Source organism: Candidatus Symbiopectobacterium sp. NZEC151 (assembly GCF_025962655.1).
Taxonomy (GTDB): Bacteria; Pseudomonadota; Gammaproteobacteria; order Enterobacterales; family Enterobacteriaceae; genus Symbiopectobacterium.
Genome location: NZ_JAGFPE010000009.1, coordinates 1 through 57,671 on the forward strand (window position 1 = coordinate 1; position 57,671 = coordinate 57,671).

General features: G+C 48.2%; 59 protein-coding genes, 4 tRNA genes and 1 other annotated feature (1 of these 64 running past the window's edge). Of the genes, 13 read left to right on the plus strand and 50 right to left on the minus strand.

Annotated elements, in window-relative coordinates; all coding sequences use genetic code 11:
• Positions 1-279: 279 nt before the first annotated feature.
• The 3 genes from clpB to rluD form a co-directional block, all read right to left on the minus strand.
• Complete coding sequence (gene clpB, locus J5067_RS20910; protein ID WP_264645864.1) at positions 280-2,859, minus strand: ATP-dependent chaperone ClpB; 2,580 nt, start codon at positions 2,857-2,859, stop codon at positions 280-282.
• Between the two features lie 135 nt (positions 2,860-2,994).
• Complete coding sequence (gene yfiH, locus J5067_RS20915; RefSeq protein ID WP_264651927.1) at positions 2,995-3,729, minus strand: purine nucleoside phosphorylase YfiH; 735 nt, start codon at positions 3,727-3,729, stop codon at positions 2,995-2,997.
• 10 nt (positions 3,730-3,739) lie between these two features.
• Positions 3,740-4,717 carry a 23S rRNA pseudouridine(1911/1915/1917) synthase RluD gene (rluD, locus tag J5067_RS20920; protein WP_264645862.1) on the minus strand — a complete coding sequence of 326 codons (978 nt, stop codon included), beginning with the start codon at positions 4,715-4,717 and terminating at the stop codon, positions 3,740-3,742.
• Between the two features lie 133 nt (positions 4,718-4,850).
• Here rluD and bamD point away from each other — a divergent pair, with 133 nt between their 5' ends.
• From bamD to pheA, 4 genes are all read left to right on the plus strand, one after another.
• Complete coding sequence (gene bamD / locus J5067_RS20925; RefSeq protein ID WP_264651928.1) at positions 4,851-5,585, plus strand: outer membrane protein assembly factor BamD; 735 nt, start codon at positions 4,851-4,853, stop codon at positions 5,583-5,585.
• Between the two features lie 324 nt (positions 5,586-5,909).
• A complete protein-coding gene (gene raiA, locus J5067_RS20930) occupies positions 5,910-6,242 on the plus strand; it encodes a ribosome-associated translation inhibitor RaiA (protein WP_264626123.1) in 333 nt (110 codons plus the stop codon).
• Between the two features lie 160 nt (positions 6,243-6,402).
• Positions 6,403-6,526, plus strand: a sequence feature (Phe leader region).
• On the plus strand, positions 6,404-6,451 hold the full coding sequence (pheL, locus tag J5067_RS20935; RefSeq protein WP_196907589.1) for a pheA operon leader peptide PheL: 48 nt from the start codon (positions 6,404-6,406) through the stop codon (positions 6,449-6,451). Its footprint overlaps the feature before it by 48 nt.
• 53 nt (positions 6,527-6,579) lie before the next feature.
• A complete protein-coding gene (gene pheA / locus J5067_RS20940) occupies positions 6,580-7,737 on the plus strand; it encodes a bifunctional chorismate mutase/prephenate dehydratase (RefSeq protein ID WP_264645860.1) in 1,158 nt (385 codons plus the stop codon).
• Positions 7,738-7,782: 45 nt separating this feature from the next.
• Here pheA and tyrA read toward each other — a convergent pair whose 3' ends face one another.
• Both tyrA and J5067_RS20950 read right to left on the minus strand, forming a co-directional pair.
• Positions 7,783-8,904, minus strand: coding sequence for a bifunctional chorismate mutase/prephenate dehydrogenase (gene tyrA / locus J5067_RS20945; protein ID WP_264645859.1), 1,122 nt, complete (start codon positions 8,902-8,904; stop codon positions 7,783-7,785).
• 6 nt (positions 8,905-8,910) lie between these two features.
• Positions 8,911-9,984, minus strand: coding sequence for a 3-deoxy-7-phosphoheptulonate synthase (locus J5067_RS20950; protein ID WP_264645858.1), 1,074 nt, complete (start codon positions 9,982-9,984; stop codon positions 8,911-8,913).
• 220 nt (positions 9,985-10,204) lie between these two features.
• On the opposite strand from J5067_RS20950, the gene btsR reads away from it, so the two are divergent.
• Both btsR and J5067_RS20960 read left to right on the plus strand, forming a co-directional pair.
• Positions 10,205-10,921 carry a two-component system response regulator BtsR gene (btsR, locus tag J5067_RS20955; protein ID WP_264645857.1) on the plus strand — a complete coding sequence of 239 codons (717 nt, stop codon included), beginning with the start codon at positions 10,205-10,207 and terminating at the stop codon, positions 10,919-10,921.
• A 36-nt stretch (positions 10,922-10,957) separates the two neighbouring features.
• Positions 10,958-11,305, plus strand: a complete 348-nt coding sequence (locus J5067_RS20960; RefSeq protein WP_264651929.1) for a DUF2799 domain-containing protein — start codon at positions 10,958-10,960, stop codon at positions 11,303-11,305.
• Between the two features lie 28 nt (positions 11,306-11,333).
• Here the strand turns inward: J5067_RS20960 and J5067_RS20965 are convergent, their stop codons facing one another.
• The 6 genes from J5067_RS20965 to ffh form a co-directional block, all read right to left on the minus strand.
• Positions 11,334-12,368, minus strand: a complete 1,035-nt coding sequence (locus tag J5067_RS20965) for a hypothetical protein (RefSeq protein ID WP_264651930.1) — start codon at positions 12,366-12,368, stop codon at positions 11,334-11,336.
• 208 nt (positions 12,369-12,576) lie between these two features.
• Positions 12,577-12,924: a 50S ribosomal protein L19 gene (gene rplS / locus J5067_RS20970; RefSeq protein ID WP_222157879.1), complete on the minus strand. Its 348-nt coding sequence runs from the start codon at positions 12,922-12,924 to the stop codon at positions 12,577-12,579.
• A gap of 59 nt (positions 12,925-12,983) precedes the next feature.
• Complete coding sequence (gene trmD, locus J5067_RS20975; protein ID WP_264645854.1) at positions 12,984-13,739, minus strand: tRNA (guanosine(37)-N1)-methyltransferase TrmD; 756 nt, start codon at positions 13,737-13,739, stop codon at positions 12,984-12,986.
• Between the two features lie 38 nt (positions 13,740-13,777).
• Complete coding sequence (rimM, locus tag J5067_RS20980) at positions 13,778-14,326, minus strand: ribosome maturation factor RimM (RefSeq protein ID WP_264645853.1); 549 nt, start codon at positions 14,324-14,326, stop codon at positions 13,778-13,780.
• A gap of 18 nt (positions 14,327-14,344) precedes the next feature.
• On the minus strand, positions 14,345-14,593 hold the full coding sequence (rpsP, locus tag J5067_RS20985) for a 30S ribosomal protein S16 (protein ID WP_264626132.1): 249 nt from the start codon (positions 14,591-14,593) through the stop codon (positions 14,345-14,347).
• A 147-nt stretch (positions 14,594-14,740) separates the two neighbouring features.
• Positions 14,741-16,102 (minus strand): signal recognition particle protein, encoded by a 1,362-nt coding sequence (ffh, locus tag J5067_RS20990; protein ID WP_264645852.1) that lies wholly within the window; start codon positions 16,100-16,102, stop codon positions 14,741-14,743.
• Positions 16,103-16,283: 181 nt separating this feature from the next.
• Between ffh and J5067_RS20995 the strand changes: the two genes are divergently transcribed.
• A complete protein-coding gene (locus J5067_RS20995) occupies positions 16,284-17,078 on the plus strand; it encodes an inner membrane protein YpjD (RefSeq protein ID WP_264645874.1) in 795 nt (264 codons plus the stop codon).
• A 65-nt stretch (positions 17,079-17,143) separates the two neighbouring features.
• Here J5067_RS20995 and luxS read toward each other — a convergent pair whose 3' ends face one another.
• From luxS to J5067_RS21065, 14 genes are all read right to left on the minus strand, one after another.
• Positions 17,144-17,659, minus strand: a complete 516-nt coding sequence (gene luxS / locus J5067_RS21000; protein ID WP_264651931.1) for an S-ribosylhomocysteine lyase — start codon at positions 17,657-17,659, stop codon at positions 17,144-17,146.
• 173 nt (positions 17,660-17,832) lie between these two features.
• A complete protein-coding gene (gene gshA, locus J5067_RS21005; RefSeq protein ID WP_264645850.1) occupies positions 17,833-19,392 on the minus strand; it encodes a glutamate--cysteine ligase in 1,560 nt (519 codons plus the stop codon).
• A 79-nt stretch (positions 19,393-19,471) separates the two neighbouring features.
• On the minus strand, positions 19,472-19,900 hold the full coding sequence (locus J5067_RS21010; RefSeq protein ID WP_264651932.1) for a YqaA family protein: 429 nt from the start codon (positions 19,898-19,900) through the stop codon (positions 19,472-19,474).
• Entirely contained in the window at positions 19,897-20,463 is a 567-nt protein-coding gene (gene yqaB, locus J5067_RS21015) for a fructose-1-phosphate/6-phosphogluconate phosphatase (protein WP_264645848.1), read from the minus strand. Before yqaB ends, J5067_RS21010 begins: the two co-directional genes overlap by 4 nt.
• Positions 20,464-20,659: 196 nt before the next feature.
• Positions 20,660-20,736: transfer RNA gene (locus J5067_RS21020), tRNA-Arg, on the minus strand.
• A 66-nt stretch (positions 20,737-20,802) separates the two neighbouring features.
• Positions 20,803-20,879, minus strand: a tRNA-Arg gene (locus J5067_RS21025).
• A 6-nt stretch (positions 20,880-20,885) separates the two neighbouring features.
• Positions 20,886-20,962: transfer RNA gene (locus J5067_RS21030), tRNA-Arg, on the minus strand.
• An 8-nt stretch (positions 20,963-20,970) separates the two neighbouring features.
• Positions 20,971-21,063: transfer RNA gene (locus J5067_RS21035), tRNA-Ser, on the minus strand.
• Between the two features lie 301 nt (positions 21,064-21,364).
• Complete coding sequence (gene csrA, locus J5067_RS21040) at positions 21,365-21,550, minus strand: carbon storage regulator CsrA (protein ID WP_005972168.1); 186 nt, start codon at positions 21,548-21,550, stop codon at positions 21,365-21,367.
• A 324-nt stretch (positions 21,551-21,874) separates the two neighbouring features.
• Complete coding sequence (alaS, locus tag J5067_RS21045; RefSeq protein WP_264651933.1) at positions 21,875-24,502, minus strand: alanine--tRNA ligase; 2,628 nt, start codon at positions 24,500-24,502, stop codon at positions 21,875-21,877.
• 138 nt (positions 24,503-24,640) lie between these two features.
• On the minus strand, positions 24,641-25,066 hold the full coding sequence (locus tag J5067_RS21050; protein ID WP_264651934.1) for a regulatory protein RecX: 426 nt from the start codon (positions 25,064-25,066) through the stop codon (positions 24,641-24,643).
• A 121-nt stretch (positions 25,067-25,187) separates the two neighbouring features.
• On the minus strand, positions 25,188-26,267 hold the full coding sequence (gene recA, locus J5067_RS21055; RefSeq protein ID WP_264645845.1) for a recombinase RecA: 1,080 nt from the start codon (positions 26,265-26,267) through the stop codon (positions 25,188-25,190).
• Positions 26,268-26,403: 136 nt separating this feature from the next.
• On the minus strand, positions 26,404-26,895 hold the full coding sequence (pncC, locus tag J5067_RS21060) for a nicotinamide-nucleotide amidase (protein WP_264645844.1): 492 nt from the start codon (positions 26,893-26,895) through the stop codon (positions 26,404-26,406).
• 193 nt (positions 26,896-27,088) lie between these two features.
• On the minus strand, positions 27,089-27,424 hold the full coding sequence (locus J5067_RS21065; protein ID WP_264645843.1) for a hypothetical protein: 336 nt from the start codon (positions 27,422-27,424) through the stop codon (positions 27,089-27,091).
• 354 nt (positions 27,425-27,778) lie between these two features.
• Here J5067_RS21065 and J5067_RS21070 point away from each other — a divergent pair, with 354 nt between their 5' ends.
• From J5067_RS21070 to grxB, 4 genes are all read left to right on the plus strand, one after another.
• Entirely contained in the window at positions 27,779-28,279 is a 501-nt protein-coding gene (locus tag J5067_RS21070) for a GNAT family N-acetyltransferase (protein WP_264651935.1), read from the plus strand.
• 105 nt (positions 28,280-28,384) lie between these two features.
• Positions 28,385-28,864, plus strand: coding sequence for an SRPBCC family protein (locus J5067_RS21075; RefSeq protein WP_264651936.1), 480 nt, complete (start codon positions 28,385-28,387; stop codon positions 28,862-28,864).
• 86 nt (positions 28,865-28,950) lie between these two features.
• Positions 28,951-29,631, plus strand: a complete 681-nt coding sequence (locus tag J5067_RS21080; protein ID WP_264651937.1) for a MarC family NAAT transporter — start codon at positions 28,951-28,953, stop codon at positions 29,629-29,631.
• Positions 29,632-29,897: 266 nt separating this feature from the next.
• Positions 29,898-30,533 (plus strand): glutaredoxin 2, encoded by a 636-nt coding sequence (grxB, locus tag J5067_RS21085; protein WP_264651938.1) that lies wholly within the window; start codon positions 29,898-29,900, stop codon positions 30,531-30,533.
• A gap of 1 nt (position 30,534) precedes the next feature.
• On the opposite strand, the gene J5067_RS21090 is transcribed toward grxB, so the two are convergent.
• Positions 30,535-31,068 carry an isochorismatase family protein gene (locus tag J5067_RS21090; protein WP_264628635.1) on the minus strand — a complete coding sequence of 178 codons (534 nt, stop codon included), beginning with the start codon at positions 31,066-31,068 and terminating at the stop codon, positions 30,535-30,537.
• Positions 31,069-31,178: 110 nt separating this feature from the next.
• Positions 31,179-32,201: a sugar kinase gene (locus J5067_RS21095; RefSeq protein ID WP_264651939.1), complete on the minus strand. Its 1,023-nt coding sequence runs from the start codon at positions 32,199-32,201 to the stop codon at positions 31,179-31,181.
• A 544-nt stretch (positions 32,202-32,745) separates the two neighbouring features.
• Here J5067_RS21095 and J5067_RS21100 point away from each other — a divergent pair.
• The gene (locus J5067_RS21100) at positions 32,746-34,374 is read left to right on the plus strand and encodes a methyl-accepting chemotaxis protein (RefSeq protein ID WP_264645838.1); all 1,629 of its coding nucleotides are present in this window, start codon (positions 32,746-32,748) and stop codon (positions 34,372-34,374) included.
• A gap of 325 nt (positions 34,375-34,699) precedes the next feature.
• The gene (locus J5067_RS21105) at positions 34,700-35,953 is read left to right on the plus strand and encodes an EAL and HDOD domain-containing protein (protein WP_264651940.1); all 1,254 of its coding nucleotides are present in this window, start codon (positions 34,700-34,702) and stop codon (positions 35,951-35,953) included.
• A gap of 66 nt (positions 35,954-36,019) precedes the next feature.
• On the opposite strand, the gene J5067_RS21110 is transcribed toward J5067_RS21105, so the two are convergent.
• The 23 genes from J5067_RS21110 to J5067_RS21220 form a co-directional block, all read right to left on the minus strand.
• On the minus strand, positions 36,020-37,693 hold the full coding sequence (locus J5067_RS21110) for a methyl-accepting chemotaxis protein (protein ID WP_319802403.1): 1,674 nt from the start codon (positions 37,691-37,693) through the stop codon (positions 36,020-36,022).
• Positions 37,694-37,972: 279 nt separating this feature from the next.
• The gene (locus tag J5067_RS21115) at positions 37,973-38,233 is read right to left on the minus strand and encodes a hypothetical protein (RefSeq protein ID WP_264645836.1); all 261 of its coding nucleotides are present in this window, start codon (positions 38,231-38,233) and stop codon (positions 37,973-37,975) included.
• A gap of 336 nt (positions 38,234-38,569) precedes the next feature.
• Positions 38,570-40,156 (minus strand): winged helix-turn-helix domain-containing protein, encoded by a 1,587-nt coding sequence (locus J5067_RS21120; RefSeq protein ID WP_264651941.1) that lies wholly within the window; start codon positions 40,154-40,156, stop codon positions 38,570-38,572.
• 348 nt (positions 40,157-40,504) lie between these two features.
• Entirely contained in the window at positions 40,505-41,092 is a 588-nt protein-coding gene (locus tag J5067_RS21125; RefSeq protein ID WP_264645834.1) for a hypothetical protein, read from the minus strand.
• Positions 41,073-41,273 (minus strand): hypothetical protein, encoded by a 201-nt coding sequence (locus tag J5067_RS21130; RefSeq protein ID WP_264645833.1) that lies wholly within the window; start codon positions 41,271-41,273, stop codon positions 41,073-41,075. Before J5067_RS21130 ends, J5067_RS21125 begins: the two co-directional genes overlap by 20 nt.
• Positions 41,260-41,991 carry a hypothetical protein gene (locus tag J5067_RS21135; protein ID WP_264651942.1) on the minus strand — a complete coding sequence of 244 codons (732 nt, stop codon included), beginning with the start codon at positions 41,989-41,991 and terminating at the stop codon, positions 41,260-41,262. Before J5067_RS21135 ends, J5067_RS21130 begins: the two co-directional genes overlap by 14 nt.
• The gene (locus J5067_RS21140) at positions 41,975-42,544 is read right to left on the minus strand and encodes a hypothetical protein (protein ID WP_264651943.1); all 570 of its coding nucleotides are present in this window, start codon (positions 42,542-42,544) and stop codon (positions 41,975-41,977) included. Before J5067_RS21140 ends, J5067_RS21135 begins: the two co-directional genes overlap by 17 nt.
• Positions 42,545-42,561: 17 nt before the next feature.
• Positions 42,562-43,371, minus strand: a complete 810-nt coding sequence (locus J5067_RS21145; RefSeq protein ID WP_264651944.1) for an EscJ/YscJ/HrcJ family type III secretion inner membrane ring protein — start codon at positions 43,369-43,371, stop codon at positions 42,562-42,564.
• 2 nt (positions 43,372-43,373) lie between these two features.
• Positions 43,374-43,676 carry a type III secretion system inner rod subunit SctI gene (sctI, locus tag J5067_RS21150; RefSeq protein WP_264645829.1) on the minus strand — a complete coding sequence of 101 codons (303 nt, stop codon included), beginning with the start codon at positions 43,674-43,676 and terminating at the stop codon, positions 43,374-43,376.
• Positions 43,677-43,697: 21 nt separating this feature from the next.
• Positions 43,698-43,964, minus strand: a complete 267-nt coding sequence (locus tag J5067_RS21155; protein WP_264628614.1) for a type III secretion system needle complex protein — start codon at positions 43,962-43,964, stop codon at positions 43,698-43,700.
• 13 nt (positions 43,965-43,977) lie between these two features.
• Positions 43,978-45,180 (minus strand): PrgH/EprH family type III secretion apparatus protein, encoded by a 1,203-nt coding sequence (locus tag J5067_RS21160; RefSeq protein ID WP_264651945.1) that lies wholly within the window; start codon positions 45,178-45,180, stop codon positions 43,978-43,980.
• Positions 45,181-45,486: 306 nt separating this feature from the next.
• A complete protein-coding gene (locus J5067_RS21165) occupies positions 45,487-45,726 on the minus strand; it encodes a phosphopantetheine-binding protein (RefSeq protein ID WP_264645826.1) in 240 nt (79 codons plus the stop codon).
• Between the two features lie 101 nt (positions 45,727-45,827).
• A complete protein-coding gene (locus J5067_RS21170) occupies positions 45,828-48,518 on the minus strand; it encodes a hypothetical protein (RefSeq protein ID WP_264627805.1) in 2,691 nt (896 codons plus the stop codon).
• 13 nt (positions 48,519-48,531) lie between these two features.
• Positions 48,532-49,599 (minus strand): IpaD/SipD/SspD family type III secretion system needle tip protein, encoded by a 1,068-nt coding sequence (locus J5067_RS21175; RefSeq protein WP_264645824.1) that lies wholly within the window; start codon positions 49,597-49,599, stop codon positions 48,532-48,534.
• 64 nt (positions 49,600-49,663) lie between these two features.
• On the minus strand, positions 49,664-50,782 hold the full coding sequence (locus tag J5067_RS21180; protein WP_264645823.1) for a hypothetical protein: 1,119 nt from the start codon (positions 50,780-50,782) through the stop codon (positions 49,664-49,666).
• An 11-nt stretch (positions 50,783-50,793) separates the two neighbouring features.
• Positions 50,794-52,758: a type III secretion system translocon subunit SctE gene (sctE, locus tag J5067_RS21185; RefSeq protein WP_264651946.1), complete on the minus strand. Its 1,965-nt coding sequence runs from the start codon at positions 52,756-52,758 to the stop codon at positions 50,794-50,796.
• A 19-nt stretch (positions 52,759-52,777) separates the two neighbouring features.
• A complete protein-coding gene (locus J5067_RS21190; protein ID WP_264645821.1) occupies positions 52,778-53,296 on the minus strand; it encodes a SycD/LcrH family type III secretion system chaperone in 519 nt (172 codons plus the stop codon).
• A gap of 100 nt (positions 53,297-53,396) precedes the next feature.
• Complete coding sequence (locus J5067_RS21195) at positions 53,397-54,452, minus strand: EscU/YscU/HrcU family type III secretion system export apparatus switch protein (protein WP_264645820.1); 1,056 nt, start codon at positions 54,450-54,452, stop codon at positions 53,397-53,399.
• A gap of 47 nt (positions 54,453-54,499) precedes the next feature.
• Positions 54,500-55,258: a type III secretion system export apparatus subunit SctT gene (gene sctT / locus J5067_RS21200; RefSeq protein WP_264645819.1), complete on the minus strand. Its 759-nt coding sequence runs from the start codon at positions 55,256-55,258 to the stop codon at positions 54,500-54,502.
• Between the two features lie 8 nt (positions 55,259-55,266).
• Positions 55,267-55,521: an EscS/YscS/HrcS family type III secretion system export apparatus protein gene (locus J5067_RS21205; protein WP_264645818.1), complete on the minus strand. Its 255-nt coding sequence runs from the start codon at positions 55,519-55,521 to the stop codon at positions 55,267-55,269.
• Between the two features lie 15 nt (positions 55,522-55,536).
• Entirely contained in the window at positions 55,537-56,202 is a 666-nt protein-coding gene (locus J5067_RS21210) for an EscR/YscR/HrcR family type III secretion system export apparatus protein (protein WP_264651947.1), read from the minus strand.
• The gene (locus J5067_RS21215) at positions 56,186-57,133 is read right to left on the minus strand and encodes a FliM/FliN family flagellar motor switch protein (protein WP_264645816.1); all 948 of its coding nucleotides are present in this window, start codon (positions 57,131-57,133) and stop codon (positions 56,186-56,188) included. Before J5067_RS21215 ends, J5067_RS21210 begins: the two co-directional genes overlap by 17 nt.
• On the minus strand, positions 57,130-57,671 hold the 3' portion of the coding sequence (locus J5067_RS21220; RefSeq protein ID WP_264628531.1) for a hypothetical protein. Its footprint extends 430 nt past the window's final position; only the last 542 of its 972 coding nucleotides appear in the window; its start codon lies off the right edge, out of view — the gene reads right to left on this strand; its stop codon occupies positions 57,130-57,132. The genes J5067_RS21215 and J5067_RS21220 overlap by 4 nt, the downstream gene beginning before the upstream one ends.

Sequence of the window (57,671 nt, forward strand, 5' to 3'; positions counted from 1 at the left end):
ACCGTGGCGCGGGAGGCGTATATTACGCTGCACCGCTGAAAAGTCAACGTTAATTTTTCAATTTCGCGTCTGGCTTTCCGTTTTACTTCTCACCGTTACCACAACCGCGTGTCGCTGTTGCCGTGTCAGTGGAGGCGCAGTATAGGGATTTCTTTCGCCCTGACAAGCGCTAAATGCAAAAAAAATTCCAAGCGCTCATTTTTAACACAACCAGTCAGTATAAAAAAAGCGGCACAACTGTGCCGCCTGGTATTTTTGCCATATATAACAATGCGTTAATTACTGCCTGGCAACAATGTGCTTTTCGTTGCCATCAATATCCAAGGTGACCGGTTTCCCCGGAATCAATTTGCCCGACAGGATTTCCTGGGCCAATGGATTTTCAATCTGCTGCTGGATAGCGCGTTTAAGGGGTCGGGCACCGTAAACCGGGTCAAAACCACTCAGCCCCAATTGCTCCAATGCAGCCTCGGTCATCGTGACCTGATAACCACGCTCTTCCAGTCGTTTGTACAACCGCTGCAACTGAATACGTGCGATGGACATGATGTGCGCCTGGCCCAATGGGTGGAAGACCACGACCTCATCGATACGGTTGATAAATTCCGGCCGGAAACGATGGCTCACCACATCAAGAACCATGTCACGCATGCCAACATAATCCATTTCACCGAAATGTTCCTGAATGAGATCGGAACCAAGGTTGGATGTCATCACGATAACCGTATTACGGAAATCCACCGTTCTGCCTTGCCCGTCCGTCAAACGCCCATCGTCGAGTACCTGCAACAGGATGTTGAATACATCAGGATGGGCTTTTTCAACTTCATCGAGCAGGATCACGGAATAAGGGCGCCGCCGAACCGCTTCGGTGAGGTATCCCCCTTCTTCATACCCCACGTATCCCGGAGGTGCACCGACCAAACGAGACACTGAGTGCTTTTCCATAAATTCAGACATATCGATGCGCACCATGGCGTCATCGCTATCGAACAAGAAGGCCGCCAGCGTTTTACACAGCTCGGTTTTCCCCACCCCGGTCGGCCCCAGGAACAGGAACGATCCGATGGGTCGGTTAGGATCGGAGAGCCCTGCGCGACTGCGACGAATCGAGTTCGCCACGGCAGTGACAGCCTCATCTTGCCCTATAACGCGCTGATGAAGCTGTTGCTCCATACGCAGCAGCTTGTCTCGTTCACTTTCCAGCATGCGCGCGACGGGGATTCCCGTCCATCTTGCTAGCACTTCGGCAATTTCGGCATCGGTCACTTTGTTGCGTAACAGGTGCATGGTTTTGCCTTCCGCCTGCGTCGCCGCCGCTAGCTGTTTTTCAAGCTCGGGCAAGCGCCCATACTGCAACTCGGACATACGCGCGAGATCGCCCTGACGGCGCGCCTGCTCCAGCTCGATTTTCGCTTGTTCCAATGCGGCCTTGATATTTTGCGTACCGCTGAGAGACGCTTTCTCTGCTTTCCACTCTTCTTCAAGTTTGGAGTAGTCGCGCTCTTTCTGTTCAAGCTCTTCGTTCAGCAGAGACAACCGCTTTTGACTGGCCTCATCGGACTCTTTTTTCAGCGCCTGCTGTTCCAGTTTTAACTGAATGATACGCCGGTCCAGACGATCCAGAGATTCCGGTTTCGAATCCATCTGCATACGAATGCTTGATGCCGCTTCATCAATCAGGTCAATGGCTTTATCCGGCAGTTGCCTGTCAGCAATGTAGCGGTGCGACAGCATGGCCGCCGCCACAATCGCCGGGTCAGTGATCTGCACGTGGTGGTGCAATTCATAACGTTCTTTAAGCCCACGCAGAATCGCAATCGTGTCTTCAACATTGGGTTCCGCCACAAACACCTTTTGGAATCGGCGTTCCAGCGCAGCGTCTTTCTCAATGTATTGCCGGTATTCGTCCAGCGTGGTCGCGCCAACGCAATGCAACTCGCCGCGCGCCAATGCGGGCTTCAGCATGTTACCCGCATCCATTGCACCGTCCGCTTTGCCCGCGCCAACCATGGTATGCAACTCATCGATAAACAGGATGACGCTGCCTTCCTGTTTTGCCAGATCGTTCAGCACACCTTTCAGGCGCTCTTCGAATTCACCACGGTATTTAGCACCCGCAATCAGTGCCCCCATATCTAACGACAGCACGCGCTTGTGTTTAAGCCCTTCAGGCACTTCGCCGTTGACGATACGCTGCGCTAATCCTTCTACGATTGCCGTTTTCCCGACGCCAGGTTCACCGATCAGCACCGGGTTATTTTTGGTACGGCGTTGCAGCACCTGAATGGTTCTGCGGATCTCTTCATCACGACCAATAACCGGGTCCAATTTGCCCTGTTCAGCGCGTTCGGTTAAATCGATGGTGAATTTTTTAAGCGCTTGTCGCTGATCTTCCGCGTTTTGGTCGTTCACCTGTTCACCACCACGTACCTGATCAATGGCTTTCGAGACGGCTTCTTTGGTTGCCCCTGCACGCGCCAGAAGATCGCTCAACGTGCCGCGAGTATCGAGCGCCGCCAGCAGAAACAGTTCAGAAGAGATAAATGCATCGCCGCGCTTCTGTGCAATCTTGTCGCACAGATTGAGAGTACGGACGAGCTCATTGGAGGGTTGCACATCGCCATCAACGCCCTGCACCTGAGGTAAACGCGTGATGGCCTGTTCAATGTCAGTTTTCAGACGAACAGCGTTTACACCTGCCGTGGTTAACAGCGGGCTGACCGTACCGCCCTCCTGCTGCAACAGCGCACTCATGACGTGTAACGGGTCGATAAATTGATGATCCTTGCCGAGCGCCAGAGATTGCGCATCCGCAAGGGCAAGCTGGAATTTATTGGTAAGACGATCCAGACGCATAACTCCTCCCATACATACTGGTCAAAATTGCTACTGGAGATTAAATGAGGTCATCCCTCAAAATTTCAAGATTATTTTGCCAGTAATAATGAGAAGACTGCAGTTACTTGCCATGGATCGTCTTAATTCAGTAGGTTATATCAGCCAGATTAAACTTGCCATACGACCCGTGGTTCCATCGCGGCGATACGAGAAAAATTTGTCGGCCTGAGTCACAGTACAGGCATCGCCACCAAAAATTTTCGTCACGCCCTGAGCCTGCAAGCGTAAACGAGCCAGTTGGTAGATATCGGCAATAAACTTGTTATCCTTAGCGATAAAAGCGTTTGCTGCAGCGGGGTGCTGTTCAATGAACGCATCACGCACCTCTGGGCCAACCTCAAACGCCTGCGGCCCGATCGCCGGCCCAAACCATGCCATCACGGACGATGTGGGGGCGCGAAAGTGATGCAATGTCGCCTCCAGCACGCCTGAACACAAGCCACGCCAGCCCGCGTGCGCAGCGGCCACTTCATCACCGCTATCCGAGCAAAATAGCACGGGCAAACAGTCTGCCGTCATCACCGCACACACCAGACCGGGTTGGTTGGTGTAGGCGGCATCAGCGGTTAACACGCCTGACGTCGAAGACGACAATGAAACCACCTGTGTTCCATGCACCTGATTTAGCCACTGCGGCATGGCCGGCAAATCAGCCAGCGTGACCAGCCGCTGGCGATTAGCTAACACCGCCTCTGGCCGATCGCCTACGTGCGCACCAAGATTCAACGAATCATAGGGCGTTTGGCTCACGCCTCCCCTTCTCGTGGTACTACAGGCGCGCACAGATTGCGGCGCAGGCCAGTCAGGCAGTATCAGTTCGCTCGTCATCAGCCTCTCATCACCAGTCATATTGATCTTTGAACGCTTCGGCGTCCGCTTTTAATACCTCAATCAAATCAACCATATCTTGTGGGATGGGTGCATGCCACTCCATTTCTATCCCACTGATGGGATGATACAGGCGCAGCATGGTCGCGTGTAACGCCTGGCGATCGAACGTGCGCAGTGCTGTCACCAATTCCTCTGATGCCCCTTTGGGCAGGCGAGGACGGCCGCCATAAAGTTGATCGCCCACCAGCGGGTGATTGATGTGTGCCATGTGAACACGAATCTGGTGCGTGCGACCCGTTTCAAGACGCAGGCGTAGGCGCGTATGGTTGCGAAAATGCTCCATAATGCGGTAATGAGTGACGGCCGGTTTTCCCATGGGATGCACCGACATATGGGTGCGTTTGGTGGGATGGCGGCTCATTGGTTCATTGACCGTGCCTCCCGCCGTCATGCGACCAATCGCAACGGCCTCATACTCACGCGTGATTTCACGCGCCTGAAGCGATTCTACCAGCCGCGTTTGCGCAGGCACGGTTTTCGCCACCACCATCAATCCCGTGGTGTCTTTATCCAGGCGGTGCACGATGCCCGCACGCGGTACGTCACCAATCGCCGGGAAATAGTGCAGCAGCGCATTCAGCACCGTGCCGTCCGGGTTGCCCGCCCCCGGGTGAACCACCAGATCGCGCGGTTTATTGATCACCAGAATGTCTTGATCTTCATAAACGATATCCAGTGCGATATCTTGTGCTTCCCAGCGAACCTCTTCATCGATCAAGGCATCAATCGTAATGGCTTCACCGCCTAACACTTTCTCTTTTGGCTTATTTATCACATTGCCGTTAATCTGTACCCGATCGTCCAGGATCCATTCTTTTATGCGAGAACGTGAATAATCAGGGAACAATTCGGCCAAAGCCTGATCTAACCGTTGACCGAGTTGAGACTCAGCCACCGTTGCGGTGAGTTGTACTTGTTGTGCCATAGTTGCAGCTTCTTCGTTAACGTTGGGTTTTCGCGGCGATGCCGTTTAAAATAATGTACTATTGTAGCTAGTCTTACCCGGGAGCGTAACGGCCAGTCTCCCGGCATAACACTCTGAGGATAATCAAAACGTTATGATGCGTATGAAATATCTGGTGGCTGCAGCCACGTTGAGCCTGGCGCTGGCGGGTTGCTCCGGCAGCTCCAAGGATACGGTTCCAGACAGTCCGCCTTCTGAAATTTATGCTACCGCTCAACAAAAATTGCAGGACGGTAACTTTAAAGCAGCAATCACGCAGTTGGAAGCATTGGATAACCGATATCCTTTCGGGCCTTATTCTCAGCAAGTGCAGCTTGACCTGATTTATGCTTACTACAAATCCGCAGAACTGGCGATGGCGCAAGCCTCCATTGACCGTTTCCTGCGCCTTAACCCGACTCACCCGAGCGTGGACTATGTGCTGTACATGCGTGGTTTAACCAACATGGCTCAGGATGATAGCGCACTTCAGGGATTCTTCGGCGTTGACCGCTCTGACCGCGATCCGCAATATGCACGCGCGGCTTTTCGTGACTTCCGCCAGTTGCTGCAAGCGTATCCTCGCAGCCAGTTTGCCACGGATGCGGGCAAACGTCTGGTATTCCTGAAAGAGCGTTTAGCCAAATACGAACTTTCAGTGGCGGAATACTACACCAAACGCGGTGCCTACGTCGCCGTTGTTAATCGTGTAGAACAAATGATGCGTGATTTCCCGGACACGCAAGCGACGAAAAGAGCGCTACCGTTGATGGAAAATGCTTATCGAGAACTCCGACTGCTGGGTCAGGCGGATAAAGTCGCGAAAATTGTCGAGGCCAATCCCGCTTAACGGGAAAGCAATACGGCCCCCACCCACACGCGCAAACATAAAAAAACGGCAACCTTGATTTGCCGTTTTTTTATTCCAACGCGGGAACAGTACCCAAGCATAACCCCGCCACTGCCCTTGTCTGGACGCTACCGATCCCATTGATAATGCCACCAGTTGCATCAGGTCTCAAGCCTTGTGTCACGCTTCCTCAATGTGCTTCACAAATTGCAACGCGGTGATCCGACCAGCCAAATAAAAGTGATGTAGATCACGATTTTCATCCCATTTACGGCTATGCTGAAGCTATCTAAGTGAGACGGCAAAAGCAGAGAGGTATGTTATATGACGATCAACATTACCAGTAAGCAAATGGAAATCACCCCCGCAATACGTCAGCATGTTGAAGACCGTCTAACCAAGCTGGATAAATGGCAAACTCACCTGATTAACCCACATATTATTTTATCCAAAGAACCGGTGGGTTTTGTTGCCGACGCGACCATTAGCACACCCAATGGTCCCTTGGTCGCCAGCGCCAAGCATGAGGATATGTACGCTGCCATTAATGAGCTGCTCGCCAAACTGGAGCGCCAACTGAACAAGATGCAGCATAAGGGAGAAGCTCGTCGAGCAACGACGGCCGGTGTCAAAGACGCAGATATTGAGTTGTCATAACCGCAACCTTCAGATTACCGTAGCCAACAACGCGCCGTCAGGGCGCGTTTTTGTTTCTGAAGATAAGACCCTTCGCTTTTTAGTTGACAGAACGAAAAGCCAGCAGTTACTTTACAGGGGTACTTTTACCCATGAAAGCGCCAGCGCTTAACAGGAACCCAATGAGCCACACACCGTTTTTCTTCGTATTCTTTTTTACCTTCCCCTGATTGGGAGGCGATTCGTCATATTGAAAGAATACGAAGACGAACCAGAAAGCCTCCTGAACAGGGGGCTTTTTTTATGCACTTATTTATACGCACCGTATGGATAAAATGAGTTTACAGGTAACACAACCATGACAGACAACCCTTTACTGGCCTTACGCGAGCGCATCACCGAGTTGGATTTAAAACTGCTTGAACTGCTTGCCGAACGGCGAGAGTTGGCATTGGAAGTGGCACGCGCGAAGTTACATACGCATCGCCCAATTCGCGACAAAGAACGAGAAAGAGATTTACTGGATAAGCTTATCGAAGCGGCAAAACCCTATCATCTTGATGGGCACTATATTACGCGCCTGTTTCAACTGATTATTGAAGACTCGGTGCTAACGCAGCAGGCGCTGTTGCAGCACCATCTTAACCCTACCGGCTCTCACTCGGCGCGCGTCGCCTTTCTGGGCCCCAAAGGCTCCTACTCCCATCTGGCAGCCCGGCAATACACCGCACGCCACTTTGAGCAGTTGGTTGAGTGTGGCTGCCTGAAGTTTCAGGATATCTTTACGATGGTGGAAACCGGTCAGGCAGACTACGGCGTACTGCCCATTGAGAACACCACGTCAGGTGCAATCAATGACGTGTACGATCTACTGCAACATACCGGTCTGTCGATTGTGGGCGAACTCACCCACCCTATCGATCACTGCATGCTGGTCGCCACCGACACGGATTTGAGCCAAATCACCACCGTCTACAGTCATCCACAGCCCTTCCAACAGTGCAGCCATTTTATCCAGCGCTATCCACAGTGGAAAATCGAGTATTGTGAAAGCACCGCGGCGGCAATGGAAAAAGTAGCATCATTGAATTCACCACACGCCGCCGCGCTGGGCAGCGAGGCCGGTGGATTACTTTATCAACTGCGCGTGCTAGAACATAACCTGGCAAATCAGACCCAAAACACCACCCGCTTTATCGTGTTGGCGCGCAAGCCGATTGATGTTTCAGAGCAAGTGCCAGCCAAAACCACCTTGATTATGGCAACGGGTCAGCAATCGGGGGCATTGGTGGAAGCCCTGCTGGTACTGCGCGAACACAACATCATTATGACAAAACTGGAATCTCGCCCTATTTACGGCAACCCCTGGGAAGAGATGTTTTATATTGATGTGCAGGCTAACCTGCGCGGAGATGGATTACAAAAAGCGCTGAAAGAGTTGTCGGGCATTACACGCTCGCTGAAAGTGCTCGGCTGTTACCCCAGCGAGAACGTCGTCCCGGTTGAGATGCACTGAGTGTAGTGCTCCCGGCCCCATGGCTGGGAGCACCGCTACTGATCTCTAGATGCGGCTGTCGTTAGCCTGTTTCAGCAAGGCGCGACTTTCCACCTGAAAACGCTGGGCGTAATCGCCAAACCAGTGCTCCACTTTCTTGAAGCTGGCGATAAAAGCCGCTTTGTCCTTGCTTTCCAACAGCGCAATCGCCTCGCCAAAACGGGCGTAATAGCGTTTGATCAAGGCCAGATTATTTTCCGATGACATGATGATATCGGCATAAAGCTGTGGGTCTTGCGCGAACAGCCGCCCCACCATCACCAACTCCAACCGGTAAATCGGTGAAGACAACGCCAGCAATTGCTCAAGTTGCACATTCTCTTCCGCCAGATGCAACCCATAGGCAAAAGTGGCAAAGTGACGCAATGCCTGAATAAACATCATATTTTGATCGTGTTCAACCGCGCTGATGCGATGCAGTCGGGCACCCCATACCTGAATTTGCTCCAGCAACCATTGGTAAGCTTCAGGCTGGCGGCCATCGCAATACACCACCACTTGCTTGGCAAGGCTGCCGCTGTCCGGTCCGAACATCGGGTGTAAACCCACGACTGGGCCGGAATGTGCTGCCAACATTGCCTGCAACGGCCCATTTTTCACCGAAGCCAGATCCACCAGAATGCAATCCTCCGGCAGGCGCGGTAACTGCGCAATCACCTGTTCCGTGACGTGAATCGGCACACTAACGATCACCATGCCGGCATCCGCCAACAGGCTCTCGGCCTGCGGCCAATCCTCTTTTTCCAGCAGCCTGACTTCGTAGCCGGACAGACGCAGCATTTTTTCAAACATACGTCCCATCTGCCCGCGCCCACCCACGATGACAACGGGCCGCAGTTGCGGACACAGGGTCTTAAAGCCTTTGTCATTTTCACTGGCGTAGGATTCTCGCATCACCCGGCGCAGAACGTCCTCAATAAGATCCGCGGGCACGTTGAGGGCCTCGGCTTCTTCACGCCGAGAACGCAGCATCGCAGCCTCGCGATCGGGAGCATAGATAGGGAGACCATAGCGGCTTTTCACTTCTCCGACTTCTGCCACTAATGCCAGCCTGCGCGCCAACAAACCAAGCAGCGCCTTATCTACCTCGTCAATCTGATCCCGCAACGCGGTCAGTTCTGCAACCATGTTCTGTTATTCTCCTAACGATGAACGGCGTACCGCCCCTAGCTCCTGATGCACCGATCTCAGCAACGCATCGGTACTTTCCCAATTGATACAGGCATCCGTCACCGACACACCATATTGCATTGCCGAACGCGGTTGCTCCGATGATTGATTGCCTTCATGAATATGACTTTCCAGCATCAGGCCAATAATGGAACGGTTACCGGCTTTAATTTGTTCGACAATCGATGACACCACCTGCGGTTGACGCCGGTAATCTTTGTTCGAGTTGCCATGGCTGCAATCTATCATGAGTGAAGGCGTTAAGCCCGCTGCCTGCATCTGTTTTTCACACTCCGCTACGTCTTGTGCGCTGTAGTTAGGCTGCTTGCCACCACGCAAAATAACATGGCCGTCACTGTTACCCTGGGTTTGCAGCAGGCACACCTGGCCGGTTTGGTTGATACCCACAAAACGGTGTGGCATTGCCGCTGCCTTCATCGCATTAATCGCCGTACCCAGGCTCCCATCGGTGCCGTTCTTGAACCCTACAGGCATCGAAAGGCCTGAGGCCATTTCGCGGTGCGTCTGCGATTCAGTAGTACGCGCACCAATCGCTGACCAACTGAACAGATCGCCCAGATATTGCGGGCTGTTGGGATCCAAGGCTTCAGTCGCCAGAGGCAGACCCATGTTCACCAGGTTCAGCAGCAGCTCACGTGCAATGTGTAAACCCGCTTCCACGTCGAAGGAGCCATCCATGTAAGGATCGTTAATAAGGCCTTTCCAACCGACGGTAGTACGCGGTTTTTCAAAGTAAACACGCATGACGATATACAACCGATCGCTCAATTCATCTGATAGGGTGTGCAAGCGGCGGGCATACTCCAACGCCGCATCCGTGTCGTGAATGGAGCAGGGTCCGCACACCACCAATAAACGGTTATCACGACCGTGGATAATATCGGAAATGGTACGGCGCGCAGTGGCAATGGCCTGCTCCTCTTGCACATTGAGCGGGAATTTTGCTTTAAGCTCATCGGGCGTGATCAGGACTTGTTCATCGGCGATATTGATGTTGTTGAGCGAATCTTTTTGCATGTTCATTTTCCTGGACAGTTCTTGAGTAGCGTAGCGCGCTTTCCGCCGCCACATTGATTCCAAGATACCACAAGATGTAAAGATTTCAATCCATTCAGTGTAAATTTAAAATTACTAATTCCCCCTACCTCTCGTATCTCTCGGTTGCCTCGCCTAGCGCCGGCTTTCCTCGCTTATCTCAATGCAAATAGTGATAGAATCAATGCAACAGGGGGAAAGCATGCTGAGAGCCATCCTAATTGACGACGAGCAACTGGCTCGTGAAGAGTTGTTGCTACTGCTGGATAAAGAAGATGACATTGAGGTGATAGCACAGTGCAGCAACGCGCTGGAAGCGATACCGGTGATTAACCGGCTGCAACCGGATGTGATCTTTCTTGATATCCAGATGCCGAAAATCAGTGGGTTGGAACTGGTTGCCATGCTCGATCCTGACAGCATGCCTTATGTTGTTTTTGTCACCGCCTATGACGAATACGCGGTACGCGCTTTTGAGGAACATGCCTTTGATTATTTGCTCAAGCCGCTAGACAATCAGCGCCTGGCAAAAACCCTCAATCGCCTTCGTCGCGGCACATCCGTAAATAAAAATGTACAACTTATTGCGGAGCCTCAGCTGAGGCATATCCCGTGCCACGGCCACAACCGTATTTTTCTTCTTAAGATTGAAGAAGTGGAATACCTCTGTTCAGAGCTGAGCGGCGTCCATGTAGTAGGGCTCAATCAGTCAGGTTATACCCAGCTATCGCTAAAAACGCTGGAAGAGAAAACGCCTTTTGTACGCTGTCATCGCCAGTACATGGTGAACACGGAACTGCTTCAGGAGATACAGTTGATGGATAACGGTGGTGCGGAAGTCATTACCCACACCGGTAAACATATTCCTGTGAGCCGACGCTATTTAAAAAGCTTGAAAGAGAAGCTGGGTATTGCTTGATACCAACAGAAGCCGCCCTCTGATAAGGATAATGGGATGAGATTCGGATACGTGTTATGCCTGACATTGTTGCTTGCCAGTTGTCAAACCTCTCAGACACCGTCACCGGAAAAGTCCCATTCCCTCTGGTATAACATGGGGCTCAACGATGCCATGGCCGGAAACGTGGTGAAAGACAACGATGCTCTGGTGGAATGGTCTGGCGATACGGCCGTTGAGCGAATTCCCTATTTACGCGGTTATCAGAATGGACAGGCAATATTATGTCATACGGATCAAATGAAAGAATGGGGGAAAACAGGTAAAGACTTTCCCGCCAGTTGTGATGGCGTAGAGAATGCTGAGCAATTAAAAGCAAATTGGTTTAGTGGGGGAAGTCACTAGCTGAGATACACTAAATTATCCGCGATTGTTACCGACCCTTTAATGCAGGAATCTTACCTATTCCACTATAAATTTCTGGAAGTGCCGAATTAGGATTAATTTTATCAATTATCATATTGATGCATTCAGTTGAACTGGAATAATCAGCATCATTTAAATGTTCGATAATGGATTTATACACTTCATATATATCTTTGAACACCGCACCATGTTCCAGATCTAATTTAATATAGCAAACCTCTTTATTATTACCTACATGCTTATTTTTACCGCTGGCCGCACTAAACACATACATCTTTTGGCTTGGCGTAATGACACCTAACACTTTATGCTCACCATGTTCAATAATACCAAGAAAATCCTTCACCTTTGTCATAAAGGCAAATGAATACATTCCTTGCGTAAATATAGTTTTCAGCTCAGCACCAATAGTTTCTTCTTTATAGATCATTGGGTGTGTCGGAGGGTAAATTAACTTCACATTCTCAGCTACTGTCACTATCTCAGCGTCAGCATCCATTTTAGCCTTAATGCATGTTGCTCGTTCGATTAGACTTGGAAATTTATCTGAAAGCTCTAGCTTATTGTTGAGTACATCTACAGTCAACGTTCGCGCTATCTGAGATAGCGTTTTGTTTATATAGACTTTTTTATCTTCTCTTGTACCAATATGCGCCACCCCTGGACGAGTCTCACGCATCACAGTACAGTAACCATTTTTACTGGTCACCTCTTCTGTAAACTCAACTCTTTTCCCATTTCCCAAAGGGATATTAATTTTTTGCATATTTTCATCAATTGCCCCTAACAGCATTTCTGTCATTTTCACATAATCTAATAACGCTGATTCTCTTCTATTCCCCTCAACATACAGGATTAAATAATGGCTTAAACCGAGCGTTATGATCCTCAATATTTTCCTGGCATCCTCACTCAGTGCGACTTTATTTTCTGGTGAGTCTAACCCCCCCTTTAATACACTACATTCTCCAGAAGAGATCGAACTCTCGTACTCATTCAAAAATGCACAATATGTCGATAATGAAGATATTTGGTTAGCCATTTATATGCTCCTATAGATGATGAAAAATCAAAAGTAGCACATAAGTAAAAATACTAACCATGAGGCATTAACCTCAATACTTTCCATCACATACACGAATATAATTACATTGAAAGGACGTACAATAATTAAAAAAATAAAAAAAGGGCTTAGCCATTGGCTAAACCCTTGATAACTAAAAGCTTTTGGATGTCGCGTTAGCGAACTCTTAGTTAAGACGCTCTTTGATACGAGCAGACTTACCAGTGCGCTCACGCAGGTAATACAGTTTAGCCTGGCGTACTGCACCACGACGTTTCACAGTGATGCTGTCAACAACCGGAGAGTGAGTCTGGAATACACGCTCTACGCCTTCGCCGTTAGAAATTTTGCGAACAGTGAATGCAGAGTGCAGACCGCGGTTACGAATAGCGATAACCACGCCCTCGAATGCCTGCAGACGTTTTTTGCTACCTTCAACGACCCATACCTTCACTTCAACGGAATCACCCGGACGAAATGCAGGTACGTCCTGTTTCATCTGCTCTTGTTCAAGCTGCTTAATAATGTTGCTCATAATATGTCTCTTACCCTAGGTAAACTGATACATGGGTACGCGCACCGAAGTGCCACGCCCTAATCCTCTCGTTGCCCGGACTGATGTTCCCGTTGGAACTCAGTCAGCAACGCCGTTTGCTCGTCAGTCAGAGCTAGGCTTTTCAGAAGTTCAGGTCTTCTAAGCCAGGTTCGGCCAAGCGACTGCTTTAATCGCCAGCGACGTATTTCAGCATGGTTTCCCGACAGTAACACTGGGGGAACCTCCACGCCTTCCAGCACTTCAGGACGAGTGAAGTGTGGACAATCCAACAGCCCATCCGCAAAGGAGTCCTCTTCCGCAGAAGATTCATGCCCTAACACGCCAGGAATAAAACGGGATACCGAGTCGATAAGCACCATTGCGGGTAACTCACCACCACTGAGAACGTAATCCCCGATTGACCATTCTTCATCAATTTCGGTTCTGATTACGCGCTCGTCAATCCCTTCATACCGGCCACACACCAGAATCAACTTCTGATGCGTTGCGAGCTGTCGTACGCCCTGTTGATCCAGCTTACGGCCCTGCGGTGACAAATAAATCACCCTGACACCGTCGCCTGCCGCGGCCTTTGCTTCATGAATGGCATCCCGCAAGGGTTGCACCATCATCAGCATACCGGGGCCGCCACCATAAGGGCGATCGTCCACGGTACGATGCCGATCGTAAGTGAAATCACGAGGATTCCAACACGTTACGTTCAACAGGCCATTTTTTACTGCCCGACCAGTGACTCCATAATCAACCACTGCGCGAAACATCTCGGGAAACAGGCTAATCACCCCAATCCACATTTTTTCGTTCCACTCAGTTCGTTCGTTTGATTCAGAGCTCAAAAACTCGGGTCCCAATCTACTTCAATCATTTTCGTAGAAAGATCTACGTGCTTGATAACCTGTCCGGTTAGAAACGGAATCAACCGTTCCTTCGCGCCGAAGGCATCTTTCAGGTTAGCTTTGACCACCAGCACATCGTTAGAACCGGTTTCCATCATATCAATGACTTTTCCCAGCTGATATCCCGCGGATGTGATGACTTCGCAGCCAAAAAGATCCTTCCAGTAATAATCACCTTCCTCCAAATCAGGAAGCTGGGCAGAATCTACAACGATCTCAGCGTTCGTTAATAAATTTGCCGCATCGCGATCATCAACACCTTTTACTTTGATGATCAGATCCTGATTGTGGTGTTTCCAGCTTTCGATCTCGACAATCTGCCAGGATCCCTGAGACTGGATATACCAAGGCTGATAATCAAAAATGCTTTCGGTTTCTTCGGTGGAGGAAAACACTCTGAGCCAACCCCGAATACCATACGTTGACCCCATTTTTCCCATCACGATGGGATTAACAGGGGATGACGGGTTAAGTTGCTTGCTCATTGTCACCACCGCAGCAGATTACGCAGCTTTTTTAGCATCTTTGATCAGCGCAGAAACGCGATCAGAGATAGTTGCACCTTGGCCAACCCAATGTGCAATACGGTCCAGATCCAGACGCAGAGCTTCGGCTTGACCGGCTGCGATCGGGTTGAAGAAACCGACGCGCTCGATGAAACGACCGTCGCGTGCATTGCGGCTGTCAGTCACGACGACTTGATAGAACGGGCGTTTTTTCGCGCCGCCACGTGCCAAACGAATTGTTACCATAACATCCTCTTTAGTTAATAAAACAGCTGGGCCCCATCGAGGAACGGGGCCCAAGTGTCATATAAAAAGCCCGAAAATTTTACTCATTTTGGCGCAAAAAGCAATCTAAAGCGTCAACTTGCGCTGCCAAGAGCAAAAAAATCGCTGTTAACGCCCCGGAAAACCCGGTGGCATCATGCCTTTCATGCTACGCATCATTTTTGCCATACCGCCATTTTTCATCTTTTTCATCATGCGCTGCATGTCGTCAAACTGTTTTAACAAGCGATTGACGTCTTGCACCTGCATGCCTGACCCGGTGGCGATACGACGTTTGCGTGACCCTTTGATGATTTCCGGTTTGGCGCGTTCCTGTTGCGTCATCGAGTTGATGATGGCTTCCATACGCACCAGCACTTTGTCATCCATTTGGGATTTTACGTTGTCCGGCAACTGCCCTACGCCCGGCAACTTGCTCATCATACTGGCCATGCCGCCCATGTTGCGCATCTGCTTAAGCTGATCCAAGAAGTCGGTTAAATCAAAACCGTCACCTTTTTTCAGCTTTTTCGCCAGTTTTTCCGCCTGAGAGCGGTCAACTTTGCTTTCGATATCTTCGATCAGGGAAAGCACATCCCCCATACCGAGAATACGTGATGCAATACGCTCGGGATGGAACGGCTCCAACGCTTCGGTCTTTTCGCCGACGCCGAGGAACTTGATCGGTTTGCCGGTAATATGACGAATTGACAGCGCCGCACCACCGCGCGCATCACCATCAATTTTAGTCAAAATCACACCGGTGAGCGGCAGTGCCTCATTAAAGGCTTTTGCGGTATTGGCCGCATCCTGACCGGTCATGGCATCAACGACAAACAGGGTTTCGACTGGCTTGATAGCCGCATGCACCTGCTTGATTTCGTCCATCATCGCTTCGTCTACGTGCAGACGACCGGCAGTATCCACCAGCAGCACATCGTAAAACTTCAGCTTGGCGTGTTGCAGCGCGCGGTTGACGATATCAAGCGGCTTCTCCTGCACGTCGGAGGGGAAGAAATCCACCTCCACCGTTTGTGCCAGCGTTTCCAACTGTTTGATCGCCGCAGGGCGGTATACGTCCGCAGAAACCACCAGCACTTTTTTCTTGTGCTTTTCACGCAGGAATTTGCCCAGCTTAGCCACGCTGGTGGTTTTACCCGCCCCTTGCAAACCCGCCATCAGCACCACGGCCGGCGGTTGTGCGGCCAGATTCAGGGCTTCGTTGGTCTCTCCCATCGCGGCAACAAGTTCGTTTTTGACGATCTTGATGAATTCCTGGCCCGGCGACAGGCTTTTGTTTACTTCATGCCCGACGGCACTTTCCTTGACCCGATTGATAAAATCACGCACCACAGGGAGCGCCACATCGGCTTCCAGTAAGGCCATGCGCACTTCGCGCAGGGTGTCTTTGATGTTGTCTTCAGTCAACCGTCCGCGGCCACTGATGTTGCGCAATGTGCGCGAGAGTCTGTCAGTTAAGTTATCAAACATTATCTTGTGCTCAACGAATGGCGGGCCGCATACGCGACACCCTGGACAAATATGGCTGATTATACCATGAAAGACGAAACGATTGCTGTGAAGCACGACGATAACCGGTTGGTGCGTGACGAGACAACCGCTATACTGGCACTCCCTATCACTTCACCAGCCGCTCAATGCGTTGATCACTATGCCACTCTTTGCCATTACAGCGTTAGTCGCCTATTCAATCAGTCTGGGACTGATTATTCCTGGCCTATTGCGCAAACAGAGTGCCTACCGTCGGTTGGCGATGATCTCCGCGACAGTGGCCCTGATCTGCCACGCGATTACGCTCTATCACCGTATTTTTGATGTGCAAACCGGGCAAAACCTTAGCCTGCTGAATATCGGCTCGACCATCAGCCTGATGATATGTACCGTGATGACGGTGGTTGCGTCGCGCAATCGCGGCTGGTTTCTGCTGCCTATCGTTTACGCGTTTGCACTTATCAATCTGGCCTTTGCCAGCTTTTTGCCCGGCGAATTTATCACGCATCTGGAAAAGACACCGGGGCTGCTGTTCCATATCGGGCTTGCGTTGTTCTCTTACGCTACCCTGATTATTGCCGCGCTCTATGCGCTGCAATTGGCACTGATCGATTATCTGCTCAAAAACAAAAAGCTGAGCATGGTGTCTGAAATGCCGCCGCTGTTGAGCATCGAACGAAAGATGTTTCATGTCACGCAAATTGGCGTGATCCTGCTGACGATGACGTTGTGTAGCGGGTTGTTTTACATGGAGAACATCATCGAAAACAAAGAGAACCTTCACAAGGCGCTGTTCTCTCTGTTTGCCTGGTTCAACTATATTCTGCTGCTGTGGGGACATTACCACGAAGGGTGGCGCGGACGCCGCGTGGTGTGGTTCAGCATGGTGGGCGCACTGTTACTGACGCTGGCCTACTTCGGCAGCCGTGTTATTCAGCACTTTGTTGCACAGTAATACGCGTCGAGCGTGACGAGAGACGAACAAAAAAAGGCACCTGGTGAAGGGTGCCTTTTTTATTGTTAGATATGCAATTCTGCCAGTTTATCTTTCGGTAACGCCAGATCGTCGTTCTGGTTGACACCAATCGGATGCGCCAGAATATGGCGCGCAATATCCTGCGCCTCTTCCAGAGAGTGCATCTCAAAGGTGCCGCACTGGAACTCGTTCAGCTCAGGGATTTTGCGCTGATCGGTCACTTTGAGCACATCCTCCATCGCCGCGCTCCAGGCACTGGCCACGCGTTGCTCTGCCGGTGTGCCAATCAGGCTCATGTAAAATCCCGTGCGGCAACCCATCGGAGAAATATCGATAATCTCGACGCCATCACCGTTGAGATGGTTGCGCATGAAACCGGCAAACAGGTGCTCCAGCGTATGGATACCGCGCTCCGGCATCACCTCTTTGTTCGGGCGACAGAAACGCAGATCGAACACGGTGATGGTGTCGCCATGAGGGGTTGTCATGGTTTTAGCCACCCGAACCGCGGGTGCGTCCATACGGGTATGGTCTACGGTAAAGCTATCTAATAACGGCATGTTGCCACCTCCTCACAGAAAAAAATGACTTTTTTCATCTTTCCAAGAAACTTTTTGGTTCCCAACGAGTCTGACTCTATGAAAGACGCGCATTTATTATCATCATCCCTATTTCTCAGAGATGTTTTTCGGCCACGGCTCATACCGTGGCCTTTTCTTTATCTACTGTCCACTCAAGCCTGAGTAGCCGCCAGATAGGCCTCGAACGACAGCGTATCTTGCGCTTCCAGCGCGCGCTGTTTTTGCCAGGCGCGTTCACTCTCGGCAACAAACTGTGCCTCCGTCAACACGGCTAAAGGCTCCTGGCTGAGCTGCTCACGATAACGGTCTGCCAGCGTCAAGCCAAGGTTACCGCATCCTTGCGCTTTCAATAGCGGCAATAAGCGCCCAGAGAACGTGTTTTCCGGTTTATCGAACCCGATGCTCAGTTCATCACAAACCTGCTGATAATAGGGCTGTTCATGCTCTCTATCCAGCACTTCTGCCACACGACGCAGATCGCGGAACAACGCATGCCCGACATCGGCCAATGGCTGTTGTCGCGTTTCGCATCCCATGCCGACGGTCAAGCCCGGTTTACGCCCTTCCAGAATAATACGGTTCCAGTTTTTACGGGTACATTGCAGTTCGGCACTGTCCATTTCCGGCGCATCGGCTAGTGCGCACCAGATCAGGAACAGATCGAGGAAACGCACCTGCTCGGCGCTGACACCCGACGGCGTAAAGGGGTTGATATCCAGTGAGCGTACTTCAATATACTCAATGCCGCCGCGCATAAGCGCATCAGAGGGCGTCTCGCCACTGCGTGTGACACGTTTAGGGCGGATCGGCGCATACAGCTCGTTTTCAATCTGCAACACGTTGGTATTGAGCTGCAAGTAGCGATCGCCTTGTTTAACGCCCATCGCGGCATATTCCGCTGACGGCGTCTTGATCGCGCGCTTCAGCGCTGCCACGTAGCCATCCAGCGTGTTAAACGTGATGCCCAGGTTGCTCTGTGATTTATTGGTGTAGCCCAAATCGCTCAAGCGCAACGAGGTCGCGTAAGGAAGATAATAGAGCCCGTTTTCGCCACGTTCAAACGGCAGTGCCGTTTCTCGTCCCTGCAAAAAGGAAGAGCAGATGGCGGGCGATGCGCCAAACAGATAAGGAATCACCCAGCCGAAACGGTAGTAGTTACGGATCAAACGAAAATAGCCAGCAGAGATCTCTTGTTTGCCACTTTCCGCGTCAGTCACGCCCGCACGCGCTTGCCAGAATGCCAGCGGCAGTGAAAAGTTGTAATGCACGCCGGAAATGGTCTGCATCAACGCACCGTAGCGGTTTTTCAACCCTTCACGATAGAGCGTTTTAAACCGACCAATGTTCGATGTGCCGTACTGAGCCAGCTCGATATTCGTCTCATCGGGAATAAAGCACGGCATGCTAAACGGCCACAGCCGTTCAGATCCCATGTTACGCGCGACATAACGGTGAATATCCTGCAAGAATGCCAACAGGTGATCGACATCCTGATCGACTGGCGTAATAAACTCCAATAATGCTTCTGCAAAATCAGTGGTAATCCAGGGGTGGGTTAATGCCGCCCCTAAATTTTCCGGGTGCCCTGTCTGTGCCAAATGTCCATTAGGCTGTACGCGCAACGTTTCGCGTTCAATACCGCGTTGAATCCCCTTCACCGCATCAGGGTGATGTTCAAGCCAGGTCAACGCTTGTGATATATCCGGGATCAAATCGACCTCCCGCTGTTAGATGTAATGATTGTTCGCATAATGAAATCGTATCATCTCTACAAAAATACAGTGCTACACGTTATGACCATAAAGTCATTCCTTGTAATGCCACAATGGCCACCACGATATAACGCAGCGCTTTACCGATACAGATAAAAAGCGTGGAGTAAAACCACGGCATGCGCAGCCATCCCGCAGCAACGCACAGCACATCGCCAATAACCGGCACCCAACTCAACAACAGCGCCGCAGGACCATAACGCTGCAACCAGCGTAGCGCCGTTAACGTGCCGGTACGCAGTTTTGGCTGTGGCAGAATACGCCCCAGCACCAGATTGGTCATGCCGCCCAGCGTGTTGCCTATCGTCGCGACGACAATCAGCGGCACCGCGCCGGTAACCTTAGCCACCAGTAAAGAGACCAGCAGCACTTCAGAGCTGCCGGGCAATAATGTCGCACTGAGAAAACTACTCCAGAAGAGAGAAACCAGTCCCCAAAAGGCACTCACAGCGTGCGGACATCGACAACGGCCATGTTTGCACGCTGTGCTGCCTGAATGCCAAAATCCGCATCTTCGAATACGACACAGGCTTCAGGCTCTACCTGCATGAGCTGGGCGCAGCGCAGGAAGGTGTCAGGAAACGGTTTATGATGCAGTACATCCTCCGCGCCGACAATACCAACAAAGCAGTCGCGCAAGCCAAGATGGCGCAGCAGCCTGTCAGCCAGATGGCGTGGGCTACCGGTGCCAACCGTCATCGGCCGACGCCCCTGATACGCTTTCACCACCTCAATCAAGGGCAGCGGTTTTACCGTATCAAACAGCATCTCTTCCACCAGCGCCAGCTTTTCAGTCGCCAGCGCCTTTGGGTCCATATCTACGTTATGCCGGGCCAGGATCACCGCTGCAATTTTCTCAATGGGAGCACCATTGTACGCCACCATTTCCTGAGCATCATAGGTCATGCCGTACTTACCCAGAATGATGTGCCAGGCAGCGCGGTGAGTGGGCTCGGTATCGAGGATGGTGCCATCCATATCAAAAATGAGGCCTTGATAACGATCGTACATCGTGACTCCGTGAATAGCGCAAAAGAGCCGTTACTTTAGCGCAAAGTCAAAATGATGTCGCTGGTTCAATAAAACCACAAAAAGCAAGGTTATCTGTGTATCAACAGCTGGCAGGGATAGGTTAGCCGTCTGTAAGTCATGCTGAGGGTGAAATCAGGGAGAAAGCGTGAGATATCAAGGTTTACAACAAGAGGAATGGTGCATCCAGGAGGATTCGAACCTCCGACCGCTCGGTTCGTAGCCGAGTACTCTATCCAGCTGAGCTATGGATGCATTGAAAACAACAATTCGTCAGTTATGTAAACCTGAGATACTTATTCCGGGATTGACATCGAAGAATGGTGCATCCAGGAGGATTCGAACCTCCGACCGCTCGGTTCGTAGCCGAGTACTCTATCCAGCTGAGCTATGGATGCATATTATGGTGCATCCAGGAGGATTCGAACCTCCGACCGCTCGGTTCGTAGCCGAGTACTCTATCCAGCTGAGCTATGGATGCGCAGTAAATGGCGGTGAGGGAGGGATTCGAACCCTCGATGCAGCTTTTGACCGCATACTCCCTTAGCAGGGGAGCGCCTTCAGCCTCTCGGCCACCTCACCAATACGCTAACCTTCGAACTGCGATGATGATGTTTCCTTCATCGTGCTCACCGGTACTGCGTGGCGCACATATTACTTTCCCGGACTTATAAGTCAAACAATTTTTCCCAACTCGTGGTTGTTTGAACAAATCACACCCAACACGCGCAGATTCACAGCGAAAAGTCTATTTTATCAACAGCGTTAACGGCTATTGATGCCTCTGACAAAATACGCGCATCAGCGACTTAAACGGCACGGGGGAGTAAACAGGGAAGCTAAAACGAACGCGTCCCGCCTAAATGGCGAGACGCTTGGTAAATCAGTAGGACGTCGGTTGCGATTTTTCCGCTTGGATCCGCTGGTAAATCTCTTCGCGGTGAACAGAAACTTCTTTCGGCGCATTAACACCAATACGAACCTGGTTGCCCTTTACCCCTAGCACGGTAACCGTCACCTCATCGCCAATCATGAGGGTTTCGCCAACTCGACGAGTCAAAATAAGCATTCTTTGCTCCTTGAAAGATTATAAAGAGTCGGGTCTCTTTGTCTCCCCGCCATTCTCCATCATGCGCCGTGAAAACATAAACCTGAATGGGGAAACGCACTCCGCCATCTTACTCCAGTGTATCGTTACTTTTAGTTTAGTCGATGTCAGCCGTTTGCGCTGTTTTATCACGACATTTGTTATCACAACAAAGAGCTACGGCCTGCCCGGCTTACAAACTCAAGCGCGGCAGACCGCTATTTCCCCTAGTGCACTTCCCTGGCTTAAGGGGAAACGCCAAAACGAATTTTTTGGCGTTTCGTTGAGATAACACACTATTTATAGTTATAGCCTATCCGTTACCCATGTTTCAACGCTAGATAGTGCCGAAGGTAAAGCGGCAGGGTTGTTGCCCCCGGCTTGTGCCATATCGGGACGCCCGCCCCCTTTGCCACCGACCTGTTGAGCGATAAAGCCAATCAATTCACCCGCTTTAACACGATCGGTCAAATCCTTCGTGACGCCGGAAATCAAACTGACTTTATCCTCTGAGACGGTTGCCAGCACAATGATGGCTGAACCGAGCTGGTTCTTCAGATCGTCTACCATAGTACGCAATAATTTCGGGTCAGTGTTATCTAACTGTGTTACCAACAGTTTCGCACCCTTGATCGCTTTCGCTTGTGAGGAGAGCGAGGCACTTTCCTGGGCTGCCTGCTGTTCTTTCAACTGTTGCAGCTCTTTTTCCAACTGACGAGTACGATCCAGCAGGGAACGCACTTTTTCCGCCACGTTATGGCTATCACCTTTGACCAGTTGGGTCACATCCTGCAATACGTCACTTTGACGATGCAGCGCCGCCAGTGCCCCACTGCCGGTTACGGCTTCAATGCGTCGAATGCCTGCTGCCGTCCCGGATTCAGAGATAATCTGGAACAAACCGATGTCCCCGGTACGTTTGGCGTGCGTACCGCCGCACAGCTCGATGGAGAAATCGCCCATGGTTAATACACGCACGTGGTCTTCATATTTCTCGCCGAACAGCGCCATCGCGCCTTTGGCTTTCGCATCCGACAGCGCCATCACGTTAGTGTCAACGTCGTGGTTGCGACGAATCTGCGCGTTGACGATATCTTCCACCTGGCGGATTTGCGCTGCTGTCATCGCTTCCGGTTGTGAGAAGTCAAAACGCAGGTAGTCATCGTTAACCAACGAGCCTTTCTGCGCAACGTGATCGCCCAGTACCTGACGCAGCGCGGCATGCAGCAAGTGAGTGGCGGAGTGGTTAAGACGAATTCGATCGCGACGTTCGCTATCGACATCAGCGTTGACCGTATCATTGACGCGCAGCGTACCCTGCGTCAGGGCACCCAGATGGCCGATTGCCTGACCAAACTTTTGGGTATTCCCTACGCTAAAACGCACGTTGGCATTATGCAGCGTCCCGGTGTCGCCGACCTGACCACCGGATTCACCATAGAACGGCGTTTCATTGAGGATAACCACGCCCTCTTCACCGGCATTGATGACATCTACTGCCTGGCCATTTTGATAGAGCGCGATAACCGTGGCCTGTTGCTGCGTCTTGTCGTATCCCGTAAACGGCGTTGCCGCATCAACACGAATCAGGGTGTTATAATCGATGCCGAACCCGCTGGTTTCACGCGCGCGCTGGCGTTGTGCTTCCATCGCACGCTCAAAACCTTGCTTATCCACTGTCAGATCGTGCTCACGACACACGTCTTCCGTTAAATCGAACGGGAAACCGTAAGTGTCATACAGGCGGAACGCCGTCTCACCGTCCAGCACGTTCCCTTTCAGGTTTTTGATCTCTTCGTCTAGCAGGCTAAGGCCGCGTTCCAGCGTGCGAGCGAACTGCTCTTCTTCCGCTTTCAGCGCCTGTTCAACCACCGCTTGCTGCTGTTTCAATTCGTCAGCCGCAGATCCCATAACCTGAATCAGTGGCGCAACCAATTTATAGAAGAAGGCGTCTTTGGCCCCGAGGAAATTACCGTGACGCACTGCGCGACGAATAATGCGGCGCAGAACATAACCACGGTTTTCGTTGGATGGCATAACCCCGTCAGCGATCAGGAATGCGCAGGAACGGATATGGTCAGCGATAACGCGCAAGGATTTGTTGCTCAGATCCTGAGTACCAATAATGCGCGCCGCCTCTTGGATCAATGTGGAAAATACATCGATCTCGTAGTTGGAATTGACGTGTTGCAATACCGCAGTAACACGTTCCAGTCCCATCCCAGTATCAACAGACGGTTTAGGCAACGGCACCATGGTGCCATCAGCCTGACGGTTGAACTGCATAAATACCAGGTTCCAGATCTCGATATAGCGATCGCCATCTTCATCCGGGCTTCCCGGAGGGCCGCCCTGAATGTGGTCGCCGTGATCGTAAAAAATTTCCGAACAGGGACCACATGGGCCGGTATCACCCATCTGCCAAAAGTTGTCAGACGCGTACTGACCACCTTTGTTGTCGCCAATACGGATAATGCGCTCAGCGGGTACGCCGACTTCGTTTGCCCAGATGTCATAGGCCTCATCGTCGGTGGCATATACCGTTACCCACAATTTTTCTTTGGGCAGGTTAAACCATTGCGCACCGGTCAGCAGTTCCCATGCATATTGAATGGCATCACGCTTGAAGTAGTCACCGAAGCTGAAATTACCCAGCATTTCAAAGAAGGTGTGGTGACGCGCGGTGTACCCGACATTGTCTAAATCGTTATGCTTACCGCCCGCACGCACGCAGCGCTGTGACGTGGTGGCACGCTGATAGTTACGCTTGTCCAGCCCCAAGAAAACATCCTTGAACTGGTTCATTCCCGCGTTGGTAAACAGTAATGTCGGATCGTTATTCGGTACCAGTGAACTACTGGAAACGATCTGGTGTCCTTTACTCTGGAAAAAATCGAGAAACGCTTGACGGATCTCAGCGGTGCTCTTGCTCATAATTGTCCTGGAATGAAACTAAAAGAACAGATCGTGGGCAAGGCTAGTGCAGCATACTGACGCTACCCGTGCAACTCACGAACAAAAAGTGGGAATAAGATAAATTTTCTTCGGGGGGAAGTAAAACACCGGATGCATTCAATGCGAAAAATTCGTATAAATGTCCTGAATTTCATCATGCGAAAAGCCGCGAGTTAACAAATATCGTTGCTGTTTTGCTTTTTCTTTCCAGTCTATTGGCGGCACATCACCAAATTTACGCGTTGCTACCTGCTGCGCTAAGGCGAACCAGTCAATTTCACATTCCAACAATGCGGATGAAATAACAGAACGCGAAAGGCCTTTCTGACGTAATTCCGCGACAATACGCTGAGTGCCATAGCCTTTTCGGCTTCTTCCATGAATGTAGCGCAGCGCAAACCGCGCATCGTCCAACCAGCCGTGCTCATGACAATATGCCAAGGCGGCATCAATATCAGCGGCGTCAAAGGCCGGATCAATGCGAGCCGTCAACTTACGACGCAACTCTCCTTCGCTGTGATCGCGTACCGCTAACAGGCGCATGGCAATGGTCAGTGCGTTGACAGAGGGGGTTGATGGTGTCATTGAAGGTACATGTTGGTGAGGGAGCACGACAAACGGTAGATACTGCTTGTCATGCTCCTTGCAAGTGACTTAACGCGTTTTAAAATTCGCCGTTACTTTCATTACCCGCGGTTTCTGCATCATCATAGAAACCCGCTTCGCTTGCTGGCGCAGGCACATGATCTTTGTTGTGCAGCAGCATTTCACGCAGCTTTTTGTCCAATTCGGCCGCGATAGCCGGGTTTTCTTTCAGATAGTTGCACGCATTCGCTTTGCCCTGCCCGATCTTGTCGCCGTTGTAGCTATACCAGGCGCCCGCTTTCTCAATCAGCTTATGTTTCACGCCAAGATCGACCAACTCACCGTGGATGTTGATCCCTTCTCCGTACATAATCTGGAACTCAGCCTGTTTAAAAGGCGCAGCCACTTTGTTTTTCACCACTTTCACGCGGGTTTCGCTACCCACCACCTCTTCTCCATCTTTGATGGAGCCAATGCGGCGGATATCGAGACGCACAGAGGCATAAAACTTCAGCGCGTTACCCCCGGTGGTGGTTTCCGGGTTACCAAACATAACGCCAATTTTCATACGGATCTGGTTGATAAAAATCAGCAGCGTATTTGCCTGCTTCAGGTTACCGGCCAGCTTACGCATCGCCTGGCTCATCATGCGGGCTGCCAGCCCCATGTGGGAATCACCGATTTCACCTTCGATTTCCGCTTTCGGCGTCAGTGCCGCCACGGAGTCAACGATGATCACATCCACCGCGCCTGAACGCGTCAACGCATCGCAAATCTCTAACGCCTGTTCGCCGGTATCGGGCTGAGAACACAACAGGTTATCGATGTCGACACCCAGCTTTTTGGCATAAATCGGATCGAGCGCATGTTCAGCATCGATAAATGCGCAGGTTTTACCTTCACGCTGTGCAGCAGCGATAACTTGCAGCGTTAATGTGGTTTTACCTGACGATTCTGGTCCGTAAATTTCAACGATACGCCCCATTGGCAGTCCACCCGCCCCCAAGGCAATATCGAGAGACAGGGAGCCGGTAGAGATCGTTTCAACGTCCATTGAGCGGTCTTCGCCCAGACGCATGATAGAACCTTTACCAAATTGCTTTTCGATCTGGCCCAGCGCAGCCGCCAATGCCTTTTGTTTGTTCTCGTCAATAGCCATTTCTACTCCTGTCATGCGGCGTAACGCTCTCGCTACACGGCCGCGCGCTTTATGTGACTGACACTGGTATGTAATCAAACAGGCGTGTCACCGAATCATTAACAGCATTATACTGTATACGCATACAGCATCAAGATTATTTTTGCAGAAATCCATCCAAAAGTATCTGAAGTGCGAAACGCACTGCCTGAAGCCGCACAGCATGCCGGTCGCCGAGAAACAACATTTCACGCGCCAGCAGGTTACCGTGCTTGTCGCACCAGCCAAACCAGACGGTGCCAACGGGTTTTTCGTCAGAACCGCCGTCAGGGCCTGCTATGCCGCTCACGGACAGTGAATAATCGGCCCCCGCCACGCGCAATGCCCCCTGCGCCATTTCCCGTACCGTCTGTTCACTCACCGCGCCGTACTGAGCAAGCGTTTGCTCACTGACACCGATGAGCCGCTGTTTGGCCTGGTTGCTGTAAGTGACAAATCCATAGTCAAACCAGCCGGAACTCCCCGCGACATCAGTAATCGATTTCGCTATCCAGCCTCCGGTACAGGATTCTGCACAGGTCATCTTGGCACCCAACGCGGTCAGGCGCGCACCAATCTGGGCGCTTAACTGCAAAATCTCGGCTTCCATGTTCACTCCACGTTGATTGAGGATATAGCATCACAGCGTATCATTTTCACACGGGTTCGCCCTCCCCCGCCACGCTGTTGCGTGCCTTATTCCAGAATTCGGCGCGAAAAGTAAAGGGGGCGGAGGGAGAGGCATACCCATTGGGAGGTTAAGACGCGAGGGAATGTAAAATGGCTAAAGGGGTTTTGCGGGATTACATGCAACCCGCACAGCTGGTACAACGCCAATCCTGCGGATTGATCGCCTGATAAAAAAAGCGGAAATAGCACTCTTCAATCGGAACCTGGTTATTTTCGAAACAGTCGGCCAACCAGTCTACATTTTCTACAATCCAATCATCTTCATCCAATCCGTCACGATATAATTCATCCTCAGGATCGATGATCGAATATATTCCCAGCGTTCCCAGATGTTTTTCCTGATAGGACGTTGGCAGACTAAATGCATTGGACTGAAAGGTAATGATCCAGTGCCCATGGCACAGGAGGTTACCGTTGCGGCTCCATGCAGCTGTGAATGGATTATTCATGTTATTAATCCCCTCTCCCAAAAAAGCGGAGGGGAAATTAACACGAGACGGGCGGCAAGTAAATAATCCGTAAAGAGTAAGGGGAAATGTTAATTATCTCGGCGAAATAGATGTATATTTCGCCATTCAATAAAGCAAACTTAAATAACAGCATTGATATATCGCAATAAAACAGATAATAATAACAAGAGAGTACGGGTATTTTTTCAAGGCTCTTTTTATCCGTTCTGTATATCCGTCATGAAAATGTCACAGTGAGCGATTATCGTGTGCGGATAATAATAACAGACGATAGCTCGTAAACGACATGCTGCCCCGCCTCGGGGCTTTTTTCCCCTGACGCGGAGAATGTTCATGACGTTTCCCTCCATCCGACGCCTACGAACGTCAGACTGCCCTGCCTTCAAACAGCTACGACTCGAAAGCCTGCTTAATCACCCTGACGCTTATCAGGCATCCTGGGAAGAAGAAAGTCAGAAAAATGACGCGTGGTTCAATGCGCGTATCAGGCAAAATGTCATTTTCGGCGCTTTTACGCCCGAAGCGCGCCTGATTGGCCTGTGCTGCTATAGGCGCCCCCAGACGCTGAAATCCGCCCACAAAGGCATTGTGTGGGGCATGTATGTGGCACCAGACTACCGGGGTAAGGGGATTTCCCTGCAATTGCTCAATCACACCATCTCACACGCTCGCTCGCGGGCGCACATACTATTGCTGAGCGTGACATCCTCCAATCTGGCAGCGTATCGCTTGTATCAAAAGGCCGGTTTTTGCCAATATGGACAGGAGCCGGATGCCATGAAGCTGGGCGACATCTACTACAGTGAACGCCTGATGTTCTTCCCTTTGCGTTAGCTACGCGTCTGCCAGAAACAGGGCAAACCTTGCCTAAGCGGAAAGAAGCGGCAAAAATAACCAGCAATGTTGTAAGCTGTATGTCCACATCACTGAGGATCCTGCGTGCCATCTTCTTTCTTTAAATCATTGGGTTTTGCCAGTAAGCGCGCTCCTGATGCCTTAAGCGGGAGCATCACTATCGCGCATTCTGCTGATGCACTGTATGCCTTGTGGCGCAAGCCGGAAACGCTGCCGGTGCTGATGAGCCACTTTGCGACGATCACTATCCTTAACCAGACGGATTCCCTGTGGCGAGCCAACACGCCGCTCGGCTCGCTGCTGGAGTGGCGAGCACGCATCGTGGAAGAGAAACCGGGAGAAGCCATGCATTGGCGTTCACTCCCTGGCGCATTGGTTCCGAACGAAGGGAGGCTGACGTTCTCGCCGGCGCCCAATGGCGAGGTTAACGTCACCTTGTGGATTCGATTTACACCGCCAGGTGGACTGATCGGCAGAAAAGTAGGCCAGCTGTTCACGTTATTTTCAAACGATATGCTGAAACAAACGCTGGAGCGCTTTAAAAAAATGGCCGATGAGCAATAATTGCCGTCAGCTTAACGCACCTGACTACGCTGCCACTGTTTGCTCTATCGCCAGAAGAGCAGTGCCCAATAAGCATTGGAGACCCTATGCTGGAACTCATTAAGACCGTGGGGCTGGGCCTGGTGTTGATTTTGCCCTTGGCCAACCCGTTGACCACCATTGCGGTATTTCTTGCCCTGGCGAGTGACATGAGTGAGGGAGAGCGTAACCGGCAGATATTTCAAACCTCACTGTACGTGTTTATCATCATGATGGTGGCCTTTTATGGTGGGCAACTGATCATGAATACCCTGGGCATATCAATTCCCGGCTTGCGCATCGCTGGTGGACTGATCGTGGCCTTCATCGGTTTTCGCATGCTCTTCCCACCCCACCAACGAGAACACGGGCCTGAAGCCGCCAGCAAGGCGGATGAAATCAACCGAAGCCCTTCAGCAAACCGGGTTAATATTGCCTTTGTGCCACTGGCCATGCCCAGTACCGCGGGGCCCGGCACCATCGCGCTCATCATCAGTACCGCCTCGCAAATTAAAAGCGGGGTGGCGATTACCCCCTGGATCGTGACGGTTGCCCCCGTCCTCACCTTTCTGATGACCAGCGTGATCCTTTGGGTATGCCTACGCAGCTCTGGCTACATTGTGCGTCTGCTGGGCAAAAGCGGTATTGAGGCCATCGCGCGTTTGATGGGATTCTTGCTGGTATGTATGGGGGTTCAATTTGTCATCAATGGCATGCTGGAGATCGTGACTACCCTGTCAGCCAAATAACAGATAAAAAAAACCCGCCTCGAGGGCGGGAAAAGTGACTCTCTTGACAGGGATGGAAATCACAACATTGACAAGGGATGTAGAGACAATAGCAGATGAAATGTATAGAAGTGTCTGTGCGAGGTAAGGTTAGCCGGAGGGATGTAAAGCGTGATTTTCAAACATAACGATTTGCATCATCAGGGGAGCCTCTTTCAGGAATTAGTCTGACCAATAACGCGTTAGGGCGTCTGGCAGACAGGTTTACCATCATCAAGGAACCACGAATGAAATTATTTACCTATGAGCATTGCCCGTTCTGTGTGAGAGCCAGAATGATTTTTGGACTGAAGCACACAGCGTTTGAATTGGCGATCATCATGGAGGGGGATGTGGAAACGCCGACGCGGATGGTTGGCCGCAAAGTGGTCCCTATTCTGCAAAAAGAGGATGGCAGCTTCATGCCTGAAAGCATGGATATTGTTCACTACGTAGATAGTCTGAAAGCACCGCGAGTCGCAGACCAGCCGGTAGACAGTGCCATTGAAGCATGGTGCAAATCAGCCTCTGGCGTGGTGTTCAAACTGGCGGTTCCGCGTTTCACTGAAGGTGAATTTGCCGAGCTGGCAACACAACCGGCTCGTCAGGCTTTCCGGCAGCGTGAAGAAAAAGCGTTTGGCGACTTACAGGCACTGCTGGCGGAAACACCGGCCCTGATTCGCGACGTTGAGCAAAAATTGGCAGAGTTGGAAACCTTACTCCCTGCGGACGAGACCTTCTCAACCACGGACTTTATCCTGTTCCCCATCCTGCGATCGCTGACTATTGTAAAAGGCATTCACTACGGACCTCGTGTGAGTGAATACCTACATCGTGTCGCCGCCGCCGCCCAGATTGATTTACTGACAGCCCAGGCGCGCTAATTCACTGCGGCACACCCCATGCGCTCAGAATAGCCGGGGTAGGCATGACAGTGACGGGATTGCCCGGCAGGCTGAGCCCCGCCCACACTTCATTATGCTGACCGATGAGCTGCTGGGCGCTGGCATAAGTACGATCCGCCGTGGTGTGGGCATCCGCCACCACGGTAATCGCATAACCTTTGCTGGCCCCCACCTTGATCGTGGTATCTACGCAATAATCGGTCGCACAACCGCACACGGTAAAGGCGCGGGTTCCCAGGCGCTGTAAAAGATCATCCAGCGTCGTATGCCAAAACGCATCACAGGCGGTTTTAGTGACATAGTGCGCATGCGCTGGCTGGTGTAATTCTGGGATGATTTGCCATAAATCACCGTCAACGCACATTTCTCCTTCGGCATGCTGGATGAAAATAACAGCGTCGGCGGCATCAATCAGCTGATTGATCAATGCAGCCTTGCCCTGTTTATCGTAACGTGGCACCGCAAAAACCCCGACTTGCATATCAACCACGACCAAAACGTTATTTTTCATCATCACCTCAACGTAAAAAAGCCAAGGTTGTGTGGCTGTCACACGACCTTAGCTTGATGCATAATTAGCTTTATGCAAAAAAGTTACGCGGTTTGCAAATCGCCGCAAAACCCTTAACGACTGAGGCTTGCGCCCCCGCCTTTTTTCATCACGCCACGGATCTCCGATTCCTGTACCAGGTTCAAGTCACCGCTAATCGTCAATTTCAGAACGCTGGCCGCAATCGCAAAATCGATGGACTCCTGAGCGTCAAACTGATGCAGGATACCGTGCATCAACCCGGCGCCGAAAGCATCACCTGCCGCAACGCCTTCCATCACGTGCAGGTTATAGCGCGTCGTTTCGTGAAACTCGCCATCACGCAACAGCAACCCCATCCATTGACTGTCTTCGACCGAGCGAATATTACGCAGTACGCTGGCAACCATTTTACATCCCGGATAACGGCGCGTGACCTCCAGCATCCCCTCTTTAAACGCATCAATCTGTTCGATGCCACGCGACATGTCGCCATCAAAGGCTTTTATACCCAGCGTGGCTTCAAAATCCTCATCGTTGGCAATGCAAATCGTCACGTAGTTCATCAGTTTTGACATGACACGCTGCGCTTTTTCCGCAGACCACATTTTGCCGCGATAATTCATATCGCACACTACCGGAATATTATGCTGTTGGCAGTAAAGGCAAGCGGTGGTCACGGCCTGTTCCAGTTCAGCAGAAATTGCCGGCGTGATGCCCGAGAAATAGAAGAAATCGACGTCTTGCAGCAGTGTTTCCCAATCAAACTCGGTTTGATTGGCGGTAGCAAATGCGCTGCCTGCGCGATCGTAAACCACGTTGGTAGAACGGACGCTGGCCCCTTTTTCAAAAAAGTAGATCCCCAGACGGGGGCCGCCGCGTAACACTTTATGCGTATCGACGCCGTATTTACGCAACGTCGAGAGTGCCGTTTCGCCCAGCAAATTTTCCGGCAGCTTGGTGAGATAAGCAGAATCATTGCCTAACAGAGCAAGGGAAACCGCCACGTTAGCCTCTGCGCCACCGTAAACCGCTTCGAATGCATCGGACTGCATAATACGGTTATTGCCCTGCGGCTTGAGCCGCAACATCATTTCCCCAAACGTTAATACTTTCATTTTTCATCCATCTTTAGGTTTATTACGCCATGACGCGTGATTATTCTACTTTGTCATAATTTGGCCGGTACAGGTACGATAAATGGCAATAACTAATGAGCGTTATGGACTAACCACGTCGGTATTTATTCCAACACCGCATATATACCCTCAATAATTTGCGTTGCAGGAAGGCGATAAGTGAAAGAACCCCGATGAACTTACTCAGGTAAGTGATTCAGGTGAGCGAGCGCAGTCAACGCGCCTGCAACTTGAAGAATGACGGGTATAACATGGACATTATTGATAGCACCGCTGTCGAAATGCAGCATGAGAGCCAGTTACACAAACGAAACAAATCACCCTCACTACAGAAAAAGACACGCAACATAAACATCCATGACGGGTTCGCTATTTGGCGCACGTGGAGCCATTTCTATTTCATATTATCTAACACTGGCGCGTTGCGTATGATAACAAAAGGTGAAAAGAGTGGTAATACCACGCTAATCGCCACCATAAAACGATAATTATCAAAAAGCATCATGAGGAATATATGCGGTCAATGAAAAATATCTCTCTCGGTGTTCTGCTAAGCGCTGGCTTCTCTACCATTATTGTCATCGGCCTGCTGGTTGCCGCCTTTGGACGGATCGCGTTGAGTAAAACCAGCGATCACATTGAATATTATGAGAAACACCATTTAACCAATCTTATTTCAATGCAGGATTTAAAGGATAACCTAAACAGCGCCACCAAAGCCGCATTAATCATGGCCTTCCAGGATGATATTAACAGTCAGGCAGAAAGTGAAGCCGTGGTCGAACAAATGCTGGGAGGCAACAAGCTGCTGCTAACACGGTTAAAAGAAACAATCTTGCTGCCAAATTTGCTCGCGACACTCGATAATTTTAACAAAACCTACGCTGACTATATCGCCATCACTCAGCAAACCGTGAATCTGGCAAAAAATGGTCAACTGCTGGATGCGCAATCTCTGGCGATAGAGAAGTTACAGCCAATACAAATGAGGCTGTTTCAAGAAATTTCAGCCATGATCCAACAGCAACAAGATAGCACCACTCAAGCGGCGGCCGAATCGACGCAGGGTGCACGCCTGTCTGGCAATATACAGTTGCTATTGGCTGCCATCGCAGCGCTATTGGGCATGACCATCGCAGGGTTGACGACGCGCCATATTAAAAGGCAACTGGGCGGCGAACCGGCTTACGCCATGCAGGTTGTACAACAAATAGCGCAAGGTAATCTAGCCACACACATTACGATTCCCGCTGGACAGCAAACCAGCCTGTTATCCGCCATGCAAGAGATGCGCGACAATTTACGCAACATTGTGCTGGAAGTCCGCGACAGCAGCGAATCTATCTCCGTGGGGGCTAACGACATTGCAGCCAGCAGCACCAATTTGAGTCAACGCACTGAACAGCAAGCGGCCAATTTACAACAAACCGCCGCATCGATTGAACAAATCAGCCAAACCATTCATCAAAATGCAGATACCGTGCGGACCACAACGCAGCAAGCGGACACCGCCAGCAACATTGCCGCCAAAAGCGGTGAAGCCATCGCCGATATCGTACAAACCATGAGTGAGATTAGCCAAAGCTCAAACAAGATCAATGAAATCATTGCCGTCATTGATGGTATTGCTTTTCAAACCAATATCCTGGCGCTCAATGCTGCGGTTGAAGCGGCGCGAGCCGGAGAACAAGGGCGCGGTTTTGCCGTGGTGGCTGGAGAAGTTCGCTCTCTGGCGCAACGTTCTGCATCTGCGGCAAAAGAAATTAAAACGCTCATTCAGGATAGCGTCGGCTGCGTGAATAACGGTTCACAGTTGGTCAGTCGAGCCGGTGCGACTATTGACGAACTGGTAAAACAATCGCGCCACGTCGCGGTGAGCGTGAATGAGATTGGCGTGACCACACAAGAACAGGAGCAAGGCGTCAGACAAATCAATGATGCCGTCAGCCAATTGGATCTCGTCACCCAACAAAATACGGTTTTGGTGGAAGAATCAAGCAGCGTTGCCGACGGTTTACGCGATCAGGCGCAACACCTGGTCTCCTTGATGAGCGTATTCCAGGTAAATGCGTCACGCCCCTCAGCCGGGAGAAACCCAACAGTCACGACACCGCCACTCGGTTTAGCACTGCAAAAGAGAAATATTGCCTGATATTTTCACACGAGGTTGCCATCGCTGTCATGACCGGCGACGGGCAACCTCCTTCTCGCCAGCCTTTCTTCTGTCCCCCCCTTGCCACTGCACGCCGATTCGCGATGCGTTCTACCCCTCAAAAACGTCAAATATAAGTAGGGCCACGGCAATTCTTACCTGAAAAGACTAATATTAAAGCGGTTTCTGGCCGATATACAGTAAGTGACAGGTAAATTGTCCAGGGTCGGGCACTGCCAGATAGGAATCAGGTTAAACGTCTAGAAAGAAGATTAGTCAATTGAAAAATAATAAAATAGTCACTAAGCCTATCTAGAGGGTTACTATGTATTCATTTGTTGCACGTCAGCCTATTTTGAATAAAAACCTCCAGCCCGTCGCTTATGAGCTGCTCTTCCGAGATGGTATTCGCAATGCGTTCCCCGACGTCACCCCAGAATACGCCACCGCACAAATCATAACGGAACAGTTTTTAACGAATTCATTAAGTCGACTGGTGGACGATCACATCAGCTATATCAACGTTCCACATCAGATGCTCACCAATGGCCTGGTTGAGGCATTACCGCCAGAAAAGGTGGTACTGGAAATTCTGGAAAACGCACCGCCTGATGACACTTTACTGGCCTCGGTAAAGCGTTTGAAAAAGAGAGGCTTTAAGCTCGCCCTGGATGATTTTCTGATGGCTCCCGAATGGGATCGTTTTCTTCCTTATATTGATGTGCTGAAATTCGATCTGACGCTTTCTTCCTTTGCCGACATCGGCTCCTACATCAACAAACTCCCCTACCGGCACATCACCCTTCTCGCGGAAAAAGTCGAGACGCGTGAGCAATTTTCTCAGGCAAAGCAATTAGGTATTTCTCTGTTTCAGGGATACTTTTTCAGCAAACCAGAAATCATTCAATCGCGCCGACTATCAGTCAATAATTACAATGTATTACAGCTACTTAGCGAGGTAAATAAACAGGAATTAAATTACGAGCAGATTGAAAAATTGCTCAGTAAAGACCTGTCACTCGCTTACAAAGCAATGCGGTATGTCAATAATATCAGGCTGCGCAGCAATTTAAGCCTGATGCCGCTCCAGGCTAATTTTCGCTATATCGCCATGCTGCTGGGACAAAAAGAGTTACGCCGATTTATCTCACTGGTGACGATAACCAGCCAAAGTGATAAAGATAAATCCTTTGAACTGTATCGGCTGAGTTTGTTAAGAGCGAAGTGCTGTGAACTTATTTCGCTGCATCAGAATAAGCAAGATGACCCCATCAATGCTTTTTTATGCGGTCTGTTCTCCCCGCTTGAAGCTATTCTTGACTGCCCGATGCCACTTTTACTGTCGGAAATAGCGCTGCCTAATGAGGTAAAACAGGCGCTGCTTGAAAACACCGGCACCTATGCACGTTACCTCATGCTGGCAACAGAATATGAAAAACAGCATTGGCAAGAGGTAAATACGCTTATCTCGGAGCTGAAGATCACCGAGCAACAGATGATACACATCGTGCTAGATGCCACGCTGTGGGCTGATGAAATGCTGCAAATAGGTCAAATGAATGAGAAGAAGGGGGAATAATCCCCCTCGTTCATGCAGTCTGTTATTGGATACTACGATGGGAAACAGATCCGTTTTCCATCAGGATTAAAACGTTTCCCAATTGGCATTGTCTGATTTGGTCTGCACCTTCGCGGATGCCGGTAACGATGCGGGCAAGACTGCACTTTTCGAGGATTGTGCCGCCCCCTGAGCGCGCGTTGCCTCCCTAATTTTAAAGGTCGCCACGGCCTGGCGCAGGTAGTTAGCCTGATCTTCCAACGCCGCCGCCGCTGCCGCAGATTGCTCTACCAAGGCCGCATTCTGCTGTGTTACGCCATCCATTTCCGCGACAGCCTGACTGACCTGCTCAATGCCTCTGCTCTGTTCATCTGAGGCGGTGGCGATCTCGCCCATGATATCGGTGACGCGCGTTACGGCAGTCACGATCTCTTTCATGGTTTCCCCCGCATCCTGGACTTGCTCAGAGCCCGTGTTGACGCGGCTAACCGAATTCTCGATCAAGCTTTTTATCTCTTTTGCTGCCTGAGCACTTCTCTGGGCTAAATTGCGCACCTCTCCGGCCACCACCGCAAACCCGCGCCCCTGCTCACCGGCTCGAGCCGCCTCAACCGCCGCATTAAGCGCCAAAATATTGGTTTGAAACGCGATGCCATCAATCACATTGGTAATATGCGCAATCTGTGTAGAACTGTCAGAGATATCTTTCATGGTGGTAATAACGGTATTAACGACGTGCCCACCTTTCTGTGCGGTTTCTGATGCATTTTTTGCCAGCGCTGCCGCTTGTCGCGCATTATCGGTGTTCTGTTTTACTGTTGCCGTCAGCTGTTCCATGCTTGCAGCCGTTTCTTCCAATGCGGAAGCCTGCTGCTCGGTTCTGGATGAAAGGTCATTACTGCCCACTGAAATTTCGCTGGCCCCGGTATAGATACTGTCAGAGCTGGTGCGAACGTCGCTCACCGTGGTGATTAATGAACTTTGCATCTCTTTTAAACTTGATGCGAGCTGACCAATTTCATTCTTACTTTCTGCCTGTATGGACTGTGTAAGATCGCCTCCGGATATCGCGCGAATATGATGGATAACGCGGCTTAACGGCTGGAAGAGAATACGCTGGAGCACACCCCACGCGCTCACCACCACCAAAATCAATGCAAACGCAATGCTCCCAATCGTCCATTGCATCGACACAAAGCTGGAGAGGTTTTCACGCTGCCCGGCGCTGACCAAAATGTTATTCTGCTCCCGCCAGGTGTTATAGCTCTGTTCTAAATTGTCCTGTGCCAGTTGAGCATCAAGATTGCCATAAGCGTCATAGTCGCCACGTTGCAGATATTGGATAGACATTTTAAAAATATCATGCAGTTGGCGATAATCATTCTCCACTTTTTTAGCAATGGCATCGCTCTGCCCTTCTAGTCGGGGGGAAGACTGATAGCGAGTAAACTGCTTTTCGGCCGTATCAAGCGTAGTGGTGGCTGTTGCCAGGAGAGCATTGATTGCTGCTATGGATTTTTCGTCTTTCTGGTTTTTCAAAAAACGGATGGCTACGCGGGTGACGACAACACGAGTTTTTACAAGCGATTGAAAACTATCAGTAAGTTGTTCTTGCTGAAAACTTAGGATCTCAGATTTTTGAAAGTTTTGTTTATCGTTATTTACCGAGGAGTAAAACAGTATGCTGGTAATTATCTGCAATAAAATAAAGACAGCAAAGGCAATCGAAATCCCTGTGATGACTTTAACGTTTTTGAACATGGTTTGCCTCTTTGGTCTAGGAATAGATGCCTAGAGGCAATATCGTCAATGAACCGCTTTTCTTGATTACATTTACGTAACACAGCGGCAGATATCAAAAATGATGAAGAGACGCCCATCACCATGATAAACATGACAATTATCTTATATTAAACGCTTTTTGGTGGGAGGAAACGTTATAAAAAATCAACATTCACATTAACAAACGTCAAAAATTGAAATAACAACATGAATTTTAAGTAAAAAAAAACACTTCCAGATCCTGACTCTTAAAAAAAATTAATGAGTCATCTTCCTAATTATTTCCTTTACTTCCATCCCATGCTCCGAATTTTTCTGCATCCTTTGCACAAAAACTCGCTGATAGAGCCATGCATCTATGCACTTTTTCACATCAGCCTTATCAGGTTGGCAGTGAAATTCAAAGATCATTCTTTTTTCTTTTGAAAACAACACCAAACTACTTTCAAACTCGAGAAAATCAAGATCTTCTATCTGGTAGGCTGTTTTAAACGCAGAGCAGATGTAATGTATATCCATATAATATCCACCAATATTTTTATAATTTCATATTGCTATATAGCATAAATATCATTAAACCGTGCATCTTAATCATTTTATTGTGATACACATTTAGTTTGCGTTGAAATATGAGATTCCCTTTCTAAAAAACCCGACGGTAAGTTAACAAATTCAGGTCATACCCTCTCAACATCCCCGATCTACTCAAAAAGGCTAAAACAACCCCAGAAATACAATAACAAACAAAGGATACATTACCGAATGAGGATACCCATATACTCAAATGGCATTTAATTTCAATTCACATACCAAAATCAATAATAAAAAACCCGTCATTAATCATCAGCGTATCGATTACATCATCCAGGATGCTAAGGAAAAGGAATTTCCGACATGGACTCTCGAGAATCTCATTTTTTCAGCTATTATTGCTGGATGCTTTGTTGTACCTGGGTGCACAACTCCAGCAACCTCATTATAACAATACCCGATGAAATCACAAGATGATTTATATTTTTCAATATCCTTTACCAGAGCCAGAGCTTTACATAACTCTCCGAGACGCGCATAGAGTAACGCCAGTAATCCCCGCATGATGGTATTCCCAGGTGAATCAGTGCTGAGCGTATCCTCTCCATATCTTACCGCCTCCTGGGTATCACCCAGGAGATAATTGATGATAACATGCAATATTTTAGGAGAGTAAAACGCATCATTGAGATCCATGCACATATTATTCATCTGCATTGCTTTTTCTAAATCACCTTGTCTCACAAGATGGCAAGCATAGTAATAATAAACCTCTGCAACAGTGGGAGCTAATAACATAGCCAAATGAAACTTGCTTGCCGCTTCCTTATTATTTTCAGCGCAAAGTAACAACCCTTGTAAAGAGAGGGCAATAACGTTGTTCGGCTCACTCGCTAATATCTTACCGACAATGATCATCATTTCATGTCGGACGCTTTCGTAGTCCATCAAGCCCAGGTTGGCTACTGCATAGTAAGAACCAGCGATGCGACACAGTTCACTGATACTGGTATCGCCATGTCGTCTTAAGTTTACCGCTTGGGGCATAAACTTCTCGAGCGCTGATAGTGAGAATTGCAATGCATCATGCTGCGCCACTTTTGAGCTCAAAGGATGTACGTTGACCGTCGCCGGATCCATTCCCATCGATGGATCAATCACAGACAAAAGCGTAAGAATAGCCCGGCATAACAGCCGGTAATTGATGTGATGATCGCTCGTGAAATGGACGCCTTCACGATATAACACCGAATGATCCTTTGCCCGCGTCAGTTCAAGCCGGATGATAGATTTTTCACCATGCCGGATTTCCATTCCGGAGATATAATAGTCTGCCTGTGATTTTTCGATTGCAGACAGGTAGCTGCTGTAATCTTGAACGCTACGCGTCAGACAAGACGAAACAACATTAATGGGCAAATCCAGGCAATGCAACCAATCAATCAATTGATCGTGGAGTGAAATGGCCTGGTATCGATGCTGCATTTCAAAGATAAACAATGCAATATTGCATGCTCTCTTTTCAACTGAAGCATCAAATGCGGCCATGTCGCTGTGGCCCGCAGTCAAGGCAGGCAAAGTCGTTTTAGCAGGGAGATTGACGACTTGAACGTCAGGGACAAAACGATAGCCCTTGCCGTAGATATTATCGATAAACCTTTGTTTTCCTGAATGACCCAGTGTGCGGCGCAGAACATAAATACAACGCGTCAATGACTCATCTGAGACCAATCCCCCTTTCCACACATGTTCAATTATTGCATCTTTTGAAATAACGGCGTGTGCGTTTTGTAACATAAAGAGTAATACAGCACTCTCTTTAGGCGCTAGATAGATAGCGCCTTTATCTTTTGTCAGTAATTGACCATTATGAAAAGAAAAACCTTCAAATATAAATTGATGAAATTCCATTTTTACTATTCCTTACGAAATAGAGGCATAACTTTGCGCAATAAAGGAATAACGCATACACTCATCTAACAGTGCTATTCCCAACAAGCGGTAATGACTTTACTTCGGTTTTTTAGAGCAAACAGATGAAACGCTGCTTAAAACGTTTTTCAGGCATATCAGCAGAACAAAAGTGGCAGAACCAACGTCACAGATAATATACGAGAATCGATAATTTTAATCACCGAATTCATTGGTAAGTCCAGGCTAAAACACTAAAAATTCCGAGTAAAAAAAACAACCCCTTCATCAATATAAAATACTGAAAAATTAGTTTAAATTAAAATTTAGTATCGTTAGTTGGCAATATCACTTACATAATAAGTAATTATTGACAGACATTTCCCACTGGTGTTGCTCTCTCGGTTTGGCAGCCACACCCGAAGATTTCTCAACACGCATGTAATCTATGCTATGTGTAGGCATACCAGCCAGCTTTACCTTGTCACATATCATGGTTTTTTTGCCGGGATCTTGCATTGTCGCGCGAATACGCTCCCAAAATTGGCTGACCTGCTTTTCGGACAACTGTGCCAAGGCTTCACCTAAGCGTTTTCCATGTGCCATCTTGGCATATTGTGTACCAATACGGCTTGCATCAAACCACGTGTAGCTCCCCGCCAGGGCATAAAGGAATACCGCTCGATCGAACTTCTGAGCACGAACGCATGCGTTCATTTCAGCATAAAGCGCATCGGGTCCCCCGGAAGCAGCATAAAGCGGATCGGTACGGCATGTTTGTCCTGCAAACTCTAGGCCAGCACTAGCACTGTTTCCGCTATTGCCAGCAGCGCTATCTGGAAGTGAACGAGTTGCAGACTGACATCCCACCAACAACAACGATAGAAACAACGTGCTGGCGGCGAAAAAAACAGGTTTACCAGTCATGATTTTCATCAGGATCGAGCCCATCTGATAACAAGACTTTTTGCATCCAGTCGTTGTACATAAACCGCATACCCCAATCATTTTTTTTCTCCTCATCTAACTCATTGATTATATCGGTGATTTGTTTAATTTCCCCATCAGTTTCATAAAGATAAACGGTGGAGTTTGATAGAGAATTAATCGTTGTCATTGCTTATTTTTCCTTGATTATCATCATTTTCCGATATCAACACCTCACTCGGTGGTGAATACATTTCAAGTTGCGCATAAAGCTTTTCCAATGTTTGCTGGGAAAGCTGTTCACAACTTTCATACATTGATTGTGTGTCAAAAAAAGTATCTATTTGATTATCAACAAACGTTTCTGGTAAAAATTCGACCAGTTGCTCACGATACTTAAATACATATCGTAAATCTTGATGATACTCAAAAATGACGCCCCCTCGATGCATACTATCAATATAGGCCATTAATCTGCGTTTATAGCGGCGTCTGTCGTCAGGAAGAAGAATATAAAAAGGCGTTTTGTCATCTCGACCATCAATCTCATCGGCCCAGCTTTCAAACAAGGCACAAATCACGCTCTCCTTATTGACCGTGTCACTCAGCAAGCGCTTTGCTTGTTGGCGAACCTGCCCGTAGATTTCGTTCACAATGCCTTGTTTGTCCTCAATAAAACGGGTTACTGTTTCAATTGAGGTCATGACTCCGTGTTCATAACCATTGCGATAGGCCTGCTGACGAATTGCCTCAGCATCACGATTCGCCTCTCTGATAATCTTTTTGGCATGTTCTCGGGCCTGAGCAACTACGCTGATTTTCAGATTATGCGTTACACGGTTCTTGTTTGCTAACAGCACATTTTCTTGCAGCATATCAGCATATGACGTATCAACTTCTTTGAACATGTTGAATGGCCATCCTCATGACTAATTCATTATCACCGGTTAATAGTGGTGGCGCATTTCCGCTATCGTCGTCCGGTGGAAACAATAATGGCAGTCGTTCTCTTATTACCGTCGAGACAGAAGAGGAGAATAAATCAATTTCTCTTTTAGCGCACAACGCATATTGCTCAAGAGAATAAGCAGACGCATCCACCTGCTTATTATCAAGAAAATTCAACAGCGAAAACTGCCTGACAGATTTTTCAAGCTTCCACCAGATTCCACACTGAAAAAGAGTGCTCTTATGGCGTTGACAAGCGACCATAAAAGCCGCTTTGGGCAGCAAATGCCAATGCGCAGCTAAATATCGCTCTCTTTCATTATCTAGATCGAGCGGTTCAACCGAAAGGGAAAAATTTTCGATTAAAATATCATTTATAATTCGATGACACCCTGGCGTCGAAAAACCTGGGGGCAGCGAAAAACGTTTGGGATGAATCCAGGATACCGGATTATATATAACATTCAGAACATTAACGTGTTCCCGTTGCGCTTTATGCGTGACGCTTTCCATGAGATTCAAACACTCCGTTATTTTCTATCTTCAGGAGCATCTACACTCGGAGTGGGATCATCCGATGTGCGTTTATTATTACTCTGAATCGGGATATGCTTCTTTAGCTTACCAAAAAATGCATGATGGCTTTGACTAATAAATAACAGTACAGCAGCTAACAAGGCAACGGTTACCACACCAAGGCTTATTAACCATGTCGGTGTGTTAGACTTGGTCGCCTGAATGGATACCGGTGCATGCCGCTGAACATCATTGATCCTGGATAATACGACGGAAATATTATCGTAACTAACATCTTCAAAGCTATTCTTGAGAAAGCGTTTTACATCACTGATCAATAAGGTGGTATCAGTAATGCTGTTATCATGATTGAGCAACGTTGAAAGATGAACGGGCGACTTTTTCCTATCGCCATCGCTGGAGCTCATATCATAGCTGACATGTACGCGAGCAGAAGCCACCCCTGAAATTGACAACAATGAATGTGCCAGTCGTTGCTCAATGCCGGAATAGAGACGCGCCTTTTCAGCACGCGGAGAAGAAACCAGCGCATCGGCAGGAAACATCTGCGCAATATCGATCGCCGGTGGACGTGGCAGCCCATAGGTATTCATTAAATCAACAGAAGCCGAAAAATCTTGAGAACTGACAGAGAGACTGTATCCCTCTTTTTTGATCTCATTTTTGTCAACCTTGATGTTATTGCGCTGTAAAAGCGCAATAACTTCATTAGCCTGTTGTTGATCTAACCCTTTCAGCAAAACATCTTGCTTACAACCTACAAGAAAGACTGCCAGTATGGGAAATAACAGGTATTTATGCATGATTATGAACGTAATAATGTTTCAACAGTACTGACCCCTTTACGGGTCAATGTACTAATGAGTGATACATGTAAGTTATAGTCAGAAGTTCGCTGTTGAAGTTCTGCCAACATTTCAGGGTCTGTTGAAGCATTGGTGTTCTCCAACAATGAGAGCACGTCACGCTGTTCCGCAGACATATTTACCGATTCCCGCGCATAAGCGCGAAGAAGACGATCTTCCAATGACACATGGGCAGATTCTGGCATGGTAATATCATGCCAATTGCCAGACAGCTGTGTCACCATACTGGTGTTATGATTCATAGCCTATTCCTGGTAACAACATTAACGGAAGTTGGTGATAATCGCCGAACCCACATCTTTGTAGACCTTCACAACGTTAGATTGCGCATTACGGTACAGCGTATACTCTGATAAGCGCGATTGATAAATCGCCAACAGCTCTGGATTGGAGGGATCCTTTGCCAGTTCGCCTAGCGCCAGCTCCAATTCTGAGTTAAGTTCTGTCACACCTTTATCAAACGTTGATGATTTATTCGACAAATAACCATTCCATGTAAAATCTGTACTTCTTGTATTTACGTTACTCATATAAAAGCCTTCTTTAAGTTTTAGGGAAATACCAATGTCCAGCGCCAAGCTTGATATAGCTTTGTTCGCCAAATTTAAAAGATTTATCTTTGAACCAATCAGTCTCTAGCTCAACAGAAAAGTGAACATATCGTCCTCCCCACTGTTGATAGTATTGATTGACAAAGTTCTTGATACTTTCGAGCATGCCATCCTCAATGACGCCCAATATGACAAAGGTGATGGTATCGCCATTGTCTATTTCACGAAATGAGAGCGCCATTTTTTTCAATCCTTGATTGGCAATGCTCCTGATTGTTTTATCCTCCAGATCGTCTAGCCTTACTGAATCAATATAGGGAAATTTCTCTTTCAGAGCAGCAGTGAAATCACCGCGTGATTTTTCACTCAATTCATTCCTTTCTGCGCTAATTCTAAGAATCGGATGTTGAGGGTCACTCAGGCGTATCTGATGAAATTTCAATGCAGGCCAGTAAGTTTCCACCCAACGGGAAATTCGCTCTTCTTCACTGGCAATATTGATAACATTAACCTGTTGACGCAGCGGATTTCTGATCATGGTTTGAATAGCCCAGTCAGTCGCTTTTTCACTGCCCGCAAAAACATAAATCCAATTATCACGCGCATACACTATCTGATAATCATCAGAAGCAAAATTCAATAATGTTGAAACATTATCAAGCTGGCGCTGTGTTCCTGTCAGATAACTATAACCCGCGACAAACACAGCGCTGAATAAAGCAACCGCTGCCAATGTTTTATACCACACACTTTTAGCATTCTTTACCGTCGCTGGCATCGTTGATGATGGAACCGTAGCTGTGTCCTGGAGCTCCCCAGATAAGATGGCGTCCGAGAATTCAGAATGTTGATTCCGCCAGACAAATTTTTGTGTTCCAACGGTGATAACTTCATTTTCTAACAATGCTGTCATTGGTGAGCTGTCGTTTGACAGCTCACGCATATAAACGTCGCATGAGTCACCCGATTTAACGATGATCTCGAAACTTACATCCGTTTGTTCAGCAGGAATATAAATAGTATTGTCAGGCATCTGTGTGCCATTATATTGCTTGCTAATCGTATTTTCATCAGTAGAAAGAAAAAGTGTGTTCCCTTCAAGCAAAGCAAACTCACACCCACGTAAAACGCCGTTAAGAAGCCTAACGACTATCCTTTTTTCTTTATCGATATTTCTATCTTCATCCAATAACATTGCTAAATTCTCAAGGGGATCGATACCATTACATTCACTTTTTACAAGATACGCCAGTGGGCCACGAACATCTTGATTCAATAATAATGGAAAATTGATTTCACATCAGATTTGGCAATCAGTGAACTAATGACTGTCAAGAAATAGAATGGAAATGTATATCTTCACATAGAAAAGAAAACACACCGTCAATATAATCAATCCTCATTAGAAAGGAACGCGAGCAAGAGAATAAAAGAAGGGAAAAGAAAGGAATGAGCAATAATCTTGGCAATGGGCCGAGTTAAAACTCGACCCATATTTACATTAATGACACCGTTCATGAATCAGACGGTAGAGATCTTTAACATAGTTAACATCGTCTAGCACATCATCTTTGATGTTAATAGTAAACTCCTGTTCGAGCACTAACATCAGATCCATCATCATAAGTGAATCAGCCAATAGATCATAGTATAGGTGTTTCTCCGGCAGTACATCCACAGAGGAACAATTTATAATAGAGGAAACCACATTATTGATGCGGTCCTCAACGTCTTTATTCATTACAATTCCTTTTAAATCTACAGAGCGAGGCCATCAAGATTACGTCAGGCCCCTTTTACAAGGCTAAACAACAACCGCTCATCATAAAAGTATTTAAAGGCTTACTTTTTAGTAACCCTGTCAGTGTTGAGGTAAGATTGCTTTGCCGTAGCACCTTGCCTTCCTGTCCAAAAAGGACCTTTGTAGGGGGCGTTGCCCGCAGCAGTAGCCCTATTATTATCTCCAGACGATGCGACATCATGGCGCTTCGCCGAAGAGGGCTCTTTAGACGTGCTCGCGTTGGGCACGGTATCTGCCAGCAACACATTCTCTTCTGTTTCAACCTTAGTGGTTTCAGGTGCAACAGGTACTTTTTGCTGAGTGACACTTACGACGCGCTCAGCACTACTTGCAGCCGGAGTGGTTGCATCCGTGTTATTCACAACGCGTCTTTCACTGGTGTTGCTCAAGACCTCTTTGCTCAAAGGTTCAGCATCACGCCCGGTATTACGTTGCACAGTTGGAGCACGGCTGACGGTGGCTGCGTTTGAATCCGATGCATATTTCTTGAAATCAGCAGCGCCGGTCCTACCCGTTCTGCGCGGTCCGATATAGATATCAGACTTTTGCTGGTTGATACCCGCCGCCCCCGTCAACGACGGTTGTTGACGCGTTGCCTGTGTTGATAAAGTAGCAGTAGTGGCTTTTTGAGACGGTGTCTCAGACAAGTCTTGCGCTTTCTCGTTGGCTTTACTCCCGTCAAGCGCGACAGGTTTTTCTGCTTCTGTTACGTTTGTTCCTGGAAGCGGCTCTCGGCGTCCAACCGGTGTATTGGTTTCAACCATCGTTGTTTTTGCTGATTGCCAATAACGCTTAAACTCTGCGGCCCCTGTTCGTCCGGTCCTGTTTGGCCCGATATAGCCATCAAACGAAGGTTTATCACCCGCTTGTGATTGAGGCTCAGAGGATTGCACAATCGCTGCATTGCTTTTGGCTTTGGTTAACGTCGTAGCAAACTGCGCCCGTTGACGAGTGAATGAAGCGGCATTGAGCGCTTGATTCACTCCTCTATCGCTAGCAGGATTTTCTCCTGCCTTAACGTGAGGATTACGGTTACTGATATTCTCATCAGGTGAACGATCGCCATCGCTTTTTACCCCCGTGCCGGCATCGTTAGAAGGCGTAACGGGAGACGCATTCGTCTTATTAAACCGCCCGCTATCAGCGGTTATCGATGCAGACTGCTTGTATTGCTGAAATTGCGCAGCTCCCGTTCGTCCCGTGCTAAAGGGCCCCATATAAGTAGTCTGGTGTGCGGCCACCGGAGAACCATGGTTACCCACTACCGGAGGCTGTGCCCGTTGGACAGAAGTGCGCATATTCAGTTCGACATTGATGTCTGGCGTTAAAGAGGCCTCTCTTGGTAACGCCGGTCCATCGATATCATCAACCCCAGCATTCCCTCCCACGGTTACTGGAGGAGTCTGCGTTTCATTGGAAGGCTTGTTGATGTTAGCCGTAGTATCTGACGTGCCAGCCTTTGCCTCAGGCCCGTGCGGTTCATCACTGTGTCCCCTGGTATCAATATCACGGTCAGATTGCTTCTCCGGCGCATTCGTAACATTCTGATGCTGAGTGGCTGATGCAGTGGCAGAGGCGGGAGATTTCTCCTCTTGTCCGTTAGGTGGGTTAACAGCTTCCTTCATCGAAAAACGACTATTATCAGTAAAATGGACACTGTTATCATTAGTCGTAGTGCTGTAGTCATTATAAATATACGTTGGGCCGGGTGTTTCTTTGCTCATCCCATTATCTGGTTTTGAGGGTCCAGTGTTTCTAGTGTCATTAATCTGATCTGCATTCTCGCGTTGTAGAAAGTCCTTGAACAGATCTAATTTTATGGGTTGATGATTGAGCAGTGCATCCAGGCGATGAAAGTGGCTACTATCATTGATAGCACTTTCCATTCGATCAAAAACCTGCTTCGATTGACGAAACGAGATATCTTTCCATTTGCTGAGAAGCGTCGCTCTCTGGTTTTTATCTTGCATCATATTGATCTTACTCTCAACCAAACGATCAATAACAGCATTGTGATTTAAACCTTTGGCGATAACTTGAGCAGCATTTTTATTAACACGCGCATCAACATCCTTAAGCACACGGGTCCCTTTGAGTAATGAACCCGCAAAGGGTGAATTTGCTGTTAGCCCATGTTTATTAACGTTATCAACATAGAATTGAATATCTTTTTTAATTTCTGCGGTGTCAGGGGCAACAGAACGCGTCGATGAGTCGCTTAGCATTTTAAGCATGACAACGATTTGCTTAACTTTAGCCACTGCGACAACGTCGTTATCGGCTTTAGATAAAACGGTGAAAAACTTATCAAGACCTTCAATGCTGCCATCTTTACGCAAAAAAGCCATTGCATCGTTTTCACTTTGATTAATAAAAGTGAGGCTACTGTCCAATGAATCAAAAACATTATTAAACGCCACAGCGTCATGCGTGTTAGACGGTGACGCACCAATGTTTTCGCTCTTAGCCTCATTTTTATTTGAACCCGATCTCACATTTCTGACTTTTGCACCAAGCTCAGCGTTTTGGGTTCGCGTTGACAGCCTTGGTGAGCCCGATGCTACAGAGGCTTTTCCTGGTGGAGGTAAAAATTGCACCTTTGCTTGCGTTATCGTTTTTAATGATGCTACAGGGTTATTCCCGCCCTTACTGCCAACGCTGCCTGGAAATGTATTTGGGCGAATTGGTTTCGATATACCAGCCCCGATCATCGTGTTATTTGAAAAACTCATGATATCGCCCCCGTTAAACAAAGAATTGTTTATCGCACTCCAAAAGACTTGAAATTGTGCTACTCAATACTTTAACCAAATTATCAAAGGTTGAATGCGCGTTCGCAAACTTCTGCGTTAATGTTTGCATGCTATTTTGGATGTGATCTTTTTGCATATCAACGCCTGTCTGCCATGCAGACCATTGTGCAGCGTTGAACGACATACTTTTATCTTCCACTGAGTTATAAATGTTCTCCAATGGACTAATATCAATATGAACGATATAAGTACCATCGAGTAACTGAGAAATACAGTCATCAGCGCTGAGCCCAAACTCTCTTGCCCAGTCTTCACACTCCTTATAGCTAGCCCCTTGAACCGTAGACCCCGTTTGAACAGGAAACAATGTCGTTGACATACCTGGAACAGGATATTTGCCCATCAATTCTTCAAGACTTTCTCTGAATTTTTTTCCATCCAGGATAGTTTTATCCCCATCCGCGGAAATGAATTGTGGCAACGTGGACATAAAATCAGAAAAATCTTTATAAAACTGAGCATTTTTCTCAACAGCTTGTTGAAAAACATCTAAATAACTTTCAGACATTTCCCCAATAGCAGTAGAGAGTAAATCATTAATCTCTTTGCTTGATAAGGTGCTGAACAAACCAGTATTCGAGAAGCTAGAAATCAGGGCTGCATAGGCATTTCTTTTTTTGTCCAACTCCGAGTAGACCAGTTCTTTTGCAGCAGGCGATAGGGCCTTACTCTTCAATTCAGGATTCTGCGAAAACATATCATCAAGAACATGCATTCTTTTTTGCACATCATGAACGAGAAGCTCTCTCCGAGCCTGGATAGTTTTCATTTCATCAAGAAGGCCACTAGTATTTAACGTTTTTAAAAAACCTTCGAGCTTTCCTCCATCAGCCATGATAAAGGAAAAAGGGCCGAGAAGAATGCGATGCGCACCATCACTGCGGGGTGATATACTCATAGCATCAGCAATGGGTTCCTGCACCAAACTATTATTGGCAGATTGTTCGCGTGAATAATTTTCAACCCGAAATGATGGCCGTGTTGTAGATAATATTTCCATATTTACCTCAGAATAAACCGCCTGTATCAACAGGCGGTTTTATAGCGTTATTAATGTTTAGCAATTACATTTTGGTATTATTGGCAACAACACTGGCAGTGTCGCTGATGCCTCTCGCGATATTTTCAAGCGTGGCCAACAATGCAGATTTCAGCTTTTCAGCATCCTGAGCACTCTCATCGTTTCTTTGGCTCTGCTGCATAAAGACATCTTTATCAAATTGCCGCAATTGCTGTAGGCCATTCTGCTCAGCCTGGCTCAATATCATCTGGGAAGAGGCAATGGTTCCCATCGCCATTGCTCCGCCCTGTAGCCCTTGCCCAATAGCAACTTGTTGCTGTGAGGCGCTTAGGGTAGATTGGAGTTGAAATTCCTGCTTCTGCGCCAACACGTGTTCACGAGTGGCAGATTGCTTCAAGCGGGTCATATCTTGCGCCCACATCGGATCATTCATATCCTTCCCGCGTGAAAGCGTTGCTTGAGCATCAAGTTTATTACCCAGGTTCTTGTGCTGAGTAATTTTGGCGCCCTGGATCTCATACCCTTTAATCGCCTGGCTTTGTCCTTTATAAGACTTGATTCCGCCAGTCAACGCCATACCACCGGTCACAAAGCTACTGGTAAGATCTTTTTTAAGCTGCTCTTGAGCAGCCTGCATGCTGTGCTCAACGGAGCGCTCGAGACTTTTCTGGCTTTTCTCCAACATACTGGTTTTCATGTCACGTTCAGCATGCTTGAACAATACTGCCGTTTTCGCCAAGTCGATGATGGGTTCAAAACGCGTACTAATGTAACCACCGAGAAACTTTGTCGCAGCCATGATTTTTTCTGGCCCACTCGCTATTTCTTTCTCCGGTATTACAGCGATTTTTTCATTCTGTGCAGGCATCAAAGCGCCATTTTGAGAATACAAAGCAATTTGTTTGTTTAACAAATTAGCATCCGTATCAGAAACCGGCTTGGTGATGTCAGGAATTCGAATATCAATACCGACAAGGTGACTGGAGGCTTGCTGCACTAACATCGCTCTATTTTGATTGATGTCGGTGGCACCTAAAGGCCTGGAACTCGCTTTCTCGATGAAACTGGTATTATCCATACCTTTGCGATGCATCTCATCAGGAAGAGCACTCGACCGCGGCTGGAAACTGGTATTATTGGGGTTTGAAATAGATACTGCCATAACGCCTCCTATTAGGCTCTGATATTTCTTACAACACTCTTCCCAGTGTTGGCTTTACTGCTTAACATGTCAGACAAAGTCATATTTATCGATTGAGATGCTTTGCTATCTTCTTCATGATTAGCAAGAATTTTACTGATGAGATCGCGCAAAATGGTGACATCCATTGCGGCCAAATTAAAATCAGCAATGGCCTTGGTGGCCTGAAGCCGGATATTTGAAATATTAATGCTCATTCCACTTTGAACCACAGGCATCGCCGTGTGAACGCCGTTTTGCAACATTTCCAATCGTTTCAATGCAATGTTACCTAAGCGTTTCGCATCTTCTGGATCGCTTAATTTCAATACCTTCATAACATTGGCATTTACTTTATCTGAAATGTGATCCAGTTTTTTATTGATTTCCCGTGTCACTCTTCCAACCTGGTTTGTTACAGATTGCATACTTCGACTCAATGCCGCACTCCCCTGTCGCATAGAGTTATTAACAAGTTGCGGCATGATTTTATTAATGACCTGCGTTATCGCCTGCTTGATTGACTGCATAATGGCAGAGGTCATTGCTTGCGACATTTTTTCAATCATAAATTTGGCCGCGGTTTTAGCCACCAAAGAAATAGCAACAATGGCAGCAATAGTTACTGCGGCAGTGACCACCATATGGATGGTATCCATCATGTTGGCACCCGTTGCTTTATCGATAGCATTTAGCAGCAAGCCGAGTGGTGTTTTATCAAAAATTTGTGTGACAATATCACCCAGGATATTCATAAGAGGCATAAAAACATGCTCCATGAGGGGATTCATCACCATTTCTGTTAATGATTTACCGGTTATAGCAGCAACAATCGGGTCAGCGACCATCAAGCCGATACCTACAGCCATCAACGCAATGCCACCACCACCAAATACAGTTGTAATTGCCCCCAATGCGATCGCCAGGCCACCTAAAACTTTTCCAATACAGCTGGCCATTTTTTGCGCTTCTTCCGCTTTTCGGACCTGCTCTTCGTATTCATCAGATTTACGCTGCATTTCTGCCTGACGTGCTTTGGTTTGAATACGGTTCAGTTCAAGGTCATTTTTCAGTTTTTCTGCTGAGGCCTCTTCCATTTGCATAATAAACTCGGTGATCAGCATGATCATGACAGCCGTTTTAGTCAGCGCCTTCTCTGATTGCGTCACTGCATTGCTGGATACGACGCCACCTTTAGACGTCATATCTACATCGCCGTACTTGCTATTCATTTCTGCCGTGCTGGCATTAATGTCATTCAAGACGCTCTGCATCGCAGCACGCTTTTGCTCGGCAATCAGGCGCGCATCGGATAACGTTGTTTGAGCAAGGCCTAGCGCTTTTTGCGCATCAGCCACCTCCTTTTTGGCCTGCGTTACGTCAGGATTGTCTGCCAGTGATGGATCATCAGGGTCTGTCACCCCTAATTGTTCTAGCAACTCAGCCAGTGAGCGCTGCGCCTCATCAAGCTTGCGTTGCGCTTGAGCCACGTCATCACTTGCACCGTCAACCCCCTGTTGCGCCTGGGAAAACTCCGCCTCAAGGCCATCGTAGGTCTCATGTAACGCATCCAGATGTGCTGACAGCTCACGAGCTTTATCCATACGCGCTTCAGACTGAGTCAAAAACACTGCCAGGGCATTGGCACGCTGGGTGGCGTCCATCCCGCTGGCGATCTCCTGATATTGCGCCATTAAAAACAACATTTGGGCTTTGCTGGTTAACGGTGTCGATTGGCGGATCGTGGGTAACTCGACACTCTCCGACGTTAACGATGCAGTTTGTGCCGAAACATCGTCAGCAATAATTTCTCTGGCACGCTGTTGGGCCAATTGATCAAGAGCCTTTCCCTTTACCTGAGAAATATGTGTCTTCGTTGAAATTGCTTCGCTTACTTTTCCAGTGGTGGATGGCAAATTCGCAAGATTTATCGCTTTACCTGTTTTGGAGACATCCATTTATTTAAGGCCTATGAAATTAAACTGTTTCCTCAGAGGGCTTAGCATTATTTAACGCTTCACCCTCTCCCATGTTTTGCCGAATAGTACTCATATACGTTTTAGCTTTGGCAACTAAAGATGAATCTTCACAGCGTGAGCAAATAATATCAAAGCACTGTAATGCTTTAACGACATTGCCCATGAGCAGTTGACACTGCCCAGAATAAAAGACAGGATTGAAATCACTGTCAGCCATGACATAGGCCAGTGAATAAAAATCACACGCTTTGCTGTAATTTTTCTTTACCTGGTTAACGGCCCCCAAACCAATAAAGTAGTCTGGGTTTTTAAGATCGTAGAGGCAAAGGAAATGGAACAAATTCTCCGCTTCATCTAACTGGCCATTTTTATACGCCTGATAAGCATACGCATAAACATTTTCCATCATGTCATCAGTAATGCCATGAATTTCTTTTAATGTCGCCCCATGTTCCAATGTTGCCGTCATTAATAGCGCTGCTTCCTGCTCCGTGATAACACCGGTATTTTGTTCCATTTTTACTCTCCTCAGTAGGGTCATCGCTTACTGCTGATGACCGTTATTAAACCATGCGTTTATTTGATATTCACATAAAGAACGCTCATTCACCGTGTGTTTACGGTGGTGATGCATCTTCATTTTTCCAAGCATTTTCAACTTGTTGCAACCACACAAGGATACCAATGACATTGTCCAACTCCTCAAGACTGACAAAAGAGTATCGTTGGTGTGTTTTAAATATTCGTCGTGCCAACTTAATATCTTCAACAACAGGAACCCCCACCTTCTCGGCGTAAGCTCTGACGGCAAGCGCCCTCTGATTTCTCTCAAGTACAGAGATAAATGGAATACCTACCACCTCCATATTGAGATAGATCCCCACGGCAATATGCGTTGGGTTAGCAATAATCACTGCTGATTTTTCAATGTCAGTTTTTACTTGTTCAGACAATAATTCAGCATGCAGTTCTTTACGCTTAGATTTTATTTCCGGATCGCCGTCCTGCTCTTTGAACTCTCGTTTAACCTCTTGCTTGTCCATCTTGAGCTCTTTTATATGAAGAAAGTACTCAGCAAGCGCATCCAATACAAACACCAAAAGCGCACAGGATAAACACAGATAGATTAATGCGCCAAAGAGTTTCCCCCATACCAGGAATATTTGTACAGGTTCAGCATTGAGCTGAGAAAAAACCATATGTTTGTGTTTGTTCCAAAATATCATAGCGGCGATGATAAAACTCGTCAGGAAAAGTAAGGTTTTTATGACATCTTTTATCGTACGCAAACTAAATAACTTTTTGAAACCGTTAGCTGGGTTCAGCGCATTAAAATTCAGTTTTAGCGCTTTACTGGCAAGTAAAAAACCGGTCTGCAATAGCGTTGGAAACACTGAGGCAGCAATACAAAGCAATAAGAAAGGTAAAAATAACTTTAGCCCCGTCCAAAACATCGCTTCAGCATAGCCCAGTGCATCATGAGTGAAGCCATTTTCGATGACGAGTCGCCACATGGACATCAACTCGAAGACACCAGAAAAATTAATCAGGTATTGCACGCCCAGCAATATCAGACAAGCAATGACCAAATCTTTACTCTTAAACGACTGACCTTTTTTCGCCGCGTCTTTTTTCTTTTTTTCAGTCGGTTTTTCCGTTTTACTTCCAGACATAAATTCCCTTTGTACGTCAGGTTCACGCTTACTTGATAACCACTACATCACCAGCCAAGTAGATCAACAGGATAAAGGCGTAAATCAATAATGCGGTCGGGCAATATGGGGGTGAAATAGAGCAGTAACAGCAAGAATCCAATAAGGCTCTTAACCGTCAGTGCCAGCGCAAAGGCATTCAACTGGGGAGCAAACCGTGCCAGCAACCCCAAGAAAAGCTCAGACAACAAAAAGATAATAATTAGAGGGCTCGCAAGAATAACGCCATTCTTCACCACCAAAGTAAGGAAGCCGATAACGGTACGGTATGCCGGCATATCCAATTGATAAGGTTGCCATAATTGATAACTTTTCTCGAAAACCTCCAGCATTAACAGCAGCCCGCCGCTTTGCAACACGATAACGGCAGCAAAGAGGTTGAAGAAGTTAGCCAGCTCGGAAGTATCCACGCCTGAAAGTGGATCAATACTGCTACTCAGGGTTGCACCACGCTGATTGTCGATAAAACTGCCCGTCGCGTGCATAACCCAACACGGTAAGCACAGAAAACCAGCAATAATCAGGCCAACAACTAACTCCTTACCGATTAAAATCAAAAACCAGATGTTATCGTACCCGGCTATCGCTTCTCCCGTGTGCGGCCACAACACACTACCAGTGAGCAGGGCAACGGGTAACCTGATAGCGCCAGTCAACGTATTATTGTTGAAAAACGGCAGCAATATAAACGCAGGCATCAGGCGAGCAGATACCATAGCCATTTCATAAAGCCAGGTGTGAAGATCGAAAAACAGTCCAGTAAACATAGTACTTATCACGCAAGTGCAATTCTTATTACTTCGCGAGCATAATTCAGCATAATATCGCCATACCACCCGGAAATAAGAAACAGACACAATGCTACGCTCAATAACTTGACGCCAAAAGGCAATGTCTGTTCCTGAAGCTGAGTTACCGTCTGAAATAGACCCACCAGAAGCCCTACTATTGTGGCTACGGCAATGGGTAATACAGACATTGTCAAAATCAGGTAAAGCGCTTTATTGCCTGCGAACGCTATTTCATCCATGATGACTCTCCACGTCTATGACGCCAATTCCAGGTATTGTGTTACCAACCCTTTCGACAATAGCGTCCATCCATCTAACACAACAAAGAGTACCAATTTAATGGGGACTGAAATTGTCACAGGACTCATCATCATCATGCCGAGCGCCAGCAAAATACTGGATACCAATAAATCGATAACAACGAATGGCAGATAGAGGTAAAAACCGATCTTAAACGCACTCTTTATTTCACTTAAAGCATAAGCGGGCAATAATGCGAGGATAGAAGTACGTTCTTCTTCATGTGCTTCACTATCGGGGTTATCTCCGCGTTGAAGGTGAGCTCGCTCAAAAAACTGAGCCAATTCAGCATCCGAATATTTTTCAAGATAATCCCGATAACTATCCAGGCCGTTTTCAACAAAGTGTATAACCGATTGGCTGTCTCTGGTATCGACATTGGCTTGCTGAAGTTGTTCATAGCCATTTTTCACCACGGGTAACATGACAAAAAAGGATAAAATCAACGCTACGCCATTCAATGTCATGTTTGAAGGGACTTGCTGAAGTCCCAACGCATTGCGCACCATAACAAAAACGATGGAAAACTTTATATAACACGTTCCGCATGCGATCAAAAAAGGAAGAAGCGTTGAAAATGCCAGTATCGCAATCAGAGAAATATCATTGCCGTGAGACATCACCAGCCTCTTGATAAATATCTTTTATTTCAATACCCAAACGATCCTCAATCCACACCAACTCACCTTTGGCAACAGGCACACCATTAGCAATAATGGCTATATTCTGTTCTGCATCAGGGTGACACGGAATAACCTGACCGTGATAAAAGGATTCTAATTCCGCAACGGTGAGGGTGCTTTGTTGCAATACCACATTGAGCTTTACTTTAATCTCGTCACGCGATCGTACCGGAGTAACCGCGACCTCGTTTATCTGCTCTGACAACGACAATTCGCCTTCACTTTCTGACATTGCAGTACCGTCCGTTTCATCAAACATAAATCCCTCCTCAATTTTGATAAAGCGCCCCAAAACATGGTTTGATGAGGCAACTGTGCATTCTTCATGATTCACCAATATCACATCACCACGCTGAACCCGTTTCAGCAGAGCCGTTGAAATATGGCTGTAGCCAATTTGAAACTGGATGGATAAAGGCAAGGCGTCCGCATTTAAATGGCGGATACCCTTATCCACCGGTGGGTGGGAAGGAAAGCGATGCAGCCATACGCGCCCTTGCGATGTCATGCAGGCGTAAGCCTGCGGTGGAACAAATGATGTCTCCACCCGACCTTTGCTTTCCAGACGTTGGTAGGCGAGGTCTTGCGGCAACCCATCAATAGGCTTTACGCAATTAATGAACAGGGTCTCCAACTGCGCTGGCGACCACGATGCACTCGACAGTGCCGCGCTTTGAGGCACTCGGTGGCAAAACCATCTCTCCAGATCGATAATGCCTTCCCACCCGCTATCTGCGATAAAATGCAGCAGGTGATTGCCGGGCACCAGGCGCTGACACACGTCAAAGCCTTGGTCCTGCCACGCTTTCACGCTGAGACGCTCGGCTAGCTCGCGCTGTGAATAGCCGCGTAGATGTTGACCAATCACGCATTTTCCTCATCGGCAAAGGTGTTTTGCTCTTTCTTTGGCTGCTCATCTTCCTCAGAAAACACCCATTCCGGATCGCCTTGCCCCTGGCCCTCATAATCCGCTAATCGCTGGTGAACCAACGGATCAGACACGTGCAAAACATGCGGTGCTTTGGCGTGCCCGCCTAACAGCACATTGACCTGATGGCCATCACCCCAATCCGAAAAGCGGTACAATAATTGGCTCTCTGACGTGGTCTCATTTAACGCTGCGTTACCGAGGTTTCTGAGCATTGCCTCAGAGGGGAGCGTCTGCCGGCCCGTCCCTGCGAACGCGTTATCAGCACCACGTGCCGCAGTATCCCCCGTGAAGGCGCGGTGTTGCGCATCGCTGGTTAGCGGAATACCAGAGGGTGAATGCTCTCTTTCAGGTCTGGGGCCAGGCGCGTCTGAAGGCGCACCGGTAGAGGGCAAAACAGTCGCATCGGCTACCTGAACCTGACTCACTATCGCGTGGGAAAGTGGCATATCACGACGCTCCTGAAGTGCCATGGCGC

What these genes read in the sequence shown, in the direction of transcription:
- clpB (WP_264645864.1), bottom strand. Translation starts at nt 2,859, where the DNA reads ATGCGTCTGGATCGTCTTACCAATAAATTCCAGCTTGCCCTTGCGGAT.
- yfiH (WP_264651927.1), bottom strand. Translation starts at nt 3,729, where the DNA reads ATGACGAGCGAACTGATACTGCCTGACTGGCCTGCGCCGCAATCTGTG.
- rluD (WP_264645862.1), bottom strand. Translation starts at nt 4,717, where the DNA reads ATGGCACAACAAGTACAACTCACCGCAACGGTGGCTGAGTCTCAACTC.
- bamD (WP_264651928.1), top strand. Translation starts at nt 4,851, where the DNA reads ATGATGCGTATGAAATATCTGGTGGCTGCAGCCACGTTGAGCCTGGCG.
- raiA (WP_264626123.1), top strand. Translation starts at nt 5,910, where the DNA reads ATGACGATCAACATTACCAGTAAGCAAATGGAAATCACCCCCGCAATA.
- pheA (WP_264645860.1), top strand. Translation starts at nt 6,580, where the DNA reads ATGACAGACAACCCTTTACTGGCCTTACGCGAGCGCATCACCGAGTTG.
- tyrA (WP_264645859.1), bottom strand. Translation starts at nt 8,904, where the DNA reads ATGGTTGCAGAACTGACCGCGTTGCGGGATCAGATTGACGAGGTAGAT.
- J5067_RS20950 (WP_264645858.1), bottom strand. Translation starts at nt 9,984, where the DNA reads ATGCAAAAAGATTCGCTCAACAACATCAATATCGCCGATGAACAAGTC.
- btsR (WP_264645857.1), top strand. Translation starts at nt 10,205, where the DNA reads ATGCTGAGAGCCATCCTAATTGACGACGAGCAACTGGCTCGTGAAGAG.
- J5067_RS20960 (WP_264651929.1), top strand. Translation starts at nt 10,958, where the DNA reads ATGAGATTCGGATACGTGTTATGCCTGACATTGTTGCTTGCCAGTTGT.
- J5067_RS20965 (WP_264651930.1), bottom strand. Translation starts at nt 12,368, where the DNA reads ATGGCTAACCAAATATCTTCATTATCGACATATTGTGCATTTTTGAAT.
- rplS (WP_222157879.1), bottom strand. Translation starts at nt 12,924, where the DNA reads ATGAGCAACATTATTAAGCAGCTTGAACAAGAGCAGATGAAACAGGAC.
- trmD (WP_264645854.1), bottom strand. Translation starts at nt 13,739, where the DNA reads ATGTGGATTGGGGTGATTAGCCTGTTTCCCGAGATGTTTCGCGCAGTG.
- rimM (WP_264645853.1), bottom strand. Translation starts at nt 14,326, where the DNA reads ATGAGCAAGCAACTTAACCCGTCATCCCCTGTTAATCCCATCGTGATG.
- rpsP (WP_264626132.1), bottom strand. Translation starts at nt 14,593, where the DNA reads ATGGTAACAATTCGTTTGGCACGTGGCGGCGCGAAAAAACGCCCGTTC.
- ffh (WP_264645852.1), bottom strand. Translation starts at nt 16,102, where the DNA reads ATGTTTGATAACTTAACTGACAGACTCTCGCGCACATTGCGCAACATC.
- J5067_RS20995 (WP_264645874.1), top strand. Translation starts at nt 16,284, where the DNA reads ATGCCACTCTTTGCCATTACAGCGTTAGTCGCCTATTCAATCAGTCTG.
- luxS (WP_264651931.1), bottom strand. Translation starts at nt 17,659, where the DNA reads ATGCCGTTATTAGATAGCTTTACCGTAGACCATACCCGTATGGACGCA.
- yqaB (WP_264645848.1), bottom strand. Translation starts at nt 20,463, where the DNA reads ATGTACGATCGTTATCAAGGCCTCATTTTTGATATGGATGGCACCATC.
- csrA (WP_005972168.1), bottom strand. Translation starts at nt 21,550, where the DNA reads ATGCTTATTTTGACTCGTCGAGTTGGCGAAACCCTCATGATTGGCGAT.
- alaS (WP_264651933.1), bottom strand. Translation starts at nt 24,502, where the DNA reads ATGAGCAAGAGCACCGCTGAGATCCGTCAAGCGTTTCTCGATTTTTTC.
- J5067_RS21050 (WP_264651934.1), bottom strand. Translation starts at nt 25,066, where the DNA reads ATGCGCCTGTTAGCGGTACGCGATCACAGCGAAGGAGAGTTGCGTCGT.
- recA (WP_264645845.1), bottom strand. Translation starts at nt 26,267, where the DNA reads ATGGCTATTGACGAGAACAAACAAAAGGCATTGGCGGCTGCGCTGGGC.
- pncC (WP_264645844.1), bottom strand. Translation starts at nt 26,895, where the DNA reads ATGGAAGCCGAGATTTTGCAGTTAAGCGCCCAGATTGGTGCGCGCCTG.
- J5067_RS21065 (WP_264645843.1), bottom strand. Translation starts at nt 27,424, where the DNA reads ATGAATAATCCATTCACAGCTGCATGGAGCCGCAACGGTAACCTCCTG.
- J5067_RS21070 (WP_264651935.1), top strand. Translation starts at nt 27,779, where the DNA reads ATGACGTTTCCCTCCATCCGACGCCTACGAACGTCAGACTGCCCTGCC.
- J5067_RS21080 (WP_264651937.1), top strand. Translation starts at nt 28,951, where the DNA reads ATGCTGGAACTCATTAAGACCGTGGGGCTGGGCCTGGTGTTGATTTTG.
- grxB (WP_264651938.1), top strand. Translation starts at nt 29,898, where the DNA reads ATGAAATTATTTACCTATGAGCATTGCCCGTTCTGTGTGAGAGCCAGA.
- J5067_RS21090 (WP_264628635.1), bottom strand. Translation starts at nt 31,068, where the DNA reads ATGATGAAAAATAACGTTTTGGTCGTGGTTGATATGCAAGTCGGGGTT.
- J5067_RS21095 (WP_264651939.1), bottom strand. Translation starts at nt 32,201, where the DNA reads ATGAAAGTATTAACGTTTGGGGAAATGATGTTGCGGCTCAAGCCGCAG.
- J5067_RS21100 (WP_264645838.1), top strand. Translation starts at nt 32,746, where the DNA reads ATGAAAAATATCTCTCTCGGTGTTCTGCTAAGCGCTGGCTTCTCTACC.
- J5067_RS21105 (WP_264651940.1), top strand. Translation starts at nt 34,700, where the DNA reads ATGTATTCATTTGTTGCACGTCAGCCTATTTTGAATAAAAACCTCCAG.
- J5067_RS21110 (WP_319802403.1), bottom strand. Translation starts at nt 37,693, where the DNA reads ATGTTCAAAAACGTTAAAGTCATCACAGGGATTTCGATTGCCTTTGCT.
- J5067_RS21115 (WP_264645836.1), bottom strand. Translation starts at nt 38,233, where the DNA reads ATGGATATACATTACATCTGCTCTGCGTTTAAAACAGCCTACCAGATA.
- J5067_RS21120 (WP_264651941.1), bottom strand. Translation starts at nt 40,156, where the DNA reads ATGGAATTTCATCAATTTATATTTGAAGGTTTTTCTTTTCATAATGGT.
- J5067_RS21125 (WP_264645834.1), bottom strand. Translation starts at nt 41,092, where the DNA reads ATGAAAATCATGACTGGTAAACCTGTTTTTTTCGCCGCCAGCACGTTG.
- J5067_RS21130 (WP_264645833.1), bottom strand. Translation starts at nt 41,273, where the DNA reads ATGACAACGATTAATTCTCTATCAAACTCCACCGTTTATCTTTATGAA.
- J5067_RS21135 (WP_264651942.1), bottom strand. Translation starts at nt 41,991, where the DNA reads ATGTTCAAAGAAGTTGATACGTCATATGCTGATATGCTGCAAGAAAAT.
- J5067_RS21140 (WP_264651943.1), bottom strand. Translation starts at nt 42,544, where the DNA reads ATGGAAAGCGTCACGCATAAAGCGCAACGGGAACACGTTAATGTTCTG.
- J5067_RS21145 (WP_264651944.1), bottom strand. Translation starts at nt 43,371, where the DNA reads ATGCATAAATACCTGTTATTTCCCATACTGGCAGTCTTTCTTGTAGGT.
- sctI (WP_264645829.1), bottom strand. Translation starts at nt 43,676, where the DNA reads ATGAATCATAACACCAGTATGGTGACACAGCTGTCTGGCAATTGGCAT.
- J5067_RS21155 (WP_264628614.1), bottom strand. Translation starts at nt 43,964, where the DNA reads ATGAGTAACGTAAATACAAGAAGTACAGATTTTACATGGAATGGTTAT.
- J5067_RS21160 (WP_264651945.1), bottom strand. Translation starts at nt 45,180, where the DNA reads ATGTTATTGGATGAAGATAGAAATATCGATAAAGAAAAAAGGATAGTC.
- J5067_RS21165 (WP_264645826.1), bottom strand. Translation starts at nt 45,726, where the DNA reads ATGAATAAAGACGTTGAGGACCGCATCAATAATGTGGTTTCCTCTATT.
- J5067_RS21170 (WP_264627805.1), bottom strand. Translation starts at nt 48,518, where the DNA reads ATGAGTTTTTCAAATAACACGATGATCGGGGCTGGTATATCGAAACCA.
- J5067_RS21175 (WP_264645824.1), bottom strand. Translation starts at nt 49,599, where the DNA reads ATGGAAATATTATCTACAACACGGCCATCATTTCGGGTTGAAAATTAT.
- J5067_RS21180 (WP_264645823.1), bottom strand. Translation starts at nt 50,782, where the DNA reads ATGGCAGTATCTATTTCAAACCCCAATAATACCAGTTTCCAGCCGCGG.
- sctE (WP_264651946.1), bottom strand. Translation starts at nt 52,758, where the DNA reads ATGGATGTCTCCAAAACAGGTAAAGCGATAAATCTTGCGAATTTGCCA.
- J5067_RS21190 (WP_264645821.1), bottom strand. Translation starts at nt 53,296, where the DNA reads ATGGAACAAAATACCGGTGTTATCACGGAGCAGGAAGCAGCGCTATTA.
- J5067_RS21195 (WP_264645820.1), bottom strand. Translation starts at nt 54,452, where the DNA reads ATGTCTGGAAGTAAAACGGAAAAACCGACTGAAAAAAAGAAAAAAGAC.
- sctT (WP_264645819.1), bottom strand. Translation starts at nt 55,258, where the DNA reads ATGTTTACTGGACTGTTTTTCGATCTTCACACCTGGCTTTATGAAATG.
- J5067_RS21205 (WP_264645818.1), bottom strand. Translation starts at nt 55,521, where the DNA reads ATGGATGAAATAGCGTTCGCAGGCAATAAAGCGCTTTACCTGATTTTG.
- J5067_RS21210 (WP_264651947.1), bottom strand. Translation starts at nt 56,202, where the DNA reads ATGTCTCACGGCAATGATATTTCTCTGATTGCGATACTGGCATTTTCA.